This window comes from Geodermatophilus sp. SYSU D01180, assembly GCF_054050415.1.
Window position 1 is genome coordinate 1 of record NZ_JBJGZH010000012.1, and the last position, 55,437, is coordinate 55,437.

Here is a 55,437-nt window from a genome sequence, read left to right on the forward strand (position 1 = left end):
CCCCCCCCCCCCCCCCCCCCCCCCCCCCCCCCCCCCCCCCCCCCCCCCCCCCCCCCCCCCCCCCCCCCCCCCCCCCCCCCCCCCCCCCCCCCCCCGGGCGCCGGGCTGCCGAGGTGAGCCGGGGACGGCGCTCGGCGAGGATGACTCGGTGCACGCCGAGACCGTCCTCCTGCTCGTCCTGGCCGCGGTCGCGGTGATCGTGGCGGCCCGCTGGCTCGCCGGGCGCACCGGCATCCCGGCGGCCGCGCTGCTCACCGTGACCGGGCTGGTGTACGCCCTGCTGCCCGGCCCGAACCTCACGCTCGACCCCGAGATCGTCCTCACCGTCCTGCTGCCGCCGCTGCTCTACAGCGCCGCGCTGGACTCCTCGCTGATCGCGATCCGCGCCAACATGCGGACCGTCGTCGGCCTGTCGGTGCTGCTGGTGCTGGTCACCGCGCTGGTCATCGGCGCCGGGTTCGCGCTGTGGGTCCCCGGGGCGACGCTCGCCGCGGGCATCGCCCTGGGCGCCGCCGTCGCCCCGCCGGACCCGGTGGCCGCGCTCGCCGTCGGCCGCCGGGTCGGGCTGCCGCCCCGGCTGGTCACGCTCATCCAGGGCGAGGGGCTGCTCAACGACGCGACCGCGCTGACCCTGCTCAGCGTCGCCATCGCGGCCGCGGTCGGCGACGGCTTCTCCACCTGGTCGGCGCTGGGCCAGTTCGCGCTCTCCGCCGCCGGGGGCGTCGCCGCCGGGCTGGTCGTCGCCTACGGCGTCCGGCCGCTGCGCCGGCTGCGCCGCGACCCGCTGTCGTCCAACGCGGTCTCGCTGGCGACGCCGTTCGTCGCCTACCTGCTGGCCGAGTCGGTGCACGTGTCCGGCGTGCTGGCCGTCGTCGTCGCCGGGCTGGTCATCGCGCACAACGCGCCGTACTGGCAGTCGGGCGCCACCCGGCTGCAGACCGACGCGGTGTGGAAGCTGGTGGACTTCCTGCTCGAGGGCGCCGTCTTCCTGCTCATCGGCCAGCAGCTGCCCGCCGTCATCCGCGGCCTGAACCAGTACGCGCCCTCGACCGTCGTCGTCGCCTCGCTGATCACCGTGGGCGCGGTGCTGCTGGTCCGGCCGCTGTGGCTGTGGCTCACCGAGCACGCGCCGCAGGCGCTGCACATGCGGCTCAGCGACGCTCCCGCCGCCGACGAGGACGACGACCCGTCCACCCCGCCGCGGCAGCTGTCCGGCCGGGAGATCGCCGTGCTGAGCTGGGCCGGCACCCGCGGCGTCATCAGCCTGGCCGCCGTCTTCACCATCCCGCTGACCACCGACGCCGGCGACCCGTTCCCCGACCGCGACCTGCTGCTGTTCTGCGCCTTCCTCGCCGTGCTGGTCACCCTCGTCGGGCAGGGCGCGACCTTCGCGCCGCTGGTGCGCCGGCTGCGCCTGCGGGCCGACGCCGCCGACGCCGCCCGGCTGCGCAACCAGGCGCGCGTCGCCGCGGTCGACGCGGGGCTCGCCCGGCTCGACGAGCTGCAGGCCGAGCGGCACGACCACGTCGACGACGCCGCGATCGAGTCGATCCGCGCCGCGCTGCGCACCCGGCGGACCCGCTACGAGCGGCGGCTGGAGGTCCTCGTGGACGCCGAGGGCGAGGTGCCGATGTCGCCGGAGTACGAGGCGGCGCTGCGCGTGCGCCGGGCGGTCATCGACGCCGAGCGCGAGGAGCTGCTGCGCTGGCGGGACCTCGGCCGGCTGCCCGACGAGGGGCTGCGCACGCTGGAGCGGGAGCTGGACCACCAGGAGCACCTGCTCCCGTCCCGCCCCGCCTGAGCGTCAGGGCCGGCCGGCGCGGGGGACGTCGACCCGGGCGACCTCGACCCGGCCGGCGCGCGGGCCGCCCTCGGCCCAGGTGGGCGCGGTGCAGACGAACAGCGTCCGCCCGTCGTCCCCGCCGAGCGTGCAGGCGTAGGACAGCGAGCCCGACCCGACGGGCACCCGGCCGGTCACCTCGCCGCCCTCGCGCACGCGCAGCACCTCGGCGGTGCGGGCGGTGGCGAACCAGACGTGCCCCTCGACGTCGAGGCAGATGCCGTCGGGCGCCAGGCCGGGCGTCTCCGCGAACACCCGGCGGCCGGACAGCGAGCCGTCCTCGGCGACGTCGAAGGCGGTGAGCCGGGCGCCGTAGGTCTCGGCGACCACCAGCGTCCGGCCGTCGCCGGTGAGCGCCATGCCGTTGGGGAAGCGCAGGTCGTCCGCGACCACGGACGCGGTGCCGTCGGGGTCCACCCGCACCAGCCCGGTCGGCTCCACCGGCGCGCCCCCGACCAGGTCGAACCCGAAGCTGCTGACGTAGGCCCGGCCGGCCGCGTCGACGACCAGGTCGTTGGCGCGGGAGCGGGTCAGGCCGGTGAGGTCGGCGCGCACGACCGGCCGCCCGCCGGCGACCTCCAGCAGCGCCCGCCGGGTCATCGCGACGACGAGCAGCGTCCCCTCCGGCGTCCAGCCCAGCCCGGACGGCGCGTCGTCCAGGTCGAGGACCGTCGTCAGGACGCCGTCCGGGGTGAGCGTGCGCACCCGCCGGTCGTGGAAGTCGGAGAACCACAGCCGGTCGTCGTGCCAGCGCGGGCCCTCGGGGAAGCCGAGGTCACGGGCCAGCGTCGTCGTCGCGTCCACGGCGGGCAGCGTAGGAGTGCGGCGCCCCGGCTCAGGGGCGGTACCGGGTCTGGCCGTGCGGCCCGCCGAACAGCAGCACCTTGTCCGGCGGGACCCGGTAGACCCGCGCGCCGCCCTCGGTGACCCCGCCGGAGGAGCTCAGCTCGACGAACTCGTCCCCGCGCACCGCGAAGTGCCAGTCCTCGCCGTACTTGGCGTACCAGGCGTCGGCCAGCACCTGCAGCTCCCCGGGGTCGGTGACCCGCACCGCGACGCCCTCGACGACGACGTCGCGCCCGCTGTCCCAGCCCTGCGCGCCGGTGCTGCCCGTGGTCACGGCCACGTGCGGGTTGCCGTCGAGGTTGCGCGCCTTCTGCTCGTCGGCGCCGGTGCAGAAGGCGAACGCGCCGTCGTGCCACACGCCGACGAGCGGGACGGCGTGCGGCCGGCCGTCCGCGCGGACGGTGGTGATCCAGTAGAGCTGGGCGTCGGTGAGCAGCCGCTCGACGTCGGCCCAGGGCGGCGCGGTCGCCGTGGCGTCGCCGTAGCGGGGGTCGATCTGTCCGGTGGTCATGCCTGTGGGACCGCCGCGGGGCCGGCGGCTCATCGCCGCCGGTCAGCCCCCGCCGGCCCCGGTGCAGGCGAAGAGGAACGCGGGCGGCACGTTCCACGGCGTCACCCGCGTCCGGACGTCGGCGAACCGGCGGCGCAGCTCGCCGAGCACCAGCGGCGAGTACTGGATGACGACCGCGGTGCCGCCCGGGCGCAGCGCCCGGGGCAGCTGGTCGAGCAGCCGGCGGCGCAGGCCCGCCTCGAGCGAGGTGAACGGCAGCATCGAGACGACGACGTCGGCGCGCTCCCCGTCGAGGAGGCCGTCGAGGTCCTCCGCGGAGCCGCACACGACCTGCAGCCGGGGGTCGTCGAGGCGCTCGGCGAGCCGGCGGGCCAGCTGCGGGTCGATCTCCAGCGCGACCAGCCGGGCGTCCGCGCCGAGCCGGGCGAGGATCTCCCGGGTGGCCACCCCGGTGCCGGCCCCGAGCTCGACGACCAGGCGGGCGGCCGGGACGTCGGCGAGGTCGAGCATGGCGCGGACCGCCGTCCGGGACGTCGGGAGCACCGCCCCCACCTGACGCGGGTTGGTGACGAAGGCGCGCAGCAGCCGCACGCCGTCGCCGAGGGTCTGCGGCACGGGTCCCCCCTCCGCCGCCCCGGGCGGCGCGGCTGACCGGACCCTGTCACGGATCGCGGCGCCGGACGAGCGCTCAGCCGGCCCGGTGGGCGTCGAGCCAGGCGACGACGTCGTCGAGGACCTGCTCCTTCTCCGGCTCGTTGTGCGGCTCGTGGAACAGCCCGTCGTAGACGCGGTGGGTGAGGTCGGGCGAGCCCGCGTGCTCGCGGACCACCTCGCTGGCCGCCGGAGCCACCAGCCGGTCGGCGGTGCCGTGGACGACCAGCAGCGGCAGGCGCAGCCCGCGCAGCCGGCCGGGCATCGCGGCGGCGGTCTGCACGAGCGCGGCGCCGGTGCGGGCGACCATCCTGCCGTTGTGGTTGAGCGGGTCGGACCGGTAGGCGGCCACCACCTCGGGGTCGCGGCTGACCGCCTCGACGTCGAGGGTGAGCACCCCGAGGCCGGGCGCCAGCCGGGCCAGCAGCGGCGCCACCGCCCGCTGCACCGGGGTGGCGGCGCTGGTGTCGAGCGCGGGCGCCGAGACGACCGCGCCGACGATGCGCGCGTCCGGCTCGCCGGTCAGGTACTGCAGCGTGATGAGGCCGCCGAGGCTGTGGCCGTAGACGAACACCGGGACGCCGGGGTGCCGGTCGGCGGCGGCGCGGACGGTCTGCGCCACACCCTCGACGGTGCCCGCCATGCTCCCGATGTCGCCCCGCCGGCCGGGCGACCGGCCGTGGCCGGGGTGGTCGGGCGCGTAGGAGGCGTAGCCGCCGTGGCCGAGCCGCTCGGCCACGTGCGCGTACCGGCCGCCGTGCTCGTGCACGCCGTGCACGAACACGACGACGCCGGCCGGGTCGGGGACGCTCCAGCCCTGCCAGAACTGCCCCGAGGGCAGCGTGCCCTGCCCGTGCCGCACCGCTGTCGTCACGTGTCCTCCAGGTCCGTCGGGGTCCGTCCCGGCACCGTCGCGCACCGTAGCCCCCGCGGCGGCGCGGGCGCCGACCGCTAGCGTCCGCCCGGTGACCGCCCGCCCCCGCCGCCTCCCGCGCCTCGCCGCGCTCGGCCTCGCCGTCGCCCTCGCCCGCCGCGCCCGGACGGTCGCGGCCGTGCCGCCCGGGCTGCGTCGTCCGGAACTGTGGCTGCCGCTGTCGATCGGCTCGCGGGCCGAGCTGCGGATCGGCCGCCGGTTGTTCGGGTCGCGGGTCACCGAGCCGGTGGCCGGGGTGACCGTGACGCGCCGCGACGTCCCCGGCGGGCGGGACGTGTTCGTGTACGAGCCGGCGGAGCGCAGCGGCGGCGCGCTGCTGTGGGTGCACGGCGGCGGCACGGTCATCGGGCACCCGGAGAGCGACCACGACCTGTGCAGCCGGATGGCCCGCGACCTCGGCGTCGTCGTGGTCAGCGCCCGCTACCGGCTGGCGCCCGAGCACCCGTTCCCCGCGGCGCTCGACGACCTGCTGGCCGCGCTGTGCGAGCTGCACCGGCGCGCCGGGGAGCTCGGCGTGGACCCGGCGCGCGTCGCCGTCGGCGGGGCCAGCGCGGGCGGCGGGCTGGCCGCGGCGCTGGCGCAGCGGGCGCACGACGAGGGCGTGCCGGTCGCCTTCCAGCTGCTGGTCTACCCGATGCTCGACGACCGCACCGTGCTGCGCCGGAGCACCGCCGGCCGCGGGAGGCTGGTGTGGACGCCGCGGTCCAACCGCTGGGCCTGGACCGCCCACCTCGGCCACGAGCCGCGCGCCGACGAGCCCCGCCCGTACGCCGCGCCGGCCCGCCGCCTCGACCTCGCCGGCCTGCCGCCGGCGTGGATCGGCGTCGGCGACCTGGACCTGTTCCACGACGAGGACGTCGCCTACGCCCGGCGCCTGGAGGCGGCCGGCGTGCCGGTGCGGTTGCACGTCGAGCCGGGGATGTACCACGCGGCCGAGGTGGAGCTGCAGACGACGGTCGCGCCCATGCGCGCCTTCCAGCAGGCCGCGTTCGACGCCCTCGGCGCCGCGGTCGGCGCCGCGTGACGCAGCAGGACACGGCACCGCGCTTCGCGGCGCCCGCGGGGACGTTCAGCGCCCGGCGGTCCGACGGCGTCGTGCGGGCCACGGGCATCCGGTACGCCCGCGCCGAGCGGTTCCGCCCGCCGGTGCCCGAGCCGCCGGCGGCCCGCGTCGTCGACGCGACGTCGTGGTCGCCGGCGTGCCCGCAGCCGCCGGCGCCGGAGCTCGAGCTCATGGTGACCGACCCCATGGGCGGGCTCGTCGCCGACGAGGACTGCCTGCGGCTGTCGGTGACCGTGCCGGAGGACGCCTCCCCCGGCGACGCCCTGCCGGTGATGGTGTGGGTGCACGGCGGCTCCTACGTCAGCGGCGCCGGCGACGCCCCCGCCTACGACCCGGCCACGCTCGTGCGCGAGCAGCGGGTGGTCGTCGTCAGCGTCACCTACCGGCTCGGGCTGCTCGGCTTCCTCGGCGACGGGGACGGCCGGCCGGCCAACCTCGGCCTGCTCGACCTCGTCGCGGCGCTGCGCTGGGTGCGGGCGAACGCCGCGGCCTTCGGCGGCGACCCGGACGCCGTCACGCTGTTCGGCGAGTCCGCCGGGGGCGACGCGATCGCCCACCTGATGGCGGCCGACGGCGCCCGCGGCCTGTTTCGCCGCGCGGTCGTGTCCAGCGCCCCGCTGGGGCTGTCCCGCGGGCGGGCGCGGATGAGCGCCGCGATGGCCGCCGAGGCCCGGTCGCTGGACGCCGCCGGGCCGGTCGCGGAGGTCGTCGACGCGCAGGCGCGGGTGGCGGCGCGCGCCCGGCGGTACGGGCTGGTCGCCGCGATGCCGTTCGGCACCCAGTACGGCCTCCCGCCGCTGCCGGCCGAGGAGGCGGTCGAGGACGCGTGGGCGGAGGCGGCGCCGGAGGTCGACCTGCTGGTCGGCACCAACAGCCGCGAGGTGGCGCTGTTCGCCGCGCTGCTGCCGCCGGCCGCGCGGCTGGCCCGCGTGCCCGTGGTCGGCCGGCCGCTGGTGGAGGCGGTCGTGCGGGTGCTCACCCGCCGCATCTACGCCCGCGACGCCGCCCGGGCCGCCCGCCGGCACCGCGCGGCCGGCGGGCGGGCGGTGCACTACACGCTCTCGTACGGCACCGGCGCGCTCACCGGGGCGCACGCGATCGACCTGCCGCTGCTGTTCCCGCACCGGCACACGTGGGAGGCCTCGCCGCTGCTGGCCGGCCTCCCGTGGGACGACGTCGTCGCGGCCGGCCGGGAGGTCCGCCGGGTGTGGGCGCACTTCGCCCGCACCGGCGAGGTGCCCGCCGACGTCCCGCCGTTCCTGTCCGTGGACCGCGGCTGAGCCCTCAGCGCGGCTTCGCGGGGCTGCCGGACGGCCCGGGGCGAGGTCGCGCTGCAGCCGGGCGACGTCGTGCCGGGCGCCGTCCTCCCAGCCGGTGCGTCGCCGGCCGGGCCGGCGTCGCGGACGAGGTCACGCCCGTGACGCGCCGGCTGCCGGCCCTCAGGCCGGGGTGAGGACCGGTTCCTCCCGCCACAGCACCGGCTCGCCGCGGCGGTCCTGCTTGGACAGGTACATCGCCTGGTCGGCGCGCTTGGTCAGCGCCGCGGCGTCGAGCCCGGGCTCCCCGCAGGCCACGCCGAGGCTGGCCCGCAGCGGCACGGTGCCCGCGGTGATCTCGGCCGGCACCGCCAGCGCCGCCTGGATGCGGGCGCCGAGCGCGGCGGCCGCCGCCGGGGCGTCGACCCTGCGGCTGACGACGAGGAACTCGTCCCCGCCGATCCGCCCGACGATGTCGTCGCGGCGCAGCACGCCGGCCAGCCGCGCGGCCGTGGTCACCAGCAGCTCGTCGCCGGCGTCGTGGCCCAGGGTGTCGTTGACCGGCTTGAAGTCGTCGAGGTCGACGAAGACCACCGCCGTCGCCCCCGCGTCCGGCCCGGCCAGCGCGGCCTCCAGGACGGCGATGGTGGAGGCGCGGTTGTGGCAGCCGGTCAGGGCGTCGAAGGTCGCCTTGGCGGTGAGCTCCTCGCGCATGCGGGCGCTGTCGGTGACGTCGGAGACGCAGACCAGCGCGCCGGGTGCGCCCTCGCGGTCGCTGAGCGCGACCAGGCTCACCGCGCACACCCGGGCCTCGCCGGCCGGGGTGCGGATGCCGACCTCCACCGCGGCGTCCACGCCGTCGCCGAGGACCCGCGCGAGCGCCGTCTCCAGCGCCGCCCGGCCGGCCTCGTCCGCCCGCGCCGCGACGTCGTCCCAGCCGGTCACCGCCGGGACGCCGAGCAGCACCGGCAGGCGGGAGTTGGTGTGCACGACCTCGCGGTCGGGGGTCAGCTGCGCGATGCCCTGCGGCAGCGCCTCGGTCAGCCGGCGCAGCAGGCGCTCCTGCTGCTGCAGGGCCTCGTGGGCGGCCATCTCGTCGGAGACGTCGCTCATCTGCGTCACGACGACGGCGTCGGCGGGGTCGCCGGCCGCGACGTACTGGTTCTCCAGCTCCAGCCAGGCCCACGTGCCGTCGGCGCGCCGGTGCCGCAGCCGCACCCGCTGGGCCTCCTGGCGGGACAGCAGCTCCAGCCAGTTGGCGATCGCCCGCTCCTGGTCGTCCGGGTGGACGAACTCCGAGGAGCGCTGGCCGACCATCTGCGCCGGCGTCCAGCCGAGCATCCGGGTGGTGCGCTCGTCGATCTCGGTGATCACCGCCAGCGACGTCTTGCGGACCGTCGCCGTGCGCGGCCGCCGCGACACCTCCAGCCCCGACAGCGGCGCGGGCCCGCGGTCGCCGGCGGTCGCGTCGAGCACGTCGAGGGCGCCGAGCAGGACGCCGTGCTGCTCGCGGAGGTCGACGAAGGTGAGCGACAGCGGCACCGCCGGCTCGCGCCGGCCGTGGACGGTGGCCAGGCCGACGCCGGTGGCGCGGGCCCGCTCGAAGGCGGTGACGACGAGCATCGCGTCGGTGGGGAGGATGGCGTCGAGGAACGTGGCGCGGTCGGCCGGCGGGGTCATCACCCGCTCCGGCGGGACGCCGAGCGAGACCGGCATCGGGACGAGCACGCCGTCGGAGGCGATCGCCGCCAGCACGGCGTCGGGCAGCCGCAGCAGCGAGGACAGGACGTCCGCGCGCTCGGCCGGTGTCCTCGGGGTGGTGGTCACGTCCTGGTCATCGGCGCGCCCCGGCCGGTCCTTGAGCGGCTGGTGTGGCGCGGCTCACCCTCCGGGGTCGGTCCTCGGCGTGTCGCCCGACCGGGTGGCAGCATGGTCACGAACGGGGACCGCCGATCGAGACACCGGCCGGTGGTGCACGCCGACTCCGGGCACGCCCGGCTGGAGGTGTCGCGGTGCAGTCTGCGGCCAGCCCCACGACCACGACGAGGACTCCGACGACGACTCCCCTGCACCCCCGCCTCGACCTCGCGGGGTGGCTGCTCGACGCCGTCCGCGGCTGGCACGCCCGCGAGGACGCCGGCCCGGCGGCGCGTGCCGTCGCCGAGGACCTGGCCGCCGTCCTCCCCGAGCGGTGCAGCGTCGCGGTCACCCTGCTCGGGCCCGGGCGCTCCCCCGTGGCCCCGGTCGGCAGCGCCGGCCCCGCCGCCGGGCTCGACGCCGCCCAGCTCCGCCTGTGCGAGGGCCCGCTGTGCGACGCGCTCACCGGAGCGCCGTCGGGCAGCGCCGACCTCGGCCGGGACCTGCGCTGGCCCGCGCTCGCCGACCGGGCCGCCGTCGCGGGCGTGCGGCGGGCCACCTGCCTGCCGCTGGACACCGGCGGCGAGGTCGTCGGGGCGCTCTCGGTGTACGTGGCCGGCACCGGGCCGGGGCCCGACCGCGCGATGCTCGCCCCGGTGGCCGGGCACGCCGCCCTGGCGCTGCACACCGTGCGGCGCACCGCGCACCTGACCGTCGCGCTGGACAGCCGGGACGTCATCGGCCAGGCCAAGGGCGTGCTTATGGAGCGCTACCGGATCACCCCCGACGCCGCCTTCGGCATCCTCGTCCGCGCCTCGCAGGACACCGGACGCAAGGTGCGCGACGTCGCCCTGCTGGTCACCGAGACCGGAGAGGCCCCGGCCGCCACCCCCGCGGACGGCCCGCGGTGACCCGCGGCGCGCACGACTTCGTCGTCCTCGACAGCGAGGAGGCGCACGCGCAGGTCGTCGGCGACTTCGTCGTGGACGGGGTGCGCCGCGGGGAGTGCGTGCTGGTCACCGCCCTCGGCGACCGCGAGGAACGGCTGTGGGCCCGGCTGCGCCGCGCCGGCGTCGTCGGCGAGACCTGGGAGCCGGCCGCCACGACGGCGGTCCGGCTCGTGCCGCCGGACCCGGCCGAGCTGCCCGCGGCGGTCACCGGGGCGCTGTCCGAGGGGTGGCCCGCCGTCCGGTTCACCGGCGCGATCACCACCCCCGGCGTCAACGCGTTCGAGGCCGTCGTCGGCGAGCTGACCGCGCGGCACCCGCTCACCGTGCTGTGCCCCTACTTCCGCGACCTGCTCGAGCACGGCCAGCACGCGGACCTCACGGCGCTGCACCGGACGGAGGTGGACGCGGCCGCGGAGTACGACGACGGCGTCTTCCGGCTGACCCGTCGCGGCGACCGGCTGCACCTGGCGGGCGAGCTGGACTCGGGCAACGCCGACGCGCTGCGTGCGGTGCTGCAGGCGACGCTGGCCGGGGGCGGCGCCTGGGACCTCAGCGACCTGCGCTTCATCGACGTCGGCGCGGCCGACTCCCTCGTCGCGGCGGCCGCCGGGCCGCCCGGGCTGACCGTCGTCGGCGCCTCGCGGCTGACCGCCCGGCTGGTCCGCCTGCTGGCCGACCGCTACCCCGACCGCGCGGTGGAGCTGGTGGACGCAGCCTCCGAGGGCGCCGGCCGGTGACGGAGCCGGACGCCGCACCGGTGCACCGGTGCGCGTTCCACGCGGGACCGGCGGAGGCCGGCGCGATCGCCGCGGACCTGTGCCGGCGCGCGCTGGCGGCCGGGCGGCCCGTGGTCGCCCACGTCGACGACGACCTCAGGCGGGAGGTGGTGGCGCGGCTGCCCGCCGCCGCCGGGGTCGCGTTCGCGCCGCACCGCGGCCTCGCCGAGCGGTCGCTGCGGTCCCTGCTCGACGAGTGGACCGGGCGGCGTCCGCCCGGCGGGGACGGCCCGGTCACCGTGCTGTGCCAGCAGGCGTTCCCGCTCGTCCCCGACGCCGGGCTGTGGCACCGGGCCGAGCACGCGACCACCGCGGCGGTCGCCGGCCGCGGGCTCGCGGTCACCTGCCTGGTCGACACCGCCGGGGACCGCCCGCCCGAGCGGCTCGCCGTCGCGCGCGCCACGCACCCGGTGCTGTGGTGGGACGGCGCCGACGTCGCCAACCCCGACGCGCGGCCGCCGGCCGGCCCGCTCCCGGACGACGGCGTCCTCGTCGCCGACCGCCTGGTCGACCCGTCCGCGGGCACGGACAACCGCCGCTGGTGGGACGCCTGCCTGGCCGCGGCCGGGCTGGCGCGCACGCGGCGGGGGGAGCTGGTGCTCGTGCTGCACGAGGCGGTCGGCGCCGCGGCCGTCCTCGACGGCGACCCGGGCGGGCGCTCCTCCGGCATCCGGGTCCGGGTGGTCCGGCACGGCGGCACGCTGACCGCCGAGGTGACCGTGCGCTCCGGCTGCCCGCCGCTGGAGGCGCACGCGGTGCCCGCGGACCGCCGGCTGCTCCTGCTGTGGCTGGCCGGGAAGGTCTCCCCCGCGGTCTCGCTGGGGGTGCGGCCGGACGGGACCGGCGGCCGCATCGTGGTCCGCGCGCTGGACCCCGACACCGCCTGATCCCGCCGCGGCGTGTCGCGCACCCCGCCGCGGCCGTCGTCGTTGGTCACCGGGGGTGGTGGACCGATGACCGACGGCGGGGTGGACGCGTGCGTGGTGGACCCGCGCCGGCCGGAGCACGCGCGGGCCTGGGTGCGCGCGGCGGCCGCGGCGCGCGGCTGGCCGCCGGACGTCGTCGATGAGGTGCTGCTGCTCCTGTCGGAGGTGCTGGTCGCCGACGCGGCGGCCCCCGGCCCGCGGCCGCTGCGCCTGCTCGAGGGCGGACCGGGCCTGGAGGTGCGCGTGGCCGGCCGGCTGCCCGGGGGCGCCGGCCGGCTCGCCCTCGCCGCGTCCGCGGTCACCGCGGTGCGGGTCGAGGCCGGCGACGGCGGCTGGGTGCGCCTGACGGCGGGACCGGGCGGCCCGGCCCCGGCCTGAGCCGGGACCGGGCGCGGCGTCAGGTCGGGAGCAGCCGCCCGAGGACCCCCCGGACCGTGGGGCCGACCCGGTAGGCCTGCACCAGCCAGGCGTTGCAGGTGATCACCGCGCCGGCCAGGGCCGGGACGGCGGCCTGCGTGAACCGCTGCCGGGCCTGCCACTTCCGGATCTCCGGTGGGGTGCCCTCCGAGGGCAGCGTGGCGTCCTTCACCTCCAGGCCGCCGCCGGCGGCGGCCTGCTCGGCGAGCTGCCCGATCTTCCGGCCGGTGTAGGCGGCGTAGGCGGTGGCGCCCGCCCCGGCGACGGTGAGCGCGGCCTTGAGCGCACCCACCGTCCCGTACCCCTGCTGCAGCGCCAGCCGCTGGGTGTTCGACCGGGTCAGCTGCAGCCCGGTCACGAGGGTGGCCGCGATGCCGCCCCACTGCGCCGGCGCGAACCGGCCCCAGGCGGAGCTCGCCACCCGGACCTTGTCGAGGCCCGCGGTCAGGTCGCTGCCGCTCTTGTTCACGCCGGCGATGCCCATCACCGAGCCGCCGAACCACAGCGCGGTGCCGAGGTCGTGCACCGCCTGGGTGAGGAACCGGTCGTCCGTCGTCGTCACGGGTGCTCCCGTCCGGGTGCCGCGCACCCGCTGGACCGTCCGCCCGGGTCCCCGCTGCTGAGGGGGCGCACGTCCGGGGCGGCTACCCGCGCCACGCCGGGGTCACTCCGACGCGCTGGCCGTGTCCCCCTGCGCCTGCTCGCTGCTGGACGGGCCGATCCACACCGTCTTGGCGTTCGTGAACTCGTACATGCCGAGCTCGGTGAGCTCGCGGCCGTAGCCGCTCTGCTTGACCCCGCCGAAGGGCAGCTCGGGGTAGCTGGTGACCATCCCGTTGACGAACGCCATGCCGCTCTCGACGTCGCGGATGAAGGTGGCCCGCTCCTGCTCGTCCTCGCTCCACAGGTTGGCGCCGAGGCCGTAGGGGTGGCTGTTGGCGATCTCGATGGCCTCCTCGAGGCCGTCGACGGTCCACAGCGCGGCCACCGGGCCGAAGACCTCCTCGGCGTAGAGGTCCATCTCCGGCGTGATGCCGGTGAGCAGCGTCGGCTCGTAGAACCAGCCGGGGCGGTCGGGGCGGTTCCCGCCGACGACGACGGTCGCGCCCTTGTCGACCGCGTCCTGCACGTACCGCTCGACGTCCTCGCGGCCGGACTCGGTGGCCAGCGGGCCGACCTGGGTGCCGTCCTCCATCGGGTCGCCGACGACGAGGGCGGCCATCTTCTCGCCGAACAGCTTCGTGAACTCCTCGGCGACGTCGGCGTGCACGAAGAACCGCTTGGCCGCGATGCAGCTCTGCCCGTTGTTCTGGCAGCGCGCGGTGACCGCCACCTCGGCGGCGCGGTCGAGGTCGGCCGAGGGCATGACGATGAACGGGTCGCTGCCGCCGAGCTCGAGCACGGTCTTCTTGAGGGCGTCCCCGGCGATCGAGGCCACCGACTGCCCGGCGGGGGCACTGCCGGTGAGGGTGGCGGCGGCGACCCGGTCGTCGCGCAGCACCCGCTCGATGGTCGAGGAGCCGATGAGCAGGGTCTGGAAGACGTCGGCGGGGAAGCCGGCCTTGCGGAACAGCTCCTCCATGTACAGCGCGGTCTGCGGCACGTTGCTGGCGTGCTTGAGCAGCCCGACGTTGCCGGCCATGAGCGCCGGGGCGGCGAAGCGCATCGCCTGCCAGAGCGGGAAGTTCCACGGCATGATCGCCAGCACGACGCCGATCGGCTGGTGCACCAGGTAGGCCTGCTCGGCCCCGACGGCGCCGGCGTCGGCGGGCTTCGGCTCGAGCATCGCCGGGCCGTGCTCGGCGTAGTACCGCAGCGCCTTGGCGCACTTGGCCGCCTCGGCCCTGGCCGCGGCCAGCGTCTTGCCCATCTCGGTGACCATGAGCTCGGCGACCTGGTCGGCGTCGCCGTCGAGGACGTCGGCGGCCGCGCGCAGCCAGCCCGCCCGCTCCTCGGGGCGGGTCAGCCGGTAGCTGCGGAAGGCGGCCGCGGCGCGGCCGATCTTCTCGTCGAGGGCCTCGTCCGACAGCGGCTCGTAGGTCTTGAGCGTCTCGCCGGTGGCCGGGTTGATGGTGGCGATGGCCATGTCGGTCCCTCCCTCGTCGGCGCGCGGGGCTGCACGCCGTCCCGGGGAGAGCCCCTACCCGTCCCCGGCCCGCTCACGCTCACCCGACCGGGAGCCCGGCCAGCCCGGCGACCAGGCCGAGCACCGCGCACACGCCGAGCGTGCGCAGCACCGACCACCGGACGCGGAACAGCAGCACCGCCGCCACGACGGCGATCGCCAGCGGCACCCACCGCAGCGTCGTGAGGTCGGGCAGCTCGAGCGCCAGCGGCCCGGCGTCGACCTCGTGCGTGCCGGAGAACAGCGTGTGGACGGCGAAGTAGACGCCCAGGTTCGCGATGACCCCCACGACGGCGGCGGTGATGCCGGTGAGCGCCGCGGACAGCGACCGGTTGCCGCGCAGCCGCTCCATGTAGGGGGCGCCGAGCAGCACGAACAGGAAGCTCGGCACGAAGGTCACCCAGGTGACCAGCAGCGAGGCGACGACGGCGGCCACCCACGGGTCCAGGTCGCCGGACGCCCGGTACGCGCCGAGGAACGCGACGAACTGGACCACCATGATCAGCGGCCCGGGGGTGGTCTCGGCCAGCGCCAGCCCGCGCACCATCTCGCGCGGGGTCAGCCAGCCGTAGACCTCGACCGCCTGCTGGGCGACGTAGGCCAGGACCGCGTAGGCGCCGCCGAAGGTCACCACCGCGGCGCCGGAGAAGAACAGGCCCTGCTGGGTGAGGACGCTGCCCCCGCCGGTCAGGACGGCGACCGCCGCGACCGGCAGCCCCCAGACGAGCAGCCCGGCCAGCAGCACCCGCACGGTGCGCCGCGCGCTGGGCGCCTCGTGGTGCAGGACGTCGTCGGAGACGACCGGCGGGGGGCCGGCGTCGGGTCCCTCGGCCGCCTGCTTCCGCGGCAGCGCCGACGGCCGCCAGCGGCCGAGGGCCCAGCCGGCGACGCCCGCGAGGGCGACGACGACCGGGAACGGCACGCCGAACAGCGCGAGCGCGAGGAACGCCACGACCGCCAGGACGACGAGGGCGCGGCTGTCGAGCGCCTTCTTCCCGACGCGGATCACCGCCTGGACGACGATCGCCAGAACCGCGGCGGCCAGCCCGGTGAAGACGGCGGTGATCGCCGTGGTGTCCCCGAAGGCGACGTAGACCGCCGAGAGCGCCACCAGCGCGAGCACGCCGGGCAGCACGAACAGGCCACCGGCGACCAGGCCGCCGCGGGTGCCGTGCAGCAGCCACCCGACGTAGGTGGCCAGCTGCTGGGCCTCGGGCCCGGGCAGCAGGGTGCAGTAGTTGAGGGCGTGCAGGAACCGGCGCTGGCCGATCCACCGGCGCTCGTCGACCAGCTCGCGCTGCATGACCGCGATCTGGCCGGCGGGGCCGCCGAAGGTCTGCAGCGAGACCAGGAACCAGGCACGCACCGCCTCGCGGAAGGACGGGTAGCGCGCAGCGGGGGCCACCGTCGGCCCGGCGGGGGTCGGCTCGGTCATCGCGGGCTCCGTCGGGTCAGGCCGGTTCACGGCCGAGCAGCAGGCGGCGGCGGGTGTACTCGTAGAGGCCGTCGAAGAGCGGGCCGGAGACGGCGAGGGTGCGCTCGTCGTCGCCGGTCATCGACAGCCCGCGCAGCAGGACGTCGAGGCCGGGCGCCTCGGGGGCGTCGAAGCGGCCGTCGTCCAGGTCAGCCTCGTGCACGATCTCGCCGATCCGCTCGAGCACGGGGTCGTCGAGCCCGTGGACGCGCAGGATCGTCTCGAAGGAGCAGTCGCCGCCGACGTGGCCCAGCGCGACGCCGCGCATGTCGAACGGGGTGGCGTCGGGCGGGACGTCGGCGGGGTCGGCGACGAAGACGAACTCGGCGCCCGGGTCGACGAACCGGCGGATCAGCCAGGCGCAGGCGGCCCGGTCGACGTGGATCCCGGCACGGGTCGCCCACCTCACGAGCGAACCCCCCGCCCGGCCGCGACCGGCTCGCCGGCCGCGGCCGCCAGGGCGCGCAGCGCCGCGCCGGCCGCGTCCCGTTCGGGCGGGGGGAAGAAGTCCCGCCTCCCGACGGCCCGCCACTCCCCCCGCAGCCGCCGCAGCGCGCGGGTGCGCTCGACCGGCGGTTCCCCGATCGCCGCGGTGCACTGGGCGGCCAGCTCGCGGTACTCCTCCGCCCGGGCGGCGGCCATGCCGGCCGCCAGCTCGCGCTCCTGAGCAGCGGTCGCCGGGTGCGCGGTCCAGATGCCGGCGCTGCCACCGGCGGCCAGGACGTCGTCGGCGAGCCACTCGAGCGCCTCCCGCGTGCGGGCGTCGGCCGGCAGCGCCACCACGCCGTCGGCCAGCTGGGCGACGCCGAGCCGGCGCAGCCGCCGCCACAGCGTCGTCCGCGGGCCCGAGGGCTCCCGCGGCAGGCGGTAGGACAGCAGCACCCACTCGCCGGCCCCCGTCACGGGACCGATGCAACCACGGTTGCACTCCCACGTCCAGCGTCAGGCGGCGGGGGCGCGCAGCGGCGCCGGGGTGGTGATCTCGGTGCCTTCGGGCCGGTAGGTGCGCCATCGGCCGTCGGGTCGTCGCTCGACGCGGAAGCCGTGGTGGAGGTTGGTGCGGTGCCGCTCGCACAGCAGCGCCGAGTTCTCGAGGCTGGCGTCGCCGCCGTCGATCCAGTGCACGAGGTGGTGCACGTCGGCCCACCAGGTCGGGGCGCCGCAGCCGGCGAACACGCACCCAGCGTCGCGGAGTTCGACGGCGCGGCGCAGGTGGCGGTCGGCCAGCCGCCGCTCCCGGCCCAGGCCCAGCGGTGTCCCGTCGGGGCCGAACACCACCCGGGAGATCGTGCCGTCGCAGGCCAGCCAGCGGGGCCCGGGCGGCGGAGATGGTCACCCCCGAGCCCAGCGTGGCGGTGTCGCGGCCGGTGTCCGGATCGGCCAGGTCAGCGAGGTCGATCCGCGCCACCACGTGCGGCTTGTGCCCGCGCAGCGTCGGCAGGGTCCCGGCGGCGAGGACGTTGTCGCACAACTGCACCAGGGCGTCGCCGAGCCGCTGGGCGCGGGTGCGCGCGTCCGCGGCGGGCCGGTCGGCCTGCGCGAACGCCTCCAGCGCGGTCTCGAGCTCCTCCCCGCCGACGGCACCCAGCGCGCCGGAGAAGGTGCGGGACCCGTCGGCGTGCCGGACCACCGTCAGCGCGGCGCTCGGTGGGGTCGGGTTCACGCCCGTCGGGGTCCAGGCACTCCAGGTGGTGGTGCACCACCTGGACCAGGTCCCGGTGTTCCTGCTCGACGGCGACCTGGGTGAACACCGCATCGATCAGCGCCAGGGCCACGCCCTGCTCGAGCGCCGAGGCCAGCCGCTCGGGGGTCACGGCGCGGGCGGGGACCGCGACCTGCTCGGCCGACACCAGACCGGCGGCGTGCGCCTCGGCCAGCGCCGGCAGGTGCTCCAGCGCGCGGCCGTTGCGTACCAGTCGCGACGCCTCGGTGGTCGACAGCCGGCAGTGCCCGCGCAGCCAGGAGGCCATCGACTTCTGCCCGTCCCGCTCGGGCGCCTGCTCGAGCTCGGCAGCCCGGACGAGGCGGGCCAGTAGGGCGTCGATCCGGTTGCGCTCGGCGACCAGCGCGGCGACGTCGTCGAGGAGGTCCTCACTGCCCAGCTCACCCGAACACATGATCGAAGTCGAGCGGTCCCGGCGACCTCGCGTAGCACGGATCTCCAGGTCAGACGCCTGTCCACGGACCTGGGGCATCCCTTGACGACACTGTGCCGATGAGTCCGCACCCCCTCCGGGGTCCCCCCTGCATGACCCTCGTCATCGGCGACATCACCGTCTCCCTCGACGGCTTCGTCAGCGGCTCCGGCGACGGCGTCGAGGCCCTCCACGCCTGGGCACTGCAGAGCGACTCCCCCGTCGACCGCGACGTCCTGGAGCGGCACGCGGCCGCGAGCGGCGCCGTCGTCATGGGCCGGCGCACCTTCGACGACGTCGACCAGGGGTGGACCGACGGGATGGGCTACGGCGCCGCCGTCGACGCCCGGCCGCCGTTCTTCGTCGTCACCAGCAACCCGCCGGAGCAGCACCGGCTCGCGGCGACCCACGACTTCACCTTCGTGACCGACGGCCCGGCAGCCGCGGTGGAGCAGGCGAAGCGAGCCGCCGGCGACCGCGACGTCTTCGTCATGGGCGGCGGCGCGCTGGTCGGCTCCTGCCTGCGCGACGGGCTGCTGGACGAGCTGCGCCTGCACCTGGCTCCCGAGGTGCTCGGCGCCGGCACCCCGCTGTTCACCGGTGCTGGCCCGCACCGGCTGGAGCAGGTCGCCGTCGAGGTGTCGCCGGTGTGCACGCACCTGACCTACCGCGTGCGCCGCTGACCTCAGGGGCGGCGGGAGCGGAAGTCCCCGCGGCCGGTGTCGCTGCGCCAGTCGTCGAAGGACTCGCCGGTGAGCTCCTCGAGCAGCGCGACGTCGGGCAGCAGCGGCGCCAGGACCTCGCGCCGCACCTCCACCGGCATCGGCGGTCGCGGCGCCCGCTCCGCGTGCAGCGCGGCGAGCAGCGGCCGTGACACCTGGCGCCACACCTGCGGCGGGGCGTACGCGCCGAGCGCCGCCCCTGCGCGGGCGACCCGCGCCAGCGCCCGGTAGCGGGCGGAGTCGGCGACGAACGGCTTCACGTTCTCCGGCGCCACCGTGTGCGCGACCCCCTGCTCGACGCCGAGGAAGGCGCTGACCCGGTCCAGCGTCTCGCGCGGGGAGTCGACCAGCTGCCGGTAGCGCAGCAGGAGCACCTGCTCGCGGGGCAGGACGGAGTACAGGTCGCGCAACTGCTCGCCGTAGCGGCCGAGCCCGCGGTAGTGCCAGAACGGCGCCCAGCCGGCGGCGACCCGGGACTCCTCGCGCTCGACGGCGGTGGCGAAGTCGGCCTCGGGCTCCAGCCCGTCGGCGCGCAGGTGCACCCAGTTCGACCAGGCGCGGTCCACCGGGTCCCGCACGATCGCGATGACGCGGACCCCCGGGACGTCGGCGACCAGCCGGCGGTGCGCGGCGCGGTCGTACAGGTAGAACGGCGTGCTCTCGCCGCGGACCGTGCCGGGCGGGGCGCCGTCGAACAGTCGCAGGTAGTCGGCGCGGCGCCAGACCCACTCGCGGGCGCTGTGCGCGTCGCCCGGTCCGCGCTGGCCGCTGCGCGCGGGCGGGCCGCCGTCGGTCAGGTAGTACTTCGGCTCCTTGACCGGGGACAGGTACAGCCCCGGGTGGGTGGCCAGCGCGGCGTGCAGCGCCGTCGTCCCGGCCTTCGGCGCCCCGGCCAGCACGAACTGCGGCAGCCGGTCGGCGTCGGTGCTCATCGGTCCCCTCCCTGCCCGCGGCGGCCGGCGGTGTACACACGGGGAGGCCTGTCCCCTCCCCCGAACGGAGCCGCCGCGTGACCGCGTCCGCGCCCCGCCCGCCGGCGCCCGACCGCTTCTGGTCCGACGCCGAGGTCGTCGTCGAGCCCGAGGACCCGCGCCCGGGCTCGTGGGCCGGCGGCCCGTCGGCGCAGCTCGTCGACGGCACGTGGTGGCTGGCCTACCGGCTGCGCCGCCCGGTCGGCGAGGGCCGCGGCTTCGGCAACGTGGTGGCCCGCTCCGACGACGGCGTGCGCTTCGAGCCGGTGGTCGCGATCGGCAAGGAGCGCTTCGGCGCCGAGTCGCTGGAGCGCCCGGCACTGGTGCACACCCCCGACGGCAGCTGGCGGCTCTACGTCAGCTGCGCGACGCCGGGCACGAAGCACTGGCGGGTGGACCTGCTGGAGGCGGACACCGTCGAGGGTCTGGCCACCGCGCAGCCGCGCACGGTGCTGCCCGGCGACGCCGCCACGGCGCCCAAGGACCCGGTGGTCCGCTGGGACGGCGACCGGTGGCACCTGTGGGCCTCGGTGCACCCGCTCGACGACGCCGACGCCACCGACCGCATGACCACCGAGCACGCCACCAGCCCCGACGGCGTCGCGTGGACCTGGCGCGGCACCGCGCTGGCCGGCACCGAGGGCAGCTGGGACGCCCGCGGCGTGCGGTTCACCGCGGTGGTGCTCGACGGCTCGCGCAGCTGGGCGCTCTACGACGGCCGGGCCACCGCGGCGGAGAACTGGGAGGAGCGGACCGGCCTCGCCGAGCACGACGGCGAGCTCGGCTTCCGCGCCGCCGCGGGCGGGCCGTACCTGCAGAGCCCGCACGCGCCGCACGGGCTGCGCTACGCCGACGTCGTCGCGCTGCCCGGCGGCGGGGCGCGGTGGTTCTACGAGGCCACCCGCGCCGACGGCGCCCACGAGCTGCGCACCGTCGTCCTGCCCGCCTGACCGGTCCGGCCGCGTCCTCGACACGCCGCAATCCCTACCAGACCGATGGACTTGACAGGATTTGGCGGGCAGGGTCGGATGGTCGGCGTGGCACCCGCCCTGACGCTCACCCGCCGGTCCGCCGTGGACCTGCTGCGGGTGGCCAGCGCGCTGTGTCCGGCCGCCTGAGCGCCCGACCGCCCCTCGCCACCCTCCGCGCCGCCCGCACCGGGCCCCGGCGCGCCCTGCTCAGGAGAGCCCCGTGACCCCCCTGCTGTCCCCTGCCGACCTCCCCGCGCGCACCTCCACCGCCCGCACCACCTCCGCCGCCGCCCTGGCCGCCGCGCTGCTCGCCGTCGCCGACGAGTGGCTGCCCCGCGTCGAGCATCGCGAGGGCAGCCGCTGGACCGGCCTGCTGCCGGCCGACGACGCCGCCGGCCTGGTCGACCCCTCCCTGCACGCCGACCTCGCCGACGCCCAGGTGTGGCTGCTGACCTGGCTGCCCGGCCAGAGCACCCCGCTGCACGACCACGGGGGCTCGGCCGGCGCGTTCGCCGTCGTCGGCGGGGTGCTCACCGAGGACGTCGTCGGCGGGCGCCCCGGCGCCGTGCGCGAGGCGGCCACCGAGCTGTGGGCCGGCCGGGTGCGGCCGTTCGGCCCCCACCACGTGCACCGGGTGACCAACCGGGGGACCGTGCCCGCCGTGAGCGTGCACGCGTACACCCCCGGCCTGTCCCTGATGAACAGCTACCGCCTCGAGGGCGGCACCCTGCTGCGCACCGGCACCGAGAAGGCGGGCGTCGACTGGTGACCGGCCGTCCCCCCGGCGCCAGGAGCGTCGACCAGCTGCTGGAGGAGGCGCGCTCGCGGATCACGCGGGTGACGCCGGAGGAGGCCGCGCGCCGGGTCGCCGACGGCGCGGTGCTCGTCGACATCCGCCCGCAGTCGCAGCGCGAGGCCGACGGCGAGGTGCCCGGCGCGCTCGTCGTCGAGCGCAACCACCTGGAGTGGCGGTTCGACCCGGAGAGCGACGCGCGGGTGCCGCAGGCAACCGGCTACGACGTCGACGTCGTCGTGCTGTGCCAGGAGGGCTACACCTCCAGCCTGGCCGCCGACGCGCTGCGCTCGCTCGGCCTGGCGCGGGCGAGCGACGTGATCGGCGGGCACCGCGCGTGGGTGGCCGCCGGGCTGCCCACCACCGGCGGGACCGCCTCCTAGACCGGTCCGGGGACGGCGGCGCGCGACGGAGGCCGCCGCCGTCCCCGGACCACCGCGGTCGGGTCCCGCTCACGGGACCGCGACGCCGGGGTCCCCGTCCGCCACGCCGGTGAGCACGCGGAAGGTCCGCTCCGCCATGAGGTCGCCGCCGAGGTCCCGCTCCGCCCGCGCCCGGGCCCGCGCGCCGAGGTCGGCCCGCCGGGCGGGGTCGGTGAGCAGGTCGCGCAGCGCCGCGGCCAGCGCGCCGGCGTCCTCGACCGGCACGACGACGACGTCCTCCCGCAGCGCCCGCCGCACCCGGCCGACGTCGGTGCTCACGCACGGCAGCCCCTCGGCCATCGCCTCCAGCAGCACCAGCGGTCCCGCCTCCACCCGCGAGGACACCACGAACAGGTCCAGGCCGGCGAGGAAGGCGCGGGAGTCGGCCACCCAGCCCGGGAAGGTGACCGGCAGGCCCTCGGCCGCGGCGCGCAGGGCCTCGCCGTCGCGGCCGGCGCCGCCGATCACCGCCTCGAACGGCACGTCGAGCCGGCGCAGCGCGGAGAGCAGGACGTCGAAGCCCTTCTGCGCGGTCAGCCGGCCGAACGCGCCGATCCGCGGCACCGCGTTGCCGGCCGGGCCGGCGGGGTCGGGCGGCACGTCGACGCCGTTGGGCACGACGTGCGCCCGCGCCGGGTCGACGCCGAGGTCGGCCACCACCTGCAGGCGGCCCTCCTCCGAGGGGCTGATCACCGCGCCCATCCGCCGGTAGAGGGCGGACAGCACGGCCCGCTCCTCCCCGCCGCGGGTGTCGCCGACCAGGTGCAGCACCCCGGCGGTGGGCGCCACCTGCTGCGCGGCGGCCACCGCGGCGAGGTTGGACGCGGGGTCGACGAGGTTGACCACCACGACGTGGGGGCGCTGGGCGGCCAGCGCCGCCCGGGTGCGCGGCGCCGCGGCGGTGTGCCGGGTCAGCGGGACGACGGTGCGCTCGACGTCGAGGTGCGCGAAGCCGTCCGCCACCGGCTCGGCGCACACCAACGACGCGGTCCAGCCGTGGTCCGCCGCGCGGCGCAGGTGGTGCGTCAGCCACACCTCCGCCCCGCCCCAGCCACTCGAGTCCGCGACGAACGAGACCCTCACGAGGCGGCCAGCTCGAGCGCCGCACCGGCCACCGCGGACGGCGAGACGGTGGCCGCGCAGCGGAACTCGATCGGGCAGGCCAGGTGCGGGCACGGCGCGCACGCCACCGCCGGGGTCAGCGCGCGGTGCCGCGGGCCGGGGTGCGCCCACCGGACCGGGTCGCCGGGCAGGAAGACCGTGACGCTGCGGGCGCCGACCGCCGCGGCCAGGTGCGCGGAGCCGGTGTCGTTGCCGACCAGCACCGCGCTGTCGCGCAGCAGCGCGGCCAGCCCGCCGAGGCTGGTGGCGCCGGTGAGGTCGACCGCGGGGGCGCGCATCGCCGCGACCACCCGGGCGGAGATCTCCCGCTCGCCGGCCACCCCCGTGACGACGACGTCGAGCCCCTCGGCGGCCAGCGCGTCGCCGACGGCGGCGTACCGCTCGACCGGCCAGCGCCGGGTGGGCGCCGACGCCCCCGGGTGCAGGACGGCGTACCGGCCCGGCTCCAGCCCCGCGGCCGCGAGCGTGGCGGCGTGCTCGGCCTCGTCGTCGGCGGTGACCGGGAAGCCCATGCGGGCGTCGCCGCCGGGCGGCAGGCTCAGGTGCTCCAGCAGCGCGACGTGCCGCGCGGCCTCGTGCAGGTGCAGCGGGTAGCGCAGGTGCAGCGCCTCGGTACCCGGCGGCGGGTCCCAGCCGGTGGGCGCGAAGCCACCGGTGAGCCGGGCGCCCAGGGCGGCGGTCACCCGGTTGGCGGCCGGCCGGTCGCCGTAGGCCTGCAGCGCGAGGTCGAACCGGCGCTCCCGCGCCGCGGCGGTGAACGTGGCCCACCCGGCGCGGTCGACCGGGCCGTCGGGGACGCCGTCCGCGCCGGGGAAGGGCAGCAGCGCCACGGGGACGCCGAGGCGCTCGACCACCGGCGCCATGCGGCCGAAGGTCACCAGCGTGACCTCGACATCGGGCCGGGCGGCACGCAGCCGGCGCAGCGCGGGGACGGTGCACAGCAGGTCGCCCAGGCCCACCCGCAGCCGGACCAGGGCCAGGCGTCGGACGGCGGGGTCGGCGAGGGGCGCGGTCACCAGCGCCCACTGCCCCGCCGCACCGGCCGCGTAACACAACTCCATGACGCCCAACCGACGGGTGTCGCCGCTTCGTGGTGCACTACATGCTCGCCCGCCCGCCTGTTCGCCCGCCGACGCCGGAGGTCCCCTGCGTGTCCCGTCCCGCTGCCGCCCTGCACGTGCTGCGCCTGTGCAGCGTGTTCGAACCGCCGGCGGCCCGGCCGGCCACGACGCCGGGGGCGCTGCCCGGGGAGCTGGACGCCCGCGCGGCGCGGTTCGACCCGATCGGCGGGATGCAGAACCACACGGCCACGCTCACCCGCTGCCTCGACGCCGCCGGCGTGCGGCAGACGGTGGTGACCGCGCGGCTGGCCGGCCCGCGCGGGACGACGTCGCTGGGCCGCGGCGCCCGGGTGTCCCGCACCGGGCTGCCGGTGCCCCGGCTCCGGCAGCTGTGGGCGCTGTCCGGGCTGCCGGCGGTGCTGCGCGCCGGCCGCCGGGCGCCGGTCGACGTGGTGCACGCCCACCAGGGCGAGGACCTCGCCACGCTGCCGCTGGCCCGGCTGGCCGCGCGGGTGCACCGCGCCCCGCTGGTGGTCACCGTGCACTGCAGCGTCGGGCACACGCTGACCGGCCGGGGGCCGAGGGTGCGGCTGCTGCGGGCGCTCGGCGGCTGGATCGAGCGCAGCACCCTCCGCCGCGCCGACGCCGTCGTCGTCCTCACCGGGCGGACCGCGGCGGCCCTGCGCGCGGACGGCGTGCCGGCCGACCGGCTGTCCACCATCCCCTCCGGCTTCGACCCGGCGTTGTTCTCCGGCGGCACCCCCGACGTGTTCCCCGGGGTGGCGCGGCCGCGGATCGGCTACGTCGGCCGGCTCGCGCCGCAGAAGGACCCGGCCACGTTGGTGCGCGCGTTCGGGCGGATGCGGGAGGAGGCGTCGCTGGTCGTCGTCGGCGACGGGCCGGACCGGGCGCTGGTGCACCGGCTGGCCGCCGAGAGCCCCGCGGCCGGGCGGATCATGCTCGCCGGCTTCGTCGAGCACGCCCGCGTGCCCGCGGTGCTGGCCTCCCTCGACGTGCTCGTGCTGCCCTCGGCCTACGAGGAGATGGGCTCGGTGCTCACCGAGGCGATGGCCGCGGGCCTGCCGGTCGTCGCCAGTGACGTCGGCGGGATCCCCGAGGTGGTGCAGGACGGGCGCACCGGGCTGCTCGTGCCGCCCGGTGACGCCGGCGCGCTGGCCGCCGCGCTGGACCGGGTGGCCGGCGACGACCTGCTGCGCGCCCGGCTGGCCGCCGGCGCCCGCGCCCGCTCGGCCGAGTACGGGTGGCCGGCGCTGTCGGGGCGGGTGGCCGCCGTCTACGACCGGGTGCTGGGCGTCGACTCCGACCTCGAGCCCGCCGCGTGACCCCGCGGGTCGCCGTCCTGGTCCCGGTGCACGACCAGGCGGCGTTCCTGCCCCGGGCGCTGGAGTCGCTGCTCGCCCAGGAGGAGGCGGCGTGGGAGGCGGTGGTCGTCGACGACGGGTCCCGCGAGCCGGTCGCCGTCCCCGCCGACCCCCGGCTGCGGCTGGTGCGCACCGACCACAACCGCGGCCTGGGCGCGGCGCTCAACCGGGCGCTGGACGAGACCACCGCCCCGGTCGTCGCCTACCTGCCCGCCGACGACGTCTGGTTCCCCGCGCACCTCGCCACGCTGCTCGCCGCCCTGGCCGACGACGGCGTGGTGCTGGCCCGCGCCGACCTCGACGAGCCGGCCGATCCCCCCTACGCGCAGCTGGTGCAGGTGGCCCACCGGCGCACCGGTGACCGCTGGACCGAGCGCGCCGAGCTGGAGACCGACGACCTCGACCGGCTGATGTGGTCGCGGGTGGCCGCCCGCGGGACGACGACCGGCACCGGCCGGGCCACCTGCGCGTGGACGCGGCACCCGGGCCAGCGGTCGCGGGCGATCCGCGAGTCGTCCGACGGCGGCCTCAACGTGTTCCGCAGCCGCTACCGGGTGGCCGGGCCGCTGCGGTTCGCCTCCACCGACGGCGGGGGGACCGACGAGGTCGCCCGGTACGCCCGGTTCCGGGAGCGGGGGTACCCGCCGTCGCCGGACGGGCTGCGGGTCCTCGTGGTCGGCGAGCTCGCGTTCAACCCCGAGCGGGTACTGGCGCTGGCCGAGCGCGGCCACTCCCTCACCGGCCTGTGGACCGCCGACGGCCTCGGCGACTCCACCGTCGGGCCGCTGCCGTTCGGCTCCGTCCCCGACCTCGACCGCGACCGCTGGCGGGAGGAGGTCCGCGCGCTCGCCCCCGACGTCGTGTGGGCGCAGCTCAACTGGCGGGCGGTGCCGTTCGCGCACGCCGTGCAGCAGGCGTTCCCCGGCCTGCCGTTCGTGTGGCACTTCAAGGAGGCGCCGCAGCGCAGCGTCGTGCGCGGGGAGTGGCCGCTGCTGGCCGACCTCGTCTGCGGCGCCGACGCCTGCCTGTTCGCCACCGAGGAGGAGCGCGACTGGTTCGCCCTCGCGCTGTCCGGCCGGGTCGACCCGGCACGGCTCGGCGTCCTCGACGGCGACCTGCCCAAGCGCGACTGGCTCGACGCGCCGTTCTCGCCGCGGTTCTCGGACGCCGACGGGCAGCCGCACGCCGCCCTCGCCGGCCGGCCCTCCGGGCTGGACCTGGACTGGGTGCTGGCGCTGGCCGACCGCGGCGTGCACACCCACCTGTACGGGCAGGTCCGGGCGCCGGGGGCGAAGGGGTCGTGGACCGGCTGGCTGGACGAGGCGCTGGCCCGCGCACCGGGGTTCGTGCACGTGCACCCCGCCGTCGGGCCGGAGGACTGGGTGCGCGAGCTGTCCCGCCACGACGCCGGGTGGCTGCACCGCTTCGACTCGGCCAACGGCGGCGACCTGCGCCGGGCCGGCTGGGACGACCTCAACTCCCCCGCCCGGCTGCCGGTGTACCTGGCCGCGGGGCTGCCGCTGCTCCAGCAGGCCAACCCCGGCTCGCTGGTCTCGGTGGAGCGGGTGCTGCGCGCTGACGGGACGGGGCTGTTCTACCGCTCCGCCGACGACGTCGCCGCGGCCCTGCACGCCGAGCTCGGGACGCGGGCGGGGCACGCCGCCGCCCTGGCCGCGCGGGAGCGGCACGTCTTCGACGCGCACGCCGACCGCCTGGTCGACCTCTTCCGCTCGATCGCCCGCTGAAGGACCCCCGTGCCCCCCACCGCTCGCAGGCTCGCGGCGGGCCCTGCACGGGGGCCGCGCGCGGACGGCGGAACCGTCGGACCCCGCTCCTACCGTCGGCGCCGTGACGGGTGAGCTGCGCTGGGCGGTCACCGACGGGCCGGACGGCACCGCGGCCGTCGAGCTGCCCCGCGACGACGACGAGGCGTGGCGCCTCGGGCAGCAGGCCCGCGGCGGCTTCTGGTGCGCGCGCGAGGCCGGCGGCTGCGGCGGCCGGCTCGAGGTCGCGCACGGGCCGCGGCCCGCGTTCGCGCACGTGGGGTCCGCGGCGTGCGCGTTCGCCCGGCGCGGTGCGGCGGCCGGCCCCGCCTACGACGCGTTGCGCTACCGCCGTCCGCTCACCGCGTGGCTCACCGGCCTGGGGCACGAGGCCCGGATGGTGCGGGCGCCCGACCCGGGCGGCCACCCCGGCCTGCACGTCGCCGTCCCCGGCGCGGGCGTCCTCGAGGTCCAGCTCGCCCCGCTCGCCGACGACGCCTGGCGGGAGCGGGACGACGTGCTGCGGCGCACGAGCGGGCGGGTCACCTGGCTGCACGGCCCCGACGCCGAGGTGTCCGCGGCCGCCGAGGCGCGCGTGCGCGGCGCCGCCCTGGTGGTGCGCCGGCACGACCGCGGCCTGATGGTCGGCGTCAGGGACACCGGCGCGGCGGTCCGCTGGGTGCGGCTGGCCGCCTGCCGGCTGACCGCCGACGGGCTCGACGTCCCCGGCCTCGCCGAGGCCCGCGCCCGGCACGCCCGGCGCACCGCCGAGCGGGAGGCGGCCGCCCGGCGGGCGGGCCGGGCCGCGCGCGGCGCGGAGCGGCCCGGCTTCGAGCAGCTGACCTTCCCCGTCGCGGAGCGGGAGGCACCGGGCCGGGAGGTGGCGGTCTAGGACGCCTCGGCGCGCGGCGGCTCCTCCGGCTCCCGGTCGGACCGGACGCGGCCCGGCAGGCGCAGCACCGGCAGGTGCAGGTGCGGCAGGTGCCGCGGCAGCGGGACGTGCGGGTGCGGCAGCCGGTCCACCAGGGCGGCAGGCAGCCGCACGTGCGGCAGGTGCAGGGAACCGCGGCGCGGCTCCTCGGGCGACTGCGGCCGCGCCCGGCCGAGGGCCGCCGTCCAGGCGCTGCGCGCCGCCGCGGCCCGCGCCCGCGCCGCGGCCTGGGCCGCGCGGTGGTCCCGCTCCCAGCGGGCGGTGTTGCTCCGTGCCATCGCGGTGACCAGCGCGGTCAGCACGACGAACCCGACGACGCTGACGACAGCCCAGCCCATGGCGGCCCTCCCCTGGACCGCGCCGCACAGCCCGGGAGCCCGGCGTCCGCGGCGGTGACCGCAGGATCCCGCCGCCCCGGTTCCGCGACAAGTCGGTCCGCGCGCCCCGCCGCGCGACGCGCCGGCACGCGCCTCCCGGCGCCCGGCGGGAGCACCCGGTCCGGGTCGCCGCCTGCGCCGACGACCACGGCCACCCGCCCGGCGGGGCACGCCCGGTTCGGCCGGGTGACGCGGGGTAACCCCGCCGCGGGTCGAGCCGCGGCCCCGCAGCCCCGGCTCCCCGGAGGTCCCGCCGACGTGCCCGACACGCCCACCCCCGAGCTGCAGACCATGCCGCCCGGCCTGTACGACCTGGTCACCTACTCGATCGCCGGCGCGGGCCTCGCCCTGGTCGCCTACCTCCTCTACTCGTGGACGAGCCGGGACGAGGTCGGCGCCCGCTACCGGCCCGCCGTGCTCGCCGGCCTGTGCGTCGCGGGCGTCGCGGCGCTGTCGTACCTGGTGCTGTACCTGAAGTGGGACACCGGCTTCACGCTGACCGACGCCGGGTACGTGCCGAACGCCGAGGCGCGCGCGACGCTGTACCCGCGCTACGCCGACTGGTCGGTGACCGTGCCGCTGCTGACCGCGGAGCTGCTGGCCGTCTGCTCGCTCACCGGGGCCCGGGCACGCAACCTGCGGTTCACCACGACGGCCGCGGCCTTCCTCATGATCCTCACCGGCTTCCTGGGCAGCCAGGTGCTGGCGCAGGGCCGCGACGTCGGCGCGCTGGTGCTGTGGGGCTGCGTCAGCACCGTCTTCTACGCCTACCTGTACGTCGCGCTGATCGGCGCCGTCCGCTCCTCGACGGCGTCGATGAGCGTCGAGGCCGGGACCAGCCTGCGCAACGCGGCGATCGTGCTGCTGGCCGGCTTCGGGGTGTACCCGCTGGTCTACGCGGTGCCGGTGTTCGTCGACGTCACGCCCGCCTGGTTCACCGGCATGCAGGTGGCCTACTCCGCCGCCGACGTGCTGGCCAAGGTCGGCTTCGGGGTGCTCGTGCACAAGGTGGCCAAGCTGCGCACCGCCGAGGACGTCGCCGCCGGCGTCGACACCCACCCCCAGTCGGTGTGGGTGAGCAACGTGCACCAGAGCGAGGCCGTGCTGCCGCGCACGCAGACCGAGCACCGCACCACCCGCTTCGAGGACAACGCCGTCGACGACGCCCCGGTGTTCGCCACGCACCCGGCCTACCCGCACGAGCACCACGAGGTCGAGCACCTGCCCGGGCGGGACCCCGGCAGCCGGGTCTCCGCCGGCCGGTACGTGGCCGCCTGGACGGCCGACCGGACCTGAGCGTGCCGTCGCCCGCCGGTCCGGTCGCCGCCCCCGCGCGGGCCGCGACCGCCGTCTCGCTGACGGCGGTGGCGGCGGTGGTGGCCGTCGAGGTCGCCGTCGGCTGGGGCGACCTGGCCTGGCTGCCGCTGGTGGCCGGCCTCCTGCTGGGCCTGCCGCACGGGGCGGCCGACCACCTGGGGACCGGCGGGCGGCTGAAGCGGCCGACGCTGGTCGCCCTCGGCTACGCCGCCGTGGCCGCCGCCGGGTGGCTGCTGTTCCGGGCGGCGCCGGGGCCGGCGCTGGTCGTCTTCGTGCTCGTGTCGACCTGGCACTTCGGCACCGGGGAGACCGCCTTCGCCGACCTGCGGGCGGGACGCCCGGTGCAGCGGCAGGCGACGGCGTCGGTCGTGCTGGGCGCGCTGGTCCTGCTCGTCCCCCTGGCACGCGGGGCGGACGCGGCCGCGCCGGTCGTGGCCGCGGTCGTGCCCGGGAGCAGCGGCGTCCTGCCGACCGCCCTCGTCGTGACGGTGCTGGTCACGGTGCTCCCGGCAGCCGCCGCGCTGGGCGCCGAGCGGCTGCTGGCCGGCCGGTGGCTGGAGGCCGCCGAGGTGGCGGTCCTGCTGGTGCTCGTGCTCGTCGTCCCGCCGTTCGCGGCCTTCGGCGTGTGGTTCGGCTGCTGGCACGCCGTCCGCCACGTGGCCCGCCTCGTCGCCGCGGACCCGGCGAACGCGGACGACCTGGCCCGCGGGCGGCTGCGCGGGCCGCTGCGCCGGTTCGCCGCAGCCGCGGCGCTGCCGACCCTCGCGGTGCTCGCGGTCCTGGCGCTGCTGTGGCCGGCCGCGGGAGGCTGGCGCGGGTCCCTGGCCACCGCCCTGCCGGTCCTGGCGGCGCTCACGCTCCCGCACGCGCTCGTCGTCGCCCGGCTCGACCGGACGGCGCGCCGGGACCCGCCGCCCGGGACGGCGCCCGCCGCCCCGGCCCGACCCGGGGAACGGAGACCGACGTGACCGTCGCCGCGCAGATGCTCGACACCTACCCGGCCGACCTCGGCGGCATCGACCGCGAGCGGCTCGCCGCCTGCATCGAGGCGTGCGTGGAGTGCGCGCAGGCGTGCACCGCGTGCGCCGACGCCTGCCTGTCCGAGGAGATGGTCGCCGACCTGCGGAAGTGCATCCGAACGAACCTGGACTGCGCCGACGTCTGCGCGGCGACCGGGCGGGTGCTGTCCCGGCACACCGGCTACGACGCGAACCTCACCCGCACCGTCCTCGAGGCGTGCGCCGCCGCCTGCCGCGCCTGCGGCGACGAGTGCGCGTCCCACGCGGAGATGCACGAGCACTGCCGCGTCTGCGCCGAGTCCTGCCGGCGGTGCGAGCAGGCCTGCCGCGACCTGGTGGCCACCCTCGGCTGACCGGACCGCGGGCGCATGGCAGCGTGTGTGCCCGTGGTGAACGTCCTCTCGATCCAGTCGCACGTCGCCTACGGCCACGTCGGCAACTCCTCGGCGGTCTTCCCGCTGCAGCGCCTCGGCGTCGAGGTCTGGCCGGTCCACACCGTCCAGTTCTCCAACCACACCGGCTACGGCGCGTGGACCGGCCGGGTGTTCGACGGCCAGGCCATCGAGGAGGTCGTCGACGGCATCGCCGACCGCGGCGTGCTCGGCACCGCCGACGCCGTCCTGTCCGGCTACCTCGGGTCGGCCGACATCGGCCACGCCGTGGTCGGCACGGTCGGGCGGGTGCGCGCGGCCAACCCCGACGCCGTCTACGCCTGCGACCCGGTCATCGGCGACGTCGGCCGCGGCGTGTTCGTGCGGCCGGGCATCGAGGAGTTCATGCGCGAGGTCGCCGTCCCCGCGGCCGACGTCGTCACGCCCAACCACTACGAGCTCGACCTGCTGGCGCGGACGACGACCCGCACCCTCGCCGAGGTGCAGGACGCCGTGGCCGCCGTGCAGGGGCTGGGCCCGCGGGTGGTGCTGACGACGTCGCTGGTCGCCGACGACACCCCCGACGACGCCGTCGACCTGCTCGCCTCCGAGGGCGGGCGGCACTTCCGCGTGCGCACGCCGCGGCTGTCGGTGTCGGTCAACGGCGCCGGCGACGCGATCGCGGCGCTGTTCCTCGCGCACTGGCTCGACACCCGCTCGGCCGGCGAGGCGCTCGGCCGGGCCGCGGCCAGCGTCTGGGGGCTGCTGCGGCGCACCGAGGAGGCCGGCTCGCGGGAGATCCTGCTGGTCGCCGCCCAGGACGAGTTCGTGTCCCCGTCGCGCACCTTCCCCGTCGACGAGGTCTGACGGCGGACCACCTGTCCCCTCACCCAGCGGGCCGGCGCGCACCGACCTAGCGTCCCCCCGTGGACCTGTTCCGGACGAAGTCGGTGGAGGCCGTCCGCGCGGACGCCGGGGACGACGAGGGGGCGCCCGACCGCGGCGGGCACCTGCGCAAGCGGCTGTCCGCCCGGCACCTGGTCGGGTTCGGCATCGGCATCGTCATCGGCACCGGGATCTTCACCCTCACCGGCGTGACGGCGAAGAACAGTGCCGGCCCGGCGGTGGTGCTCTCCTTCGCCATCGCGGGCGTGGTCGCCCTGCTCGCGGCGGTCTGCTACGCCGAGTTGGCCTCGGCCGTGCCGACGGCGGGCAGCGCGTACACCTACACCTACGCCACGGTCGGCGAGGTCGTCGCGTGGATCATCGGCTGGGACCTGTTCCTCGAGTTCGCCCTCGGGGCGGCCGTGGTCGCCCGCGGCTGGTCGGGCTACGTCGGCAACCTGCTGGACCTGCCGCCGTCGGTGTTCGGCGAGACCTCCACGGTGAACGTGGGCGCCGCGTTCATCGTCGTCGTGCTGACGCTGGTGGCGGTGCTGGGCATCCGCGAGTCGGCGCGGGTCACCGGCGTGCTCGTCGTCGTCAAGGTCGCCGTCTGCCTGTTCGTGATCCTGGCCGGGGTCTGGTTCGTCCGCGGCGCCAACCTCACCCCGTTCGTGCCGCCGTCGGAGCCGGCCGAGAGCGGCAGCGGGCTGGCCCGGCCGCTCATCGAGGTCCTCGCCGGCCTGGAGCCGGTCGCGTTCGGCGTCGGCGGGGTGCTCACCGCGGCGGCGGTCGTCTTCTTCGCCTACACCGGCTTCGAGGCGGTGGCCAACCTGTCGGAGGAGACCCGGCGCCCGGCGCGGGACGTGCCGCTCGGCCTGCTCGGCACCCTGGGGGTGGCCACCGCGCTCTACGTCGGCGTCGCCTTCGTCGTCGTCGGGATGGTCGAGTACACCGACATCGACGAGGGCGCGCCGATCGCCGACGCGTTCGACCAGGTGGGGCTGGGCTGGGCGTCGTCGCTGGTGTCGATCGCCGCGGTGGCCGGGCTGACCTCGGTGATCCTGGTCGACCTGATCACCATCGGCCGGATCGGGTTCGCCATGGGCCGCGACGGGCTGCTGCCGCCGGCGGTGGCCCGGGTCAGCCCGCGCACCGGCGTCCCGGCGCGGGTCACGCTGCTGTTCGCCGTCCTGGTGCTGGTGCTGGCGACGTTCGTGCCGCTCGGGACGCTGGCCGACCTGGTGAGCATCGGGACGCTGTTCGCCTTCCTGCTGGTGGCGGTCGCGGTGCCGGTGCTGCGCCGCACCCGCCCGCGGCTCGAGCGGCCCTTCCGGGTGCCGTTCTCCCCCGTGCTCCCGGCCGTCGCCGCGCTGGCCTGCCTCTACCTGATGCTCAACCTGAGCATCGAGACGTGGCTGCGGTTCCTGGCCTGGCTCGCGCTCGGGATGCTGGTGTACGCCGCCTACGGCTACCGGCACTCCCGGGTGCGCGCGGCCGCCCGGGAGCGGGCCGCGCAGCGGACCTGAGAGCCGGTCACCGTGCCCGACACCGCTGCGGGGCGGGTCCCGGGCGAGGACCATGGGCCCATGACCGCAGACGACGCCGCGCGCCAGGCGGCCGAGCGCGCGGAGGCCGCCGGCCGGCGCACCCGCGAGCTGGCCGAGCGGCTGGACCGCCTGAACGCGGGCCACCTGCCGTCCGAGGACGACGTCCGGGCGGCGCGGGAGGCGGCCGAGGACGCCGCCGCCCGCGCGGAGGCGGCCCACCGCCGCGCCGCCGCGCGGCACGAGCACTCCTCCCGGCTGCACGAGCACACGGCCCGGGTGCACGAGATCGCCGCCGAGCACGGGGTCGGGAACCCCGAGGAGCACCGGCGCCAGGCGGCCCGGCACCGCGACGAGGCGGAGGAGGACCGGCGGCTCGCGACCGAGGACGCCGCCGAGGCGCACGAGGAGGCGGCGACGTGACCGAGCCCGGGCGGCCGCCACCCCTGGGCGCGCAGCACGTCGTCGAGGACCTCGCCGACCTCGACGTCGTCCAGGAGGAGCTCCGGGTCGCCGAGGAGGAGCTGCGGGCCCAGCAGGAGGAGATCGCCCGGCTCGTGCACCGCTACGAGGACGAGCGCCGGTGGCACGAGCACGTCGCGGCGGTCCTGCCCGTCGGCCTGTTCGTCACCGACGGCGTGGGCAAGCTCGTCGAGGTCAACCCGGCGCTCGCCGCGGCCGTCGGCGTCTCGCTCCCCCGGCTGGCCGGCAAGCCCCTGACCGTCTACCTCGACCCGCACGACGTCTCCGCGTTCCGCTCCGCGCTGCGGGCGCTCGGCACGGGCCAGACGGCCGAGTACCGCGGGCCGGTCACGGTCCGCGGCCGCGACGGCGCGCCCGTCCCGGGACAGCTGTTCGGGGCGCCGGACGTGGTGGACCCGGACGCGCTGCGGGCGCGGATCCGCTGGGTGCTGGTGACCGAGAGCAGCGGCATCCCGCTCGGCACCCCGGAGGCGGCCGACGGGGAGCCTGCCGGCAGGGCCGCCGGCGACGACGGACCCGGCGCGAGCGCACCGGTCACCGTCGCCGAGGCGCTCACCCAGCTCACCCGGCTCACCGGCACCTCCGTGGACCGCCGGCAGCTGCTCGGCCGGATCGCGGCGCTCACCACGAGCGCCGTCCCGGCGGCGGACTGGGTCAGCGTCACCGTCGGCTCCCCCGCCTCACCGCGGTCGATCGGCAGCGACTCCACCGCCGCCCAGGACGCCGACGGGCGGCAGATGCGCGCGGAGGAGGGCCCGTGCTGGGACGCCGCCGCCCGGCGCGAGGTCGTCGTGACCGGCGACCTGCGCACCGACCCGCGCTGGCCGGCGCTGGCGCGGCTGGCCGCGGCCGGGCCGGTGCGCAGCGTCCTCGCGGTGCCGCTGGCGCTGTCGGGCGAGCCGGCCGGCGTGCTCAACGTCTACTCCCGCCACGCCGACGCGTTCGGCCTCGCCGACCGGCGGATCGCCGAGCTCGTGGCGGTCGCCGTCGCCGCCGTGCTGCAGGAGGTCGGCGAGCGGGAGGCGCTGCGCCGGCTCACGCTCAACCTGGAGCAGGCGCTGTCCACGCGGGCGGTCATCGACCAGGCCAAGGGCGTGCTCATGGGCCGCCTGGGCGTCGACGCCGACGACGCGTTCGCCCGGCTGGTCACCCTGAGCAACCGGCTCAACGTCAAGGTCCGCGACCTCGCCCAGCTGGTCGTGCAGGGCCACGCCGACGAGGTCATCGCCGCCGCCCACTGACCTCCGTCACGGGCTCACTCGGTGGGGTCCATGAGGACGACGGCGCCGCCGCGCTGGCCCGGGCCGGGGGCGAAGGCGCTGACGGTCACCCGGACCCGCACCGGCCGGCCGCGGCGGTTGACCGCGCCGAGCTCGACGGTCTCGTGCGCCGAGCCGTCCCCGGCCACCTGGCGGCGCAGCAGCGGGTGCAGGTCGGAGACCGGCAGCCCGATGTCCAGGTTGAGCAGGTACTGCCCGGCCACCTCGTCCTGCCGCATGCCCCACAGGTCCTCGGCCGCGGCGTTCCAAGCCAGCACCCGCAGGTCCTGGTCGACGACGACGACCCCGGCGCGGAAGCTGGAGAGGACCCCGGTCATGAACTGGTTGAGCGTGGCGACCTCGTCGGTGCTGGCGCGCAGCTCCTCGTTGGTCGTGTGGAGCTCGTCGTTCATCGACTGGAGCTCCTCGTTCATCGTCTCCAGTTCCTCGTTGGTCGACTGGAGCTCCTCGTTGGTGGTCTCCAGCTCCTCGACCGTGGACTGCAGCTCCTCGTTGGTGGTCTCCAGCTCCTCGTTGGTCGACTGCAGCTCCTCGTAGGCGGTCTCCAGCTGCCGGTTGGCGAACTCCAGCTCCCGCTGCAGCCGCCGGTAGTGGGTGACGTCCTCGAAGATGACCGTGCTGCCGAGCGGGGTGCCGTCCTCGCGGGACAGGGGCATCACCTGGACGTCGAAGACCAGGGCCTCGGCCCCGGCCTGGTGCCGCTCGACGCCGCGCAGCCACACCGTCCGGCGGCTGCCCACCGCCTCGGCGATGGCCCCGCGCAGCTCGACGGGCCGGTAGGAGACCTCCAGGTCCTGGAACGGCCGGCCCACGTCGCGCTCGTCGACCCGGAACAGCCGCTCGGCCTGGTGGTTGACCATCGCCAGCCGTCCCTCGGCGTCGAGGACGAGCTGGGCACCGGGCGAGGAGAGCATCGCCTGGCGGCGCAGCCGGGACAGGTCGCCGAGGCCGCTGTCGAGGTCGCCGCGCGGCACCGCCGGCACCACCCGGCGCTCGGGCGCCACCGCGCCGTCCCGCTTGCGGAAGAAGCGGCGGGTGAGGTCGACCGGCACGAACAGCTGGGTGTGCGAGAGCAGCATCTCGGCCTTGCCGAGGAACAGCAGCCCGTGCGGGGCGAGCGCGAAGTGCAGCCGCCCGAGGATGCGGTTCTGCGTCTCCGCGTTGAAGTACATGAGCGTGTTGCGGCACAGCAGCAGGTCCACGTGCGAGATGGGCGCGTCCTGCACGAGGTCGTTGCGGCCGAAGATGACCGAGCGGCGCAGGTCCTTGCGGAAGGCGAACCGGGTGCCCTCCTGGGTGAAGTACCGCTCCACCTGCTCGGGCGTCAGGCCCGCCATCTCGCGCTCGGTGAACAGCGCCTGGCGGGCCTGGGCGAGGGCCTCCTCGTCGACGTCGGTGGCGTAGATCTTCACCCGCTCGCGGAACTCGTCGACGCCGAGCGCCTCGGCCAGCAGGATCGCCAGGCTGTAGGCCTCCTGGCCCGACGCGGAGCCGGCGCTCCACACCCGGATGACCGGCCCGGCGGTGGCCAGCAGGTCCGGCAGCAGCCGGTCGCGCAGGTGGTCCCAGGCCGGGCGGTCGCGGAAGAAGCTCGTGACGTTGATGAGGATCGTGTTGAACAGCGGCGCGAACTCGTCGGGGTGGACCTCGAGGAAGTCCTCGTACTCGGCGACCGAGGCGATGCCGACCTCCGCCATGCGCCGGCGCACCCGGCGGACCAGGCTCGGCCGCTTGTAGCCGGTGAAGTCGAAGCCGCGTCGCTCGCGCAGGTAGACCAGCAGCGACTCGAAGTCGGGGTCCAGGCCCGCGGCGGCGTCGCTGAACGCGTCGGCCTCGGCGTCGTCGGCGTCCTCCAGCACGGCGTCGTCGGTCTCCGGGTCGTCCAGGGCCGGGGCGTCCGGGGCCGGGCCGTCCTGCGCGGCACCGGCCGGCGCGCGCCCGTCCAGCGCGGGGCTCCCCGGGTCCGCGGTGGCCGGCCGCCGGCCGGGCTCCTCGTCGGGCGCCCGGCCGTCGACGCCGCGCCGCTGGTCCTCCGCCACGGCTCAGGCCCCCGTCGCGCTGTCGGTGGGGTCGCCGAGCCTGTCGTCGACCTGGTCCGGGAGACCCTCGCCGTTGAGCGCACCGCGTTCGAGGAGCTCCCGCAGCAGCGAGGCGGCCCCGAGCGCCTCGTCGTGCCGGCGCCGGAAGGCGAGCGCGCTGTGCCGGTGTCCGCTGTCCTCCGCCCGCAGGCCCATGCGCAGGCTGAGCGCCGCCCGCTCCTCCAGGCCGCGCAGCGCCATCCACAGCGCGCCCTCCAGCGCCTGCGCCTGCTCGGCGGCCAGGGCCTCGGGCGACCAGGCGTGGCCGACGCGGCACCGGTACCGCTCCATCCCGCCCTCGCTGATCGAGAACAGCGCGCCGTGGCAGCTGGGGCAGCCGAAGCCCGACGGCGTCCCCGGCCGCGTGTCCTCGTCCATCGCCTCGCCGTCGAGTCGGGCCATCTCCGTCTCCGTCGTCATCAGGTGGGTGGGTGCGGGGGCGACGGCGTCGACCTCCTCGCGCACCAGCCGGTCCAGCAGCTTCGGCAGCTCGGCGAGCCCGGCGACGTGGTCGGCCCCACCGACATCCACCGCGTGCAGCGGCATGCTCGGGTACAGGGCCTCCTCCGGGTCCTGCGCGAGCGCCGCGCCGCCCCGGGTGCGGACGGCGATCGTGCCCGCGGTGCCGTCGTCGAGCGCGCCGGACAGGACGACCGAGACCACCCGGGGGCCGTGCGCGCGGGCGGCCGAGCGGAACAGGACGTCGACCGCCGGCCGGTGGCCGTTCTCCCGCGGCCCCCGCGAGAGCTGCACGTGGCCGTCGGCCACCATCAGGTGCCGGTCGGGCACGGCGACGACGACCGTGCCGGGCTCCAGCCGCATCCCGTCCCGGGCCGCGGACACCGGCAGCGCCGACACCCGCCCGAGGATGGCCGGCAGGGCGCTGCGGCCGGTGGAGGGCATGTGCAGCACCACCAGGACCGCGGCGGGCAGGTCCCGGGGGAGGCCGGCGAGCAGGTCGCGCAGCGCCTCGACACCGCCGGCCGAGGCGCCGATCACCACGAGGTCCCGGTGCATCCGGTACCGCCTCCTCCCGTGCTGGGCGCGCTCCCGGCTCACAGGGGCGTCACCGGAACGGTAGTTGCCTCCCGGTCGGCTGACCGCGTGGCGTGCGCGGGTCGACCGCGAGGATGTCGCCATGGACCTCAACGCCGACCTCGGGGAGTCCTTCGGTGCGTGGACCCTCGGCGACGACGCCGCGATGCTGCAGGTGGTGACCAGTGCGAACGTCGCCTGCGGCTTCCACGCCGGGGACCCGCTGACGCTGCGGCGGGTGTGCGCGCAGGCCGCCGACGCCGGCGTCGCGATCGGCGCGCAGGTGTCCTACCGGGACCTCGCCGGCTTCGGCCGCCGGTTCCTCGACGCCGCGCCCGACGAGCTCGCCGCCGACGTGCTGTACCAGCTCGGCGCGCTCGACGGCCTGGCGCGGGCGGCGGGCACGCGGGTGCGCTACGTCAAGCCGCACGGGGCGCTGTACAACGCGGTCGTCGCGCACGAGGAGCAGGCCGCGGCCGTGGTGTCCGCCGTCGCGGCGTACGACCGGTCGCTGCCCGTGCTGGGGCTGCCGGGCTCGGCGTTCCTGCGGTTGGCCGGCGAGGCGGGGCTGCCCACGGTGGCCGAGGCGTTCGCCGACCGCGCCTACACCCCGGCCGGCACGCTGGTCCCCCGCCGGCAGCCGGGTGCGGTGCTCACCGACGCCGCCGAGATCGCCCGGCGGTGCGTGGCGATGGCCGCCCGGGAGCCGGTGACCGACGTCGAGGGCGGTCCGCTGGTGCTGGCGCCGGACTCGATCTGCGTGCACGGCGACACCCCCGGCGCGGTGGCCATCGCCCGGGAGGTGCGCGCGGCGCTCACGGACGCCGGCGTCGCGCTGGCGCCGTTCGCCTGATGCGCGTCCTGCCGAGCGGGTCGGCCGCGCTGCTCGTGGAGCTCGACGACCTCGACGCCGTCCTCGGGTTCTCCGCCGCGCTGCGCGAGCGGGCGCTGCCGGGCGTCGTCGACGTCGTCCCGGCCGCGCGAACGGTGCTGGTGGTGGCCGACGGGGACCTCGCCGACGTGCAGGCCGCGCTGGAGCGGCTGCCGTGGCGGCCGGGCCGGGCGGGCACCGGCGAGCGGGTCGAGCTGCCGGTGCGCTACGACGGCGCCGACCTCGCCGACGTCGCGGAGCTGCTCGGCACCGACCCCGACGGCGTCGTCGCGGCGCACAGCGGGCGGGAGTGGACCGTGGCGTTCTGCGGGTTCTCCCCCGGCTTCGGCTACTGCGTCCCGTCCCTGGAGCCTGGAGCCGACCCGTGGGACGTGCCGCGGCTGGCCACCCCGCGCACGCGGGTGCCGGCCGGGTCGGTGGGCCTGGCCGGCGGCTTCACCGGGGTGTACCCGAGCGCGTCGCCGGGCGGCTGGCGGCTGCTCGGGCGAACCGACGTCGCGGTGTTCGACCTGGCCCGCGACCCGGCCGCGCTGCTGCGCCCCGGCGTGCGGGTGCGGTTCGTACCGTGCTGACCGTCCTGTCCCCCGGCCCGCTGACCACGGTGCAGGACCGCGGCCGGCCGGGGCTCGGCGGGATCGGCGTCGGCCGGTCCGGGGCCGCGGACCGGGCCGCGGCCGATCTGGCGAACAGGCTGGTGGGCAACGACCCCGCGGCCGCGGTGCTGGAGGTGACCCTCGGCGGGCTGGTGGTGCGCGCCGGGGCCGACCTGCTCGTCGTCACCACGGGCGCGCGCTGCCCGGGGTCGGCGGTGCACGCCGCACCCGGCCCGCTCCGCGCCGGGGCGACGCTGGCGCTCGGCACTCCGGCCGCGGGGCTGCGCACCTACCTCGCCGTCCGCGGCGGGATCGCCGTCCCGCCGGTGCTGGGCTCGCGGTCCACCGACGTGCTCTCCGGCCTCGGCCCGGCGCCGCTGCGTGCCGGGGACGTCCTGCCGGTCGGGGACGCCGCCGGCCCGCTGCCCGGCGTCGACCTCGCGCCGGTCGCCGACCCGCCCGCCGGGGAGGTGACCGTGCGGCTGCTGCCCGGTCCGCGCGCCGACTGGCTGAGCTCCTCGGCCCTGGACGCGCTGGGGTCGGCCGCGTGGACGGTCACCGCGGAGAGCAACCGGGTGGGGCTGCGGCTGGCCGGTCCGCGGCTGGACCGCGCGGCCGGGGGCGAGCTGACCAGCGAGGGGCTGGTCCGCGGCGCGGTGCAGGTGCCGCCGTCGGGGCAGCCGGTGCTGTTCCTCGCCGACGCGCCGGTGACCGGCGGCTACCCGGTGGCCGGCTACGTCGCCGACGACGACGTCGACCGCTGCGCGCAGCTGCGCCCCGGGCAGGTGCTGCGGCTCCGGCGCTAGGCCCGCAGCAGGGTGACGTCGACGGCCAGGGTGCGGAACGGGTTGGGCAGGCCGAGCGCGGCGGCGCGCTGCGGGTCGTCGACCTCGGGCACGTCCCGGACGAGGCTCTCCTTGACCCCGAAGACCGCGTCGGAGTCGAGGTAGGGCGAGTCGGCGACGAACACGTGCGTGGTCACCGGCCGGTACCCGGGGGCCGCGGCGATGACATGCAGGTGCGCGGGGCGGTTGGGGTGCCGGCCGGTGGCGGCGAGCAGCTGGCCGACCGGGCCGTCGTGCGGGATCGGGTACCAGCGCGGCACGACCGACCGGAACCAGAAGCGGCCGTCGTCGTCGGCGGCGAACAGCCCGCGCAGGTTGCCCGGCGGCTGGACGTCCGGCTGCTGGACGTCGTAGAAGCCGTCCGCGTTGGCCTGCCAGACGTCGACGGTGGCGCCGGCCAGCGGCTCGCCGTCCGGGCCGGTGACCCGCCCGGACACCAGGCACGGGGTGCCCTTGCCGTCGAGGGCGATGTCGTCGCCGAGCTGCCGGGGCGGCGACCCGACGACGTGGAAGGGGCCGAGCACGGTGGACTCGGTGCCGGTGCCCCCACTGCGGTGGTTGATCGTCTCCACCAGCATCGAGACGCCGAGGACGTCGGAGAGCAGGACGAACTCCTGGCGCACGGCGTCGCTGGTGTGCCCGGTGCGGGTGAGGAAGTCGATCGCCGCCGCCCACTCCTCCTCGGTGAGCTCGACGTCCTTGACGAAGGCGTGCAGGTGACGGACCAGCGACGTCACCACCTGCCGCAGCCGCGGGTCCGGGGTGCCCGCGAAGCTGGCGGCGACGACGTCGGCCGAGCGCTCCTCGCTGAACAGCTCGTGCATGCGGGCCACTCTCCCGGGGCCGTGCACCTCCGCGGAAGTGCACGGCCCCGGGCGCTCAGAACGGGTAGGCGGGCAGGTCGCCGCGCACGGTGACCCACTGGGTCTCGGTGAACGCCTCGATGTTGGCCTGCGGGCCGCCGTGCCGCGAGCCGGTGCCGGACGCCCCGACGCCGCCGAACGGGGCGACCGCCTCGTCGTTGACCGTCTGGTCGTTGACGTGGACCAGGCCGGACGGGATGCGCTCGGCCAGCTCGAGGCCCGCGTAGACGTCGCGGGTGAGGATGCCGAGGCTCAGGCCGTACTCGGTGCCGGCGGCCAGCTGCGCGACCTCGTCGAGGCTGGAGAACGGCGTCACCGGGGCGACCGGGCCGAAGATCTCCTCCTGGTAGGCCAGGTGGTCGATCGCGACGTCGCCGAGGACGGTCGGCCGGTAGAACAGCCCCTCGTAGGTGCCGCCGGTGCGCACGGTGGCGCCCTCGTCGACGCTGGCGGTGACCAGCCCGTGCACGCGGTCGCGCTGGCCGGCGTCGATGAGGGGGCCGAGCGCCACCTGCTCGCGGAACGGGTCGCCCACGGGGAGCTTCTCGACCTTCTCGGTGAGGACGGCGGTGTACTCCTCGGCGATCGACTCGTGCACCAGGTGCCGGCTGGTGGCCATGCAGATCTGCCCCTGGTGGGCGAAGGTCCCCCAGGCGCCGACGCCGGCGGCGGCGGTCACGTCGACGTCGGGCAGCACGATCAGCGCGGAGTTGCCGCCGAGCTCGAGGTGCGCCCGCTTGAGGTGCTGGCCGGCCAGCGCGCCGACTGCGCGGCCGGCGCGGGTGGAGCCGGTGAAGGCGATGACCCGTACCTGCGGCGCCGTGACCAGCGCCTCGCCGACGTCGGCCCCGCCGGGCAGGACCTGGAAGACGCCGGCCGGCAACCCGGCCTCCTCGAAGACCCGGGCGAACACCGCGCCGCCGGAGATGGCGGTGCGCGGGTCGGGCTTGAGGACGACGGCGTTGCCGAGCGCCAGGGCCGGGGCGATTGCGCGGATGGCGAGGATGGTCGGCACGTTGAACGGCGCGATGACGCCGACGACGCCGGCCGGGACGCGGCGGGCGAAGCTCAGCCGCGGGGCGGCGGAGCGCAGCAGCTCCCCGTAGGGGTGGCTGGGGAGTGCGGACGCCTCGTAGCACTCCTGCGCGCTGGTGTGGACCTGGAAGTCGCCGAAGGGCTGGATCGCGCCGGACTCGCGGGCCAGCCAGCCCTTGATCTCGTCCGCGTTGTCCTCGAGCACCTGGCCGGCGCGGCGCAGCACCCGCGCGCGCTCCTCGAACGGGGCGGCCGCCCACGCGCGCTGCGCCTCCGCCGCCCGCTCGGCCGCCGCGTGGACGTCCTCGGGGGTCGCCTTGCCGACCGGCGCGATGACGTCGCCGGTGGCCGGCTCCACCGCGTCGTACGTGCCGCCGGACCCGTCGGTCCAGGCGCCGGTCCAGACCTTGCCCTGCCACGCGCCGTCGTCCAGGAGTGCCACGTCGTCCCCTCTCCTCGTCCTGCTGCTGGTCCCGCTGTTCCCCGTGCGCCTGCGATCCTCGCGGAGGCGTCTGCTGACCGCTGCGCAAGGGGTCGGCGAGGTCTGTGGACAGGCGCCTGAGCTGCGGATTCATGCTGCACGAGGTCGCCGGGACCAGTAAGCTTCGGTCATGTGTTCGGGTGCCTCGGGGAGTGGTGACGTCCTCGACGACGTCGCCGCGCTGGTCGCCGAGCGCAACCGGATCGACGCCCGGCTGGCCCGCGCGGTGCGCGCCGCGGAGTTGTCCCAGGCGCCGGAGCGGGACGGGCTGAGGTCGATGGCCTCGTGGCTGCGCGGGCACTGCCGCCTGTCGGCGGCGGAGGCGTCGCGGCTGGTGCGCAACGGCCGGGCCCTGGAGCACCTGCCGGCACTCGCCGAGGCGCATGACGCCGGTCTGGTGTCGGCCGAGCAGGTCGCGGTCGCCGCCCGCGCCGTGACCCCCGAGCGGCTGGCCTCGGCGCTCGAGCAGCGCGTGGACCTGGCCGTGATCGATGCGGTGGTCACCGGCGTGGCGGTCGAGCGCGCGCACGCGGACCTGGTGCAGGTGGTGCAGCACTACTGCACCGACCTGGATCCCGACGGGCCCGAGCCGGACCCCACCGAGGGCCGGTCGCTGACGCTGGCCCGGCACGCCGACGGCTCGCTGTCCGGCCGGTTCCACCTCGACGCCGTGGGCGGGGAGAAGCTGCAGACCGCCCTGGAGGCGCACGTGCAGGCCGACCGGCCCGCCGGGGACGAGCGCAGCCGCGCCCAGCGGCTGGGGGATGCGCTGGTGCAGGTGGCCGACAACGTGCTGGCGTCCGGGTCGCTGCCGGTGCTGCGGGGGCACAAGCCGCAGATCGCCGTGCGGGTCGACCTCGAGGATCTGGTCGACCCGGCCGGGAGCCCGAACGCCGGGCGGCTGGGCTCCGGCGCCGCCATCTCCGCCGCCCGGGCCCGCTGGCTGGCCTGTGAGGGGGCGGTGTCCCGGGTGGTGTTCGGTCCCGGCGGCGCCCCGCTGGACCTGGGCCGGGAGCAGCGGCTGATGAGCCGCCACATCCGCAAGGCGGCGGAGCTCCGCGACGGCGGCTGCGTGTTCGCCGGCTGCGGGGCGCCGACCTGGTGGTGCGACGTCCACCACCTGGTCCACTGGATCGACGGCGGCGACACCTCACTCGACAACAGCGCCCTGTTGTGCGAACGCCACCACACCAAGGTGCACCACGGGTTCCGCGTCGAGCGACAACCGACCGCCACCTGGCGCACCTACCGGCCCGACGGCACCGAGATCACCACCCCGGCGCCGCTGCTGGCGCCTGCGGCCTGACCGCGCCCCGGGGGAGCCCCGGCGCGCCTCCCGCCGTCAGGTCTCGGACCAGACGCCGAGCTGGTTGCCGCTCGGGTCGGTGAAGGAGAACCGGCGCCCACCCGGGAACGCATACGGGCCGTCGACGACGCGGCCGCCGGCGCTCGTCACGGCGTCCACGGAGGCGTCCAGGTCGGCGGAGTACAGCAGCACGAGCGGGCCGCCGGGACGGACCTCGTCGTCCAGGCGCAGGCCGCCCACCTCGGCCGCCGGGTCCCCGGGGTCCTGGATGCCGGCGTAGCCGGGGCCGTAGTCGGTGAACCGCCAGCCGAACGCGTCGGTGTAGAAGCGCCGGGCCCGGTCGAGGTCGGTCACGGCGAGCTCGACGTAGTCGATGGCGTGGTGCCGGTGCTGGGACGAGGGGTCGGCCATGCCCGGCAGACTGCACCCGGGCAGTGACGGGACCCGGCGCCCTCAGGCGGCGGGCGGCGACCGGGGCGCTCCTCCCCGTGACGACGCACCGCGCCCGCCGAACGCCTCGGCGGCACGTCCCCGAACGGCCCGGGACCGCCCCGATCCCTACCTACCGTTCTGCTCATGAGGGCCGTGGGAGTGCAGGCGGGAGGGGCGTACCTGGACGGGATCCGGAGCCGGCTGCTGCTCGCGGTCCTCGTCGGCCTGGGTGCCGCGCTGTTCCACTACTGGCTGGACGACGAGGTGACCGCGACGGTCCTCGTCGGGCTCGTCACCGTCGCCGCGATCGCCCTCACCCCCAGTCCCGCGGAGCCCGCCGGACGCGACTGAGGGCCGGGGTCAGCCGGCGCGCATCTCCTGGAGGACCGGGCCGGCGACCTTGAAGGCGTGGTTGGCGGCCGGGACGCCGGCGTAGACGGCGGCGTGCTGGATGACCTCGGCGATCTGGTCCTCGGTCAGGCCGTTGTGCACCGCGGCGCGCACGTGCAGCGCGAACTCGTCCCAGTGCCGCAGCGCGATGCAGATCGACAGCGTGGCGATGCTGCGCTCGCGCCGCTCGAGGCCCGGCCGCTGCCAGACGTCGCCCCAGGCGACCCGGGTGATGAAGTCCTGGAACCCGGCGGTGAACGGCGTCGTGTTCGCCACCGCCCGGTCCACCCACGCGTCGCCGAGCACCTCGCGCCGGGTGCGCATCCCCGCCTCGCGGCGGGCGTCGTCGGTGGAGAGGCCGTCCGGGTCGAGCGGCGCGTCGCTCACGCGTGCCCCCCGGCGGCGTCGAGGTGGCCGAGCAGCGCGCCGGTGACCTCCAGCGGCTGCTCCAGGTTGGGCAGGTGCGCGCCCGGGCTCACCGACAGCAGCGAGGCGCCGGCGATCCCGTCGGCGATGAGCTGCTGGTGCGGGGGCGGCAGCGCCGGGTCCTCCGCGCCGGACACCACCAGCGTGGGCGCGGTGATCCGGGCGAGGTCCGCGCGGGCGTCGAAGTGCCCGACCGCCTCGCAGCAGTTCGCGTACCCCTCGTCGTCGGCGCCGGCGATCATCGCCTCCAGCCGCGCCACGAGGTCCGGGTGCTGCGCGGCGTAGCCCGGGGTCAGCCAGCGGCCCACGATCGCGGGTGCGAGCGGTGCGGTCCCGCCGGAGCGGGCCTGCACCGCCCGGTCGAGGAAGCCCTGCGGCTCCGGCTTCGCCGAGGTGCACAGCAGCGCCAGCCGGCCCACGCGCGAGGGCTCGCGCGCGGCCAGCCGCATCGCCGTCATCCCGCCCAGCGACAGCCCGGCCACGTGCGCCCGCCGCACCCCGAGCCGGTCCAGCAGCACGAGGACGTCGTCGACCAGGTCGTCGACCGTGTACGGCCCGGCCGGCGCGGGCGACTCCCCGTGTCCGCGGGTGTCGTAGGTGACCACGCGGTAGCGCTCGGCCAGCGCCGGCACCTGCGGGTCCCACATCCCCCGGGTGGCGCCCAGCGAGTTGGACAGGACGACGACCGGCGCGTCGGCCGGCCCGTCTTCGGTGTAGCTGACCTCGACCGCGGTCACGGTGCCCCTTCCACCAGCTGCTCGTGCTCGGCCAGCGCGGCGTCCACCTGCGCACCGGCCTCCCCCACGTCCGGCGCGCCCGCGGCCAGCACCGCGGCGACGTCGACGTCGGTCCGGGTGGCCACCACCTCGGCCAGCGTCCGGCCCGTCTCGCGCGCGTGCCGCGCCGCCTCCGCGGCCGCGTCGTGCGCCGCGCCCCGCCCCAGCGACGGCGTCAGCGCCTCGGCCAGCGCGCCGGCCAGCGACCCCTCGCCGGCCGCGGACACGGCCTCGGCCATCCGGCCGACGTCGGGTCGCAGCCCGCGCAGGCTCTCCGCCAGCCAGGCCGCGGCCGACCCCACGGTGACCAGCAGGTCGGTCAGCGTCGGCCACTCGCTGTGCCACGCGCCGGCGGCCCGCTCGTGCTCCTGCTCCATCGCGCCCAGCAGCGTCGCCACCAGGCCCGGGGCGCGCCGCGCGCACGCCCGCGCCGAGATCGCCGCCACCGGGTTGCGCTTGTGCGGCATCGCCGACGACCCGCCGCGCCCCTCGCCGACCTCCGCGACCTCGGCCACCTCCGACTGGGCGAGCAGCACCACGTCGACGGCGACCGTCGCCACCGCGCCCGCGGCCGCGCCCAGCGCGCCGGCCAGGTCGGCCACCGGCAGCCGCGTGGTGAACCACGGGACGGCGGGCGCGACCAGCCCCAGCTCCTCCGCCAGCGCCGCCCGCACCGCGATCCCGGCGCCCCGCGACGCCGCCAGCGTCCCGACCGCGCCGCCGTACTGCACCGGCAGCGAGGCGACCACCTCGGCCAGCCGCAGCCGCGCGCCGTCGAGCCCGGCGAGCCACGTGGCGGCCTTGAGCCCGAACGTCGTCGGCAGGGCCTGCTGCATCAGCGTGCGGCCCACGAGCACGTCGTCGCGGTGCGCCCGCGCCAGCGCCGCGCACCCGTCCGCCGCCGCGGCCAGGTCGGCGTCCAGCGCCGCCACCGCCCGGCGGGCGAGCAGCAGCAGCGCGGTGTCCAGCACGTCCTGGCTGGTGGCGCCCACGTGCACCGCGACGGCGTCGCGCTCCCCCACCGCGGCCTGCAGCGCCCGCACCAGCGGCGGCACCGGGTTGCCGGCGTCGGCGGCGTGCGCGACGACGGCCGCGAGGTCCAGCCGCGAGGGGTCGGCGCAGGCGGCGGTCACCGCGTCGGCCGCCGTCGCGGGCACCATGCCCGCCGCGGCGGCGGCGCGGGCGAGGGCCGCCTCGACCTCCAGCAGCGCGCGGAACCAGGCGTCGTCGGACACGGCCGCCGCCGTCCCGCCCCGGGCGAAGGTGCCGGCGAACAGACCTGTCACGACGTCCTTCCTACCGGCGGCCGCGGGGTCGCGCTCGGACGGCGGCGCACCTCAGACGGCGAAGAAGACCGTCTCGCGGTCCCCCTGCAGGTGCACGTCGAAGCGGTAGCCGTCCTCGGCCGGCTGCGCGAGCAGCGTGGCCCGGCGGTCCTCCGGCAGCGCGGCCAGCACCGGGTCCGTCGCGTTGGCCCCGGCCTCGTCGGCGAAGTAGACCCGGGTGACGACGCGGTCGAGCAGGCCGCGGGCGAACACCGAGACGTCGACGTGCGGCGCCTGCAGGCCGCCCTCGCCGTCGGGCACGCGGCCGGGCTTGAGGGTGAACACCGCGAACTCACCGGTGATCGTGGAGGCGCGCGCGTAGCCGCGGAAGCCGGGGTACGCCGAGGGCCCGCGGGGGTCCTCCGGCGAGGGGAAGCGGCCGTCGGGGTCGGCCTGCCAGGTCTCGACCATCGCGTCGGGGACGACGTCGCCCGCGCCGTCGAGCACCCGGCCGCGGATCCAGAAGCCGCCCGGGGTGCCCTCGGCGGCGGCCCACTCGCCGTCCGGCCAGGTCAGGCCGATCGCCAGGTAGGGCCCGACGGTGGCGCTGGGGGTGGTGCCCAGCCGGAACGGCCCGGTGAGGAAGCCGGTGCCGCGCTGCCCGGAGCGCGGCTGGAAGGGGACGGCCGGGTCCGGCGGGACGTCGAGGGGGTTCGGCACGCTCACGCCACGTCTCCGTCGTCGTCGGTCTCGAACGGCGTCTGCTCGGTGCCGCGCAGCACGATGTCCCACTCGAAGGCCAGCGCCCAGTTGACCTGGGTGCGGTCGAGGGAGTACCGGCTGACCGCCCGGTGCCGCGCCGCGGCCGGGATGGCGTTGAAGATCGGGTCCTGGCCGAACAGCGGGTCGTCCGGGAAGTACATCTGGGTGACCAGGCGCTGGGTGAACGCCCGGCCGAACAGGCTGAAGTGGATGTGCGCCGGCCGCCAGGCGTTGTGGTGGTTGCCCCACGGGTAGGCGCCGGGCTTGACCGTCATGAACTCGTAGCGGCCCAGGCTGTCGGTGACCACCCGGCCCAGCCCGTCGAAGTGCGGGTCCAGCGGCGCGGGCCAGTTGTCGACGACGTGCCGGTAGCGGCCGGCCGCGTTGGCCTGCCACACCTCGACCAGCGCGTCGGGCACCGGGCGGCCGCCGCTGTCCAGCACCCGCCCGTACACGAGGATCCGCTGGCCGATCGCCTCGCCGCCGTTGCGCAGCGTCAGGTCGGCGTCCGACGGCAGCACCCGGTCCTCGCCGAGCACCGGGCCGGTGACCTCGGTGAGCCGGTGCGGCAGGTCCACGGGCGTGCGCAGCGGCGCGCGCAGCGCGGTGCTCCGGTAGTCCGGGAAGCCGACGGGCGTCCGCGTCCCGTCGGGTTCGCGCAGGTACCGCGGCAGGACGAGCCTGCCCTCCGACGTGGTCCCGGTCATACCGGGAACGTACGTCCGGGCGGCGACGCCGGGCGAGCGGCGGGTCCCGCCCAGTGGAAGGGCGGCCGCCCGGTCAGCGGGCCGCGGACGACGCCGCGATCGAGGCCAGGTGGGCGTGCACGAGCGTCACCGCGAGCGCTCCCTCGCCGACCGCCGAGGCCACCCGCTTGACCGAGCCCTGCCGCACGTCGCCGGCCGCGAAGACACCGGGCGTGCTCGTCTCCAGCATCGCCGGGGGCCGGTCCAGCGGCCAGGCCGGCGTGACGTCGTCGCCGGTCAGCAGCGCCGCCCCGGTGAGCAGGAAGCCCCAGCGGTCGCGGGCCAGCGTCCCGGCCAGCCAGTCGGTGCGCGGCTCGCTGCCGATCATCACGAACAGCATCCCGGGCTCCTCGACCTCCGCCCCGGTGTCGAGGTCCTGCAGGACGACGGTCTCCAGGACGTCGCTGCCGCGCCCGCCGACCACCTGCACCCGGTACCGGACGTCGACCCGCGGCAGCGCCTCCAGCTCGCGGATCAGGTAGTCCGACATCGTCTCGGCCAGCGAGCGCCGGCGGACCAGCACGGTCACCCGCTCGGCGTAGCGGGAGAGGTACACCGCCGCCTGCCCGGCCGAGTTGCCGCCGCCGACGACGAACACGTGCCGCCCGGCCATCGCCGGCGCCTCGCTGACCGCCGCCCCGTAGAAGACGCCCCGGCCGGTGAACGCCTCCAGCTCCGGGACGCCGACCCGCCGCCAGGCCGCGCCGGTGGCGATGACCACGCTGCGCGCCCGCACCGCCGTCCCGTCGTGCAGCGTGACCCGGTGCAGCCCGTCCTCGGTGCGCAGCGACGCGGCGGTGCGCATGAAGGAGAACGTCGTGCCGAACGCCCAGGCCTGCAGGTACGCGGAGAACGCCAGCCGGCTGCCGCTCACGCCGGTGGGGAACCCGAGGTAGTTGCGGATCAGCGAGCTGGTGCCCGCCTGCCCGCCGACCGCCTCGCACTCCAGGTGCAGGGTGTCCAGGCCCTCGGAGGCGGCGTACACGCTCGCGCCCAGGCCCGCGGGCCCGGCGCCGACGATCGCGACGTCGTGGACGGCGTCGGGGTCCAGCGGGTCGAACAGACCGAACGCCTCGGCCACCTCGAGGTCGGTCGGCGCCTCGAGCACGGTCTGCTCGGGCCGGAACCGGACGACGACGACCGGCAGCCGCGACCGCTCCAGCTCCAGGTCCAGGTCGGCGAGCATCGCGCGGCCCTCGGGCGAGCCGGCCTCGTAGACGCCCAGCGGGATGCGGTTGCGGGTCATCTGGTCGCGCAGGTGCTGCGCGTGCGGGTCCCACCGGTGCCCGATGATCCGCACCGCCTCGAAGCCGCCGCCGCGCCGGGAGGACCACTCGTCGAGGATCTCGGTGACCGAACGGTGGAACTCCTCGTCGGGGCGGCCCTGCGGGGCGTACACCCAGCGGTCGAGCTGGCCGACGGTGATCGCCTCGAAGATCGGCCGGGCGGTCTCGAACGCGCCCCACCGGACCAGGGCCACGGCGATCGCGCCGGGGTGCCGCGCGTGGCAGGCGCGCAGCACCTCCAGCCCGTCGGGGTCGTCCTCGCCGAGGCCGCCGAGGAGCACGGCGACCGCCGGGTCACCCGCGGCGGTGAGCGCGGCGTCCAGCTCGCCGGGGTCGGTCCCGGAGACGACGCGGTAGTCGCTGCCGTAGCGGCGCTCGAGCTCGCGGGTGGTCGAGGTGCGCAGGCCGGCGTCCCGGGCGACGACGGCCAGGGCGGTGCCGGTCACGACGCCGCTCCGCGCGGGCGGGCGGGGACGGGGGTCAGGGCACCGTGCACGGGGCTCTCCGGGTGCGCGCATCCCCCGTGCGGACCGTGGGCGCGGCCATGCAACCACTCCCCCGGGCCCGCTGTCACCGGGTTCCGGGGCGCCTCCGCCGTCCCTAGACTCCGCGACGTCGGCGACCTCGGCAGGAGGTGCACGTGGCCGCTCCGGCGGGGACGCCCGGGATGCCGCGGACCATCGCGACGCCCGACCAGCGGCTGCGCGTGTTCGTCTCCTCCACCCTCGAGGAGCTGGCGGCCGAGCGGCGCGCGGTCCGCGACGCGGTCGCCCGGCTGCGGCTGACCCCGGTGATGTTCGAGCTCGGCGCGCGCCCGCACCCGCCGCGCGACCTCTACCGCGCCTACCTGGCGCAGAGCGACGTCTTCGTCGGCGTCTACGGCGACCGCTACGGCTGGGTGGGCCCGGACATGGCGGTGTCCGGCCTGGAGGACGAGCTGGTCCTGTCCGAGGGGATGCCGCGGCTGCTCTACGTCCGCACGCCGGCGCCCGGCCGCGACCCCCGGCTGGCCCGGCTGCTGGAGCGGGTGCAGGCCGAGGGCGGCGTCTCGACCACCCCCTACCGCGACCCGGCCGAGCTCGCCGAGCTGGTCGCCGACGACCTCGCGGTGCTGCTCAGCGAGCGCTTCACCCGGCCGGCCCCGGCGCCGCCCGGGCTGGCCGCCGGGTGGCTGCCGACGCCGCCCACGCCGATGGTCGACCGCGTCGCGGAGCTCGCCACCGTCACCGGGCTGCTCGGCGACCCGGCGGTGCGGCTGGTGGTGCTCACCGGGCCCGGCGGCATCGGCAAGACCCGGCTGGCGCTGGCCGCGGCCGCGGCGGTGGAGCCCGGCCGGGACGGCGTGTGGTTCGTCGACCTCTCCGGCGTCCGCGACCGCGCCGACGTGCCCGCGGCCGTGGCCGAGGCGGTCGGGGTGTCCGCCGAGGGCAGCCGCCCCCTGCTCGACCAGGTGGCCGACCGGCTGGCCGGCCGCCGGGCGCTGCTGGTCGTCGACAACCTGGAGCAGGTGGCCGGCGCCGCCCCGGACCTCGCGGCCCTGCTGGCCCGCTGCCCGCTCACCCAGCTGCTGGTCACCAGCCGCACCGTGCTGCGGCTGCGCGGCGAGCACGACGTGCCGATCGAGCCGCTGCGGACGCCGGCCGCCGACGACGACCCCGGCTCGGCGCCCGCGGTGCAGCTGTTCGTGGCCCGCGCCCGCCAGGCCGACCCCGCCTTCGCGCTCACTGCCGCCACCGCCGGCCCGGTCGCCGAGCTGGTGCGCCGCCTCGACGGGCTGCCACTGGCCGTCGAGCTGGCCGCGGCCCGGGTGCGCACGCTGCCCCCGCGGCTGCTGCTGGCCCGCCTGGACCGCGCGCTCGACCTCGGCGACCCCGACGTCGACGTCCCCGACCGCCAGCGCACCCTGCGGTCCACCATCGCCTGGAGCCACGACCTGCTCGACGAGCGCGGCCGGGCGCTGCTGGCGCGGCTGTCGGTGTGTGCGGACGGCTGCACCCTCGACACCGCCGAGGTGGTGGGCGCCGGCGGGGACGGCGCCGGCGACCTCGACGTCCTGGAGACGCTGTCGGACCTGGTCGGGCACAGCCTGGTCACCCCCACCGACACCGGCGACGGCGAGCCGCGGTTCCGCATGCTCGAGCTGGTCCGCGCGTTCGCCGCCGAGCGGCTGCGCGAGCGCGGCGAGGAGGAGGCGACCCGGGTCCGCTGGGCGCAGCACCTGGCCCGGCTGGGCGCCGAGGCCGGCGCGGGGCTGGCCGGCCCGGCCGCGCGGCTGTGGCGCGACCGGCTGGACGCCGAGACCGCCGACCTGCGCGCCGCGCTGCGCTGGGCGGTGGCCACCGACCGCGCGGACCTCGCCGTCCGGCTGACCGCGCCGCTGGTCCGCTGGTGGTGGGCGCGCGGGCTGCTCCCGGCCATGGCGGGGCTGGCCGAGCAGACGGCGGCGCTGCCGTCGGCCGCCGCGCTGCCGCCGGACCTGGCCGGCCGGCTGACCTGGGCGCGGGCCTCGCTGCGGATCGCCCTCGGCGACCGGGCGGGCGCGGCCGGCCTGCTCGACGGCGTCGTCGACGACGCCCGCCGCCGCGACGACGCCTGGCTGCTGGGCCACGCCCTCGGCGCGCGGGCGATGTGCCTGTCCCCGGCCGACCCGCGCGTCGTCCCGCAGCTCGACGAGGCGCTGGCCCAGCTGCGGCGCAGCGGCGACGGCTGGTCGGTCGCGTTCAGCGGGATGCTGCGCGTGGCGGTCGCGCTGGCCGGCGGGGACGTGGCCGCCGCCGAGCGGGTCGCGGGCGAGGCGCGGGACCTGGCCGCGGCGGCCGCCGACGACCAGCTCGCCGCGCTGCTCGGCGACGCCCTCGCGCTGGCCGCGCTGCTGGCCGGCGACCTGCCCCGGGCGCGGGCCCGGCTGGACGAGGCGGTGGCGCTGCACCGGCGCACCCGCGACCTGGAGGGCGCGGCGACCTGCCTGGAGGTGCTGGCCGCGCTGGCTCTCGCCGAGGGCCGGCACGCGGCGGCGGCCCGGCTCGTGGGCGCCGCCGACGCCGCCCGCGCCGGCCTCGGCGTGGCCCGCTGGTCGCCGCACCAGGCGCTGGCCGACCGGCTGAGGGAGGCGCTGCGCGCCGCGCTCGGGGACGACGAGGAGGCGCGCGGGCGGGCCGCCGGCGCGGCGCTGGGCCCCTGGGCGGCGCTGGACGAGGAGCTGGCGCGCCCCTCGTGAACGACGACGCCGCGGTCAGCCGACGGTGACCGGCGGGTACTGCGGCAGCGGTTCGGTCCCCGGGTGGGCCACGGTGAACCGGCCGAACTCGTCGTCCCGGCCGGGGTGCACCGGCGCGGGGGCGGCGTCCGCGGCGCCCAGCGGCCGGCCCGCCGGCAGCGTGCTGCGGTACTCGACGGCGCGGAAGGCGGCCAGCGCCGCGAGGGACAGCCCGAGCGCGCGCAGGGCGTCGGCGACCGGGTGCTCCCCCAGGGCGAGCTCGGCGCCGCCGGGCCCGGGCCGGGCCTGCCACCGGGCGAGCACCGGGATCCGCGTCTCCAGCAGCCGCCCGCCGCGCACCGACCACAGCGTCCGGGCCGGGCTGCCGCGCAGCGCCGGTCCGCGGGGTCGCACGGTGTGCACCAGCACGTCGGTGCCGGCCTCGGACAGCCGGACCCGCTGCCGGCCGGGCTCGTCGAGGAAGTCCATGTCGCCGAGCCACTTGGGCAGCCCCCACTCGGCGCGGCCGAGGTCCCGGGCCTCGCGTGAGGTCACCGGCAGCTGCAGCACGAAGCCGCCGACCGCCGGGCGGGCGCCGCGGCCCGACCGGCCCGCGACGACGGCGGCGGTCACGCCGACCTCGCCGTAGGGCGCCAGCGCGTGCGTGCCGCCGTCGGCGTCGGTCCAGGTGACGGTGCGGTAGCGGAAGGCGTGCACGGCGACGAGCGTGCGGCCGCCGGGCAGCGCGAGCGGCCGGAGCAGCGGCCGGCCGCCGTCCCGGGGCAGCAGCGCGGCGACCGCACCGGCCGAGGCCAGGTGGTAGGAGCTGGCCACCGCCGCGTCGTGGTAGGCCAGCGGCAGCCGGACGGGATCGGTCACGCACCCCAGCTCACCGGGCCGGGACGCGCACCGGCAGGGTCCGAGGTCCCCCGGCTTCCGCTGGGTGGGAGACTGGCGGGGTGGCGGGCGGCGCGGGCGAGCGGGGGCGGTCGGTGACCTCCCGGGCGCTCGCCGTCCTCGACGCCTTCGACGCGAGCGCACCGCGGCTGACCCTCACCGAGATCGCCGAGCGGTCGGGCACGCCGCTGACCACCGCGCACCGGCTGCTCGCCGAGCTCACCGGCTGGGGCGCGCTGGCCCGCCGCGCCGACGGCCGCTACGAGATCGGCCGCAAGCTCTGGGACCTCGGCCTGCTCGCGCCCGTCTCGCTCGAGCTGCGCCAGGTGGCCGCGCCGTACCTGCTCGACGTGCACACGGCCACGCGGGACACCGTCCACCTCGCCGTCCGCGACGGGCTGTCGGCGCTGTACGTCGAGCGCATCTCCGGCCGCGAGTCGGTGCCGGTGGTCAGCCAGGTGGGCAGCCGGCTGCCGCTGCACGCCACCGGCGTCGGCAAGGTGCTGCTCGCCGCCGCCCCGGACGACGTCGTCGCCGAGGCCCTGGCCGCGCCGGCCCGCGCCACCCGGCACACCGTCGTCGAGCCGGCCCGGCTGCGCCGGGAGCTCGCCGAGGTGCGCCGCCGCGGCTGGGCGCGCACCGCCGAGGAGATGTCGCTGGGCACGCTGTCGGTGGCCGTGCCGGTGCGCGTGGAGCGCGGCGGCAGCACCGCCGTGGCCGCGGCACTCGGGATCGTCGTCCCCAGCCACCGGCGCGACCTCCCCCGGCTGGTGCCGGTGCTCGAGGTGGCCGCCCGGGGCATCGGCCGGGCGCTGGCCCGCGCCGCACACTTCCGCTGAGCGGCAGGCCGAGGTGTCCACCCGCGGGTAGCCCGGGTCACACTCGCCGGCATGCGCACCCAGGTGGGGATCATCGGCGCCGGCCCGGCCGGCCTGCTGCTGTCGCGGCTGCTCGCGCT

At 77.5% G+C, this 55,437-nt stretch carries 58 protein-coding genes (1 of these 58 only partly in view); 30 read left to right on the top strand and 28 right to left on the bottom strand.

The window, feature by feature from the left end:
• Positions 1-148 precede the first annotated feature (148 nt).
• Positions 149-1,801 (top strand): Na+/H+ antiporter, encoded by a 1,653-nt coding sequence (locus ACI8AA_RS12645; RefSeq protein ID WP_457044759.1) that lies wholly within the window; start codon positions 149-151, stop codon positions 1,799-1,801.
• Positions 1,802-1,804: 3 nt separating this feature from the next.
• Here ACI8AA_RS12645 and ACI8AA_RS12650 read toward each other — a convergent pair whose 3' ends face one another.
• The 4 genes from ACI8AA_RS12650 to ACI8AA_RS12665 all read right to left on the bottom strand — a co-directional run bounded on the left by ACI8AA_RS12650 (position 1,805) and on the right by ACI8AA_RS12665 (position 4,722).
• Complete coding sequence (locus ACI8AA_RS12650; RefSeq protein ID WP_457044760.1) at positions 1,805-2,644, bottom strand: SMP-30/gluconolactonase/LRE family protein; 840 nt, start codon at positions 2,642-2,644, stop codon at positions 1,805-1,807.
• Positions 2,645-2,675: 31 nt separating this feature from the next.
• A complete protein-coding gene (locus ACI8AA_RS12655) occupies positions 2,676-3,197 on the bottom strand; it encodes a pyridoxamine 5'-phosphate oxidase family protein (protein WP_457044761.1) in 522 nt (173 codons plus the stop codon).
• Between the two features lie 42 nt (positions 3,198-3,239).
• Positions 3,240-3,812, bottom strand: coding sequence for a class I SAM-dependent methyltransferase (locus ACI8AA_RS12660; protein ID WP_457044762.1), 573 nt, complete (start codon positions 3,810-3,812; stop codon positions 3,240-3,242).
• A gap of 73 nt (positions 3,813-3,885) precedes the next feature.
• Positions 3,886-4,722: an alpha/beta hydrolase gene (locus ACI8AA_RS12665; RefSeq protein WP_457044763.1), complete on the bottom strand. Its 837-nt coding sequence runs from the start codon at positions 4,720-4,722 to the stop codon at positions 3,886-3,888.
• 91 nt (positions 4,723-4,813) lie between these two features.
• On the opposite strand from ACI8AA_RS12665, the gene ACI8AA_RS12670 reads away from it, so the two are divergent.
• Together ACI8AA_RS12670 and ACI8AA_RS12675 are read left to right on the top strand one after the other, a co-directional pair.
• The gene (locus ACI8AA_RS12670) at positions 4,814-5,806 is read left to right on the top strand and encodes an alpha/beta hydrolase (protein WP_457044764.1); all 993 of its coding nucleotides are present in this window, start codon (positions 4,814-4,816) and stop codon (positions 5,804-5,806) included.
• Positions 5,803-7,125, top strand: a complete 1,323-nt coding sequence (locus ACI8AA_RS12675) for a carboxylesterase family protein (RefSeq protein WP_457044765.1) — start codon at positions 5,803-5,805, stop codon at positions 7,123-7,125. The genes ACI8AA_RS12670 and ACI8AA_RS12675 overlap by 4 nt, the downstream gene beginning before the upstream one ends.
• Before the next feature lie 159 nt (positions 7,126-7,284).
• Here the strand turns inward: ACI8AA_RS12675 and ACI8AA_RS12680 are convergent, their stop codons facing one another.
• Positions 7,285-8,928: a diguanylate cyclase domain-containing protein gene (locus tag ACI8AA_RS12680; protein ID WP_457044766.1), complete on the bottom strand. Its 1,644-nt coding sequence runs from the start codon at positions 8,926-8,928 to the stop codon at positions 7,285-7,287.
• Between the two features lie 185 nt (positions 8,929-9,113).
• On the opposite strand from ACI8AA_RS12680, the gene ACI8AA_RS12685 reads away from it, so the two are divergent.
• The 4 genes from ACI8AA_RS12685 to ACI8AA_RS12700 all read left to right on the top strand — a co-directional run bounded on the left by ACI8AA_RS12685 (position 9,114) and on the right by ACI8AA_RS12700 (position 11,988).
• A complete protein-coding gene (locus ACI8AA_RS12685) occupies positions 9,114-9,869 on the top strand; it encodes a GAF and ANTAR domain-containing protein (protein WP_457044767.1) in 756 nt (251 codons plus the stop codon).
• Complete coding sequence (locus tag ACI8AA_RS12690; protein ID WP_457044768.1) at positions 9,866-10,645, top strand: MEDS domain-containing protein; 780 nt, start codon at positions 9,866-9,868, stop codon at positions 10,643-10,645. Before ACI8AA_RS12685 ends, ACI8AA_RS12690 begins: the two co-directional genes overlap by 4 nt.
• Positions 10,642-11,571 (top strand): hypothetical protein, encoded by a 930-nt coding sequence (locus ACI8AA_RS12695; RefSeq protein WP_457044769.1) that lies wholly within the window; start codon positions 10,642-10,644, stop codon positions 11,569-11,571. The genes ACI8AA_RS12690 and ACI8AA_RS12695 overlap by 4 nt, the downstream gene beginning before the upstream one ends.
• Positions 11,572-11,637: 66 nt before the next feature.
• Entirely contained in the window at positions 11,638-11,988 is a 351-nt protein-coding gene (locus ACI8AA_RS12700; RefSeq protein ID WP_457044770.1) for a hypothetical protein, read from the top strand.
• A gap of 19 nt (positions 11,989-12,007) precedes the next feature.
• On the opposite strand, the gene ACI8AA_RS12705 is transcribed toward ACI8AA_RS12700, so the two are convergent.
• The 7 genes from ACI8AA_RS12705 to ACI8AA_RS12735 all read right to left on the bottom strand — a co-directional run bounded on the left by ACI8AA_RS12705 (position 12,008) and on the right by ACI8AA_RS12735 (position 17,821).
• On the bottom strand, positions 12,008-12,589 hold the full coding sequence (locus ACI8AA_RS12705; protein WP_457044771.1) for a hypothetical protein: 582 nt from the start codon (positions 12,587-12,589) through the stop codon (positions 12,008-12,010).
• Positions 12,590-12,691: 102 nt separating this feature from the next.
• Positions 12,692-14,113, bottom strand: a complete 1,422-nt coding sequence (locus ACI8AA_RS12710; protein WP_457044772.1) for an NADP-dependent succinic semialdehyde dehydrogenase — start codon at positions 14,111-14,113, stop codon at positions 12,692-12,694.
• A 79-nt stretch (positions 14,114-14,192) separates the two neighbouring features.
• A complete protein-coding gene (gene chrA / locus ACI8AA_RS12715; protein ID WP_457044773.1) occupies positions 14,193-15,587 on the bottom strand; it encodes a chromate efflux transporter in 1,395 nt (464 codons plus the stop codon).
• 16 nt (positions 15,588-15,603) lie between these two features.
• Positions 15,604-16,035: a chromate resistance protein ChrB domain-containing protein gene (locus tag ACI8AA_RS12720; RefSeq protein WP_457044774.1), complete on the bottom strand. Its 432-nt coding sequence runs from the start codon at positions 16,033-16,035 to the stop codon at positions 15,604-15,606.
• Positions 16,032-16,529: a Chromate resistance protein ChrB gene (locus ACI8AA_RS12725; protein ID WP_457044775.1), complete on the bottom strand. Its 498-nt coding sequence runs from the start codon at positions 16,527-16,529 to the stop codon at positions 16,032-16,034. The genes ACI8AA_RS12720 and ACI8AA_RS12725 overlap by 4 nt, the downstream gene beginning before the upstream one ends.
• A 39-nt stretch (positions 16,530-16,568) precedes the next feature.
• The gene (locus tag ACI8AA_RS12730; RefSeq protein WP_457044776.1) at positions 16,569-16,904 is read right to left on the bottom strand and encodes an HNH endonuclease signature motif containing protein; all 336 of its coding nucleotides are present in this window, start codon (positions 16,902-16,904) and stop codon (positions 16,569-16,571) included.
• A 107-nt stretch (positions 16,905-17,011) separates the two neighbouring features.
• Positions 17,012-17,821, bottom strand: a complete 810-nt coding sequence (locus ACI8AA_RS12735) for a DUF222 domain-containing protein (protein WP_457044777.1) — start codon at positions 17,819-17,821, stop codon at positions 17,012-17,014.
• A gap of 53 nt (positions 17,822-17,874) precedes the next feature.
• Between ACI8AA_RS12735 and ACI8AA_RS12740 the strand changes: the two genes are divergently transcribed.
• The gene (locus ACI8AA_RS12740) at positions 17,875-18,444 is read left to right on the top strand and encodes a dihydrofolate reductase family protein (RefSeq protein ID WP_457044778.1); all 570 of its coding nucleotides are present in this window, start codon (positions 17,875-17,877) and stop codon (positions 18,442-18,444) included.
• Positions 18,445-18,446: 2 nt separating this feature from the next.
• Here ACI8AA_RS12740 and ACI8AA_RS12745 read toward each other — a convergent pair whose 3' ends face one another.
• Complete coding sequence (locus ACI8AA_RS12745; protein ID WP_457044779.1) at positions 18,447-19,415, bottom strand: sulfotransferase family protein; 969 nt, start codon at positions 19,413-19,415, stop codon at positions 18,447-18,449.
• 77 nt (positions 19,416-19,492) lie between these two features.
• On the opposite strand from ACI8AA_RS12745, the gene ACI8AA_RS12750 reads away from it, so the two are divergent.
• The 4 genes from ACI8AA_RS12750 (at position 19,493) to ACI8AA_RS12765 (ending at position 21,601) form a co-directional block, all read left to right on the top strand.
• Positions 19,493-20,404, top strand: a complete 912-nt coding sequence (locus ACI8AA_RS12750) for a hypothetical protein (protein WP_457044780.1) — start codon at positions 19,493-19,495, stop codon at positions 20,402-20,404.
• 78 nt (positions 20,405-20,482) lie between these two features.
• Positions 20,483-20,572, top strand: coding sequence for a putative leader peptide (locus ACI8AA_RS12755; protein WP_456927881.1), 90 nt, complete (start codon positions 20,483-20,485; stop codon positions 20,570-20,572).
• Between the two features lie 73 nt (positions 20,573-20,645).
• Positions 20,646-21,194, top strand: coding sequence for a cysteine dioxygenase (locus ACI8AA_RS12760; RefSeq protein WP_457044781.1), 549 nt, complete (start codon positions 20,646-20,648; stop codon positions 21,192-21,194).
• The gene (locus ACI8AA_RS12765; RefSeq protein ID WP_457044782.1) at positions 21,191-21,601 is read left to right on the top strand and encodes a rhodanese-like domain-containing protein; all 411 of its coding nucleotides are present in this window, start codon (positions 21,191-21,193) and stop codon (positions 21,599-21,601) included. Before ACI8AA_RS12760 ends, ACI8AA_RS12765 begins: the two co-directional genes overlap by 4 nt.
• A 69-nt stretch (positions 21,602-21,670) precedes the next feature.
• Here the strand turns inward: ACI8AA_RS12765 and ACI8AA_RS12770 are convergent, their stop codons facing one another.
• A complete protein-coding gene (locus ACI8AA_RS12770; protein WP_457044783.1) occupies positions 21,671-22,723 on the bottom strand; it encodes a glycosyltransferase in 1,053 nt (350 codons plus the stop codon).
• Positions 22,720-23,823 (bottom strand): glycosyltransferase family 9 protein, encoded by a 1,104-nt coding sequence (locus tag ACI8AA_RS12775; RefSeq protein WP_457044784.1) that lies wholly within the window; start codon positions 23,821-23,823, stop codon positions 22,720-22,722. The genes ACI8AA_RS12770 and ACI8AA_RS12775 overlap by 4 nt, the downstream gene beginning before the upstream one ends.
• Before the next feature lie 89 nt (positions 23,824-23,912).
• On the opposite strand from ACI8AA_RS12775, the gene ACI8AA_RS12780 reads away from it, so the two are divergent.
• From ACI8AA_RS12780 to ACI8AA_RS12790, 3 genes are all read left to right on the top strand, one after another.
• Positions 23,913-25,166 (top strand): glycosyltransferase, encoded by a 1,254-nt coding sequence (locus ACI8AA_RS12780; protein ID WP_457044785.1) that lies wholly within the window; start codon positions 23,913-23,915, stop codon positions 25,164-25,166.
• Positions 25,163-26,950 carry a glycosyltransferase family 2 protein gene (locus ACI8AA_RS12785; RefSeq protein WP_457044786.1) on the top strand — a complete coding sequence of 596 codons (1,788 nt, stop codon included), beginning with the start codon at positions 25,163-25,165 and terminating at the stop codon, positions 26,948-26,950. Before ACI8AA_RS12780 ends, ACI8AA_RS12785 begins: the two co-directional genes overlap by 4 nt.
• A gap of 103 nt (positions 26,951-27,053) precedes the next feature.
• The gene (locus ACI8AA_RS12790; protein ID WP_457044787.1) at positions 27,054-27,860 is read left to right on the top strand and encodes a hypothetical protein; all 807 of its coding nucleotides are present in this window, start codon (positions 27,054-27,056) and stop codon (positions 27,858-27,860) included.
• Here the strand turns inward: ACI8AA_RS12790 and ACI8AA_RS12795 are convergent.
• Positions 27,857-28,237 carry a hypothetical protein gene (locus ACI8AA_RS12795; protein ID WP_457044788.1) on the bottom strand — a complete coding sequence of 127 codons (381 nt, stop codon included), beginning with the start codon at positions 28,235-28,237 and terminating at the stop codon, positions 27,857-27,859. The two genes, ACI8AA_RS12790 and ACI8AA_RS12795, sit on opposite strands and share 4 nt — an antisense overlap.
• A gap of 297 nt (positions 28,238-28,534) precedes the next feature.
• Here ACI8AA_RS12795 and ACI8AA_RS12800 point away from each other — a divergent pair, with 297 nt between their 5' ends.
• Genes ACI8AA_RS12800 through ACI8AA_RS12830 form a run of 7 tightly spaced genes read left to right on the top strand, consistent with a single transcriptional unit; the run spans position 28,535 to position 35,136 of the window.
• Positions 28,535-29,572, top strand: coding sequence for a bacteriorhodopsin (locus tag ACI8AA_RS12800; RefSeq protein WP_457044789.1), 1,038 nt, complete (start codon positions 28,535-28,537; stop codon positions 29,570-29,572).
• 2 nt (positions 29,573-29,574) lie between these two features.
• Entirely contained in the window at positions 29,575-30,561 is a 987-nt protein-coding gene (locus ACI8AA_RS12805; protein WP_457044790.1) for a beta-carotene 15,15'-dioxygenase, Brp/Blh family, read from the top strand.
• The gene (locus ACI8AA_RS12810; RefSeq protein ID WP_457044791.1) at positions 30,558-30,965 is read left to right on the top strand and encodes a four-helix bundle copper-binding protein; all 408 of its coding nucleotides are present in this window, start codon (positions 30,558-30,560) and stop codon (positions 30,963-30,965) included. The genes ACI8AA_RS12805 and ACI8AA_RS12810 overlap by 4 nt, the downstream gene beginning before the upstream one ends.
• Positions 30,966-30,998: 33 nt before the next feature.
• Positions 30,999-31,850, top strand: coding sequence for a pyridoxal kinase PdxY (pdxY, locus tag ACI8AA_RS12815; protein ID WP_457044792.1), 852 nt, complete (start codon positions 30,999-31,001; stop codon positions 31,848-31,850).
• Positions 31,851-31,909: 59 nt separating this feature from the next.
• Complete coding sequence (locus tag ACI8AA_RS12820; protein WP_457044793.1) at positions 31,910-33,394, top strand: amino acid permease; 1,485 nt, start codon at positions 31,910-31,912, stop codon at positions 33,392-33,394.
• Between the two features lie 60 nt (positions 33,395-33,454).
• Entirely contained in the window at positions 33,455-33,835 is a 381-nt protein-coding gene (locus ACI8AA_RS12825; protein ID WP_457044794.1) for a hypothetical protein, read from the top strand.
• Positions 33,832-35,136: an ANTAR domain-containing protein gene (locus ACI8AA_RS12830; protein ID WP_457044795.1), complete on the top strand. Its 1,305-nt coding sequence runs from the start codon at positions 33,832-33,834 to the stop codon at positions 35,134-35,136. The genes ACI8AA_RS12825 and ACI8AA_RS12830 overlap by 4 nt, the downstream gene beginning before the upstream one ends.
• 14 nt (positions 35,137-35,150) lie before the next feature.
• Here ACI8AA_RS12830 and ACI8AA_RS12835 read toward each other — a convergent pair whose 3' ends face one another.
• Positions 35,151-37,214, bottom strand: coding sequence for a CheR family methyltransferase (locus ACI8AA_RS12835; protein WP_457044796.1), 2,064 nt, complete (start codon positions 37,212-37,214; stop codon positions 35,151-35,153).
• A 3-nt stretch (positions 37,215-37,217) separates the two neighbouring features.
• Positions 37,218-38,270, bottom strand: coding sequence for a chemotaxis protein CheB (locus ACI8AA_RS12840; protein ID WP_457044797.1), 1,053 nt, complete (start codon positions 38,268-38,270; stop codon positions 37,218-37,220).
• Between the two features lie 121 nt (positions 38,271-38,391).
• Between ACI8AA_RS12840 and ACI8AA_RS12845 the strand changes: the two genes are divergently transcribed.
• The 3 genes from ACI8AA_RS12845 to ACI8AA_RS12855 are packed head-to-tail and all read left to right on the top strand — an operon-like array spanning position 38,392 to position 40,579.
• Positions 38,392-39,141: a LamB/YcsF family protein gene (locus ACI8AA_RS12845; protein ID WP_457044798.1), complete on the top strand. Its 750-nt coding sequence runs from the start codon at positions 38,392-38,394 to the stop codon at positions 39,139-39,141.
• Positions 39,141-39,752 carry a 5-oxoprolinase subunit B family protein gene (locus ACI8AA_RS12850; protein WP_457044799.1) on the top strand — a complete coding sequence of 204 codons (612 nt, stop codon included), beginning with the start codon at positions 39,141-39,143 and terminating at the stop codon, positions 39,750-39,752. The genes ACI8AA_RS12845 and ACI8AA_RS12850 overlap by 1 nt, the downstream gene beginning before the upstream one ends.
• A complete protein-coding gene (locus ACI8AA_RS12855) occupies positions 39,746-40,579 on the top strand; it encodes a 5-oxoprolinase subunit C family protein (protein WP_457044800.1) in 834 nt (277 codons plus the stop codon). Before ACI8AA_RS12850 ends, ACI8AA_RS12855 begins: the two co-directional genes overlap by 7 nt.
• Here ACI8AA_RS12855 and ACI8AA_RS12860 read toward each other — a convergent pair.
• A complete protein-coding gene (locus ACI8AA_RS12860) occupies positions 40,576-41,442 on the bottom strand; it encodes an intradiol ring-cleavage dioxygenase (protein WP_457044801.1) in 867 nt (288 codons plus the stop codon). The genes ACI8AA_RS12855 and ACI8AA_RS12860 overlap by 4 nt on opposite strands.
• A gap of 55 nt (positions 41,443-41,497) precedes the next feature.
• Positions 41,498-42,958, bottom strand: a complete 1,461-nt coding sequence (locus ACI8AA_RS12865) for a benzaldehyde dehydrogenase (protein WP_457044802.1) — start codon at positions 42,956-42,958, stop codon at positions 41,498-41,500.
• 169 nt (positions 42,959-43,127) lie between these two features.
• Between ACI8AA_RS12865 and ACI8AA_RS12870 the strand changes: the two genes are divergently transcribed.
• Positions 43,128-44,303: a DUF222 domain-containing protein gene (locus ACI8AA_RS12870; protein WP_457044803.1), complete on the top strand. Its 1,176-nt coding sequence runs from the start codon at positions 43,128-43,130 to the stop codon at positions 44,301-44,303.
• A gap of 36 nt (positions 44,304-44,339) precedes the next feature.
• On the opposite strand, the gene ACI8AA_RS12875 is transcribed toward ACI8AA_RS12870, so the two are convergent.
• Positions 44,340-44,714: a VOC family protein gene (locus tag ACI8AA_RS12875; protein ID WP_457044804.1), complete on the bottom strand. Its 375-nt coding sequence runs from the start codon at positions 44,712-44,714 to the stop codon at positions 44,340-44,342.
• Between the two features lie 165 nt (positions 44,715-44,879).
• On the opposite strand from ACI8AA_RS12875, the gene ACI8AA_RS12880 reads away from it, so the two are divergent.
• A complete protein-coding gene (locus ACI8AA_RS12880) occupies positions 44,880-45,086 on the top strand; it encodes a hypothetical protein (protein ID WP_456934869.1) in 207 nt (68 codons plus the stop codon).
• Between the two features lie 9 nt (positions 45,087-45,095).
• On the opposite strand, the gene pcaC is transcribed toward ACI8AA_RS12880, so the two are convergent.
• From pcaC to ACI8AA_RS12910, 6 genes are all read right to left on the bottom strand, one after another.
• On the bottom strand, positions 45,096-45,512 hold the full coding sequence (gene pcaC / locus ACI8AA_RS12885) for a 4-carboxymuconolactone decarboxylase (RefSeq protein WP_457044805.1): 417 nt from the start codon (positions 45,510-45,512) through the stop codon (positions 45,096-45,098).
• The gene (gene pcaD / locus ACI8AA_RS12890) at positions 45,509-46,288 is read right to left on the bottom strand and encodes a 3-oxoadipate enol-lactonase (protein ID WP_457044806.1); all 780 of its coding nucleotides are present in this window, start codon (positions 46,286-46,288) and stop codon (positions 45,509-45,511) included. Before pcaD ends, pcaC begins: the two co-directional genes overlap by 4 nt.
• Positions 46,285-47,613 (bottom strand): 3-carboxy-cis,cis-muconate cycloisomerase, encoded by a 1,329-nt coding sequence (gene pcaB / locus ACI8AA_RS12895; RefSeq protein WP_457044807.1) that lies wholly within the window; start codon positions 47,611-47,613, stop codon positions 46,285-46,287. Before pcaB ends, pcaD begins: the two co-directional genes overlap by 4 nt.
• A gap of 51 nt (positions 47,614-47,664) precedes the next feature.
• Positions 47,665-48,318: a protocatechuate 3,4-dioxygenase subunit alpha gene (gene pcaG, locus ACI8AA_RS12900; RefSeq protein WP_457044808.1), complete on the bottom strand. Its 654-nt coding sequence runs from the start codon at positions 48,316-48,318 to the stop codon at positions 47,665-47,667.
• Positions 48,315-49,061 carry a protocatechuate 3,4-dioxygenase subunit beta gene (pcaH, locus tag ACI8AA_RS12905; RefSeq protein ID WP_457044809.1) on the bottom strand — a complete coding sequence of 249 codons (747 nt, stop codon included), beginning with the start codon at positions 49,059-49,061 and terminating at the stop codon, positions 48,315-48,317. The genes pcaG and pcaH overlap by 4 nt, the downstream gene beginning before the upstream one ends.
• A gap of 73 nt (positions 49,062-49,134) precedes the next feature.
• Complete coding sequence (locus ACI8AA_RS12910) at positions 49,135-50,832, bottom strand: FAD-dependent oxidoreductase (RefSeq protein WP_457044810.1); 1,698 nt, start codon at positions 50,830-50,832, stop codon at positions 49,135-49,137.
• Positions 50,833-51,026: 194 nt separating this feature from the next.
• Here ACI8AA_RS12910 and ACI8AA_RS12915 point away from each other — a divergent pair, with 194 nt between their 5' ends.
• On the top strand, positions 51,027-53,603 hold the full coding sequence (locus ACI8AA_RS12915) for an ATP-binding protein (RefSeq protein WP_457044811.1): 2,577 nt from the start codon (positions 51,027-51,029) through the stop codon (positions 53,601-53,603).
• Positions 53,604-53,618: 15 nt separating this feature from the next.
• On the opposite strand, the gene ACI8AA_RS12920 is transcribed toward ACI8AA_RS12915, so the two are convergent.
• Positions 53,619-54,461, bottom strand: coding sequence for an acetoacetate decarboxylase family protein (locus ACI8AA_RS12920; protein WP_457044812.1), 843 nt, complete (start codon positions 54,459-54,461; stop codon positions 53,619-53,621).
• 80 nt (positions 54,462-54,541) lie between these two features.
• Here ACI8AA_RS12920 and ACI8AA_RS12925 point away from each other — a divergent pair, with 80 nt between their 5' ends.
• Together ACI8AA_RS12925 and ACI8AA_RS12930 are read left to right on the top strand one after the other, a co-directional pair.
• Positions 54,542-55,318, top strand: a complete 777-nt coding sequence (locus tag ACI8AA_RS12925) for an IclR family transcriptional regulator (RefSeq protein ID WP_457044813.1) — start codon at positions 54,542-54,544, stop codon at positions 55,316-55,318.
• Positions 55,319-55,369: 51 nt separating this feature from the next.
• On the top strand, positions 55,370-55,437 hold the beginning of the coding sequence (locus ACI8AA_RS12930; RefSeq protein ID WP_457044814.1) for a 4-hydroxybenzoate 3-monooxygenase. The gene runs 1,066 nt beyond the window's last position; the window shows 68 of its 1,134 coding nt (coding positions 1-68); it begins with the start codon at positions 55,370-55,372; its stop codon lies beyond the right edge, outside the window.

What these genes read in the sequence shown, in the direction of transcription:
- ACI8AA_RS12655 (WP_457044761.1), bottom strand. Translation starts at nt 3,197, where the DNA reads ATGACCACCGGACAGATCGACCCCCGCTACGGCGACGCCACGGCGACC.
- ACI8AA_RS12700 (WP_457044770.1), top strand. Translation starts at nt 11,638, where the DNA reads ATGACCGACGGCGGGGTGGACGCGTGCGTGGTGGACCCGCGCCGGCCG.
- ACI8AA_RS12710 (WP_457044772.1), bottom strand. Translation starts at nt 14,113, where the DNA reads ATGGCCATCGCCACCATCAACCCGGCCACCGGCGAGACGCTCAAGACC.
- chrA (WP_457044773.1), bottom strand. Translation starts at nt 15,587, where the DNA reads ATGACCGAGCCGACCCCCGCCGGGCCGACGGTGGCCCCCGCTGCGCGC.
- ACI8AA_RS12735 (WP_457044777.1), bottom strand. Translation starts at nt 17,821, where the DNA reads ATGCCCCAGGTCCGTGGACAGGCGTCTGACCTGGAGATCCGTGCTACG.
- ACI8AA_RS12740 (WP_457044778.1), top strand. Translation starts at nt 17,875, where the DNA reads ATGACCCTCGTCATCGGCGACATCACCGTCTCCCTCGACGGCTTCGTC.
- ACI8AA_RS12745 (WP_457044779.1), bottom strand. Translation starts at nt 19,415, where the DNA reads ATGAGCACCGACGCCGACCGGCTGCCGCAGTTCGTGCTGGCCGGGGCG.
- ACI8AA_RS12755 (WP_456927881.1), top strand. Translation starts at nt 20,483, where the DNA reads ATGGTCGGCGTGGCACCCGCCCTGACGCTCACCCGCCGGTCCGCCGTG.
- ACI8AA_RS12775 (WP_457044784.1), bottom strand. Translation starts at nt 23,823, where the DNA reads ATGGAGTTGTGTTACGCGGCCGGTGCGGCGGGGCAGTGGGCGCTGGTG.
- ACI8AA_RS12795 (WP_457044788.1), bottom strand. Translation starts at nt 28,237, where the DNA reads ATGGGCTGGGCTGTCGTCAGCGTCGTCGGGTTCGTCGTGCTGACCGCG.
- ACI8AA_RS12825 (WP_457044794.1), top strand. Translation starts at nt 33,455, where the DNA reads ATGACCGCAGACGACGCCGCGCGCCAGGCGGCCGAGCGCGCGGAGGCC.
- ACI8AA_RS12840 (WP_457044797.1), bottom strand. Translation starts at nt 38,270, where the DNA reads ATGCACCGGGACCTCGTGGTGATCGGCGCCTCGGCCGGCGGTGTCGAG.
- ACI8AA_RS12845 (WP_457044798.1), top strand. Translation starts at nt 38,392, where the DNA reads ATGGACCTCAACGCCGACCTCGGGGAGTCCTTCGGTGCGTGGACCCTC.
- ACI8AA_RS12850 (WP_457044799.1), top strand. Translation starts at nt 39,141, where the DNA reads ATGCGCGTCCTGCCGAGCGGGTCGGCCGCGCTGCTCGTGGAGCTCGAC.
- ACI8AA_RS12860 (WP_457044801.1), bottom strand. Translation starts at nt 41,442, where the DNA reads ATGCACGAGCTGTTCAGCGAGGAGCGCTCGGCCGACGTCGTCGCCGCC.
- ACI8AA_RS12870 (WP_457044803.1), top strand. Translation starts at nt 43,128, where the DNA reads ATGTGTTCGGGTGCCTCGGGGAGTGGTGACGTCCTCGACGACGTCGCC.
- ACI8AA_RS12875 (WP_457044804.1), bottom strand. Translation starts at nt 44,714, where the DNA reads ATGGCCGACCCCTCGTCCCAGCACCGGCACCACGCCATCGACTACGTC.
- ACI8AA_RS12880 (WP_456934869.1), top strand. Translation starts at nt 44,880, where the DNA reads ATGAGGGCCGTGGGAGTGCAGGCGGGAGGGGCGTACCTGGACGGGATC.
- pcaH (WP_457044809.1), bottom strand. Translation starts at nt 49,061, where the DNA reads ATGACCGGGACCACGTCGGAGGGCAGGCTCGTCCTGCCGCGGTACCTG.